Raw genomic sequence first — 55986 nt, forward strand, 5'->3', positions numbered from 1 at the left:
GTGTCAGGCGACGGTGATGTTGGATGTGCTGGCCTCATCGCGGGCAAGCCCGCTCCCACAGGGATCTTTGGTGAACACAGGATTTGTGTATGGCAGAAATCCATATGTGGGAGCGGGCTTGCTCGCGAAGGCGGTGTGTCAGGCGACGGTGATGTTGGATGTGCTGGCCTCTTCGCGGGCAAGCCCGCTCCCACAGGGATCTCTGGTGAACACAAGATTTGTGTATGGCAGAGATCCAATTGTGGGAGCGAGCCTGCTCGCGAAGGCGATGTATCAGGCAACTCCGATCTCAGATCCGAAAACTCCCCACCAACTGATTCAGCCGCCCGGCCTGCTGTTCCAGCTCGGTACAAGCGCGCAACGTCGATTGCAAATTCTCCACCCCTTGCTGGTTCAGGCTGTTGATCCGGGTGATGTCGACGTTAAGGGCTTCGACCACCGCCGTCTGTTCTTCCGTGGCGGCGGCGACGGACTGGTTGACGTTGTCGATCTCGCCGATGCGCTGGGTCACGCTGCCCAGGCGGGAGCCGGCGAGGTTGGCGATGGTGACGCTTTCTTCGCTGTGGCGCTGGCTCTCGGTCATGGTGGTGACCGATTCCCGTGCGCCCACTTGCAGCTCTTCGATCATCTGCTGGATCTCCAGCGCCGAGGCCTGGGTGCGTCCGGCCAGGCTGCGCACTTCGTCCGCCACTACCGCAAAGCCACGACCCGCTTCACCGGCCCGCGCCGCTTCAATGGCCGCGTTGAGCGCCAGCAGGTTGGTCTGTTGGGAGATGCCCTTGATCACTTCGAGGATCTGTCCGATGTTCACGGTCTTGTCGTTGAGTACTTCGATGTTGGCGCACGAGGCACTGATCTTGCCCGACAGTTCGTTCATTACCTCGATCGTGCGTTGCACCACCTGGCGTCCGTCTTCGGCCTGTTGCCGGGCACTGGACGCCTGATGCGAGGCATCGCTGGCGTTGTGGGCGATCTCCTGGGCGGCCGCGCCCAACTGGTTGATCGCCGCCGCCACGCTGCTGGTGCGGGTGGATTGATCGTCGAAATTGCTCAGCGAAGCGTTCGATGCATCCAGCACGCGCCGCGCCCCTTCATTGACACCGAGAGCTGCCGAGGACACCTGGCGCATCGACTGGTGGATGCGTTCGACAAAGCGGTTGAAGGCGGTCGCCAATTGACCGATTTCATCCCGCGATTGCACCTGCAGGCGCCGGGTCAGGTCGCCTTCGCCGAGGGAGATATCCTCCATCACGCGGGTCAGCACTTGCAGCGGCCGGGTAATGCGCCGCGCCGTGTACCCGATCAACAGCAGGCCGAGCAGGGCCGAGCCGCCACCGAGGAGCAACTCCAGCGCGGTGCTTTGCACGCCTTGGGCATCGAGCTCTTTTTGCAAGGTGGTCACCGGCGCCAGCAAGACGTCTTGCGGCACGCCGACCAGCACGCCCCACGGCGCGGCGCCGACAATCGGTGACAGCGGCTCAAGCACCTCGATCTGCCGGGCGTCGACAAACACCTTGGGTTTGCCCTGGTGCAAGGCGTCCATCACCTCGATGTTGTCCATCGGCTGGCCGAGGCGGCTGACGTCCTGGCTGTTGGCAGAGATCACCCCGCGCGGGCTGACGATGCTGATCTGACCGTTGCCCTCGAACAACTCACGGGCGCTGGCCTGGCTGTTCTGTTGCAGGGCGGCGAGGTTGATGTCGAGCCCGACCACGGCGATCACCTTGCCGTTTTCCAGCAACGGGAAGGCCACGCTGGTCACCAGTTTGCGGCTGCCGGATGCTTCGTCGAAATAAGGCTCGAGCACACAGGCCTGACGGGTGTCGCGGGCGCAGGTATAGAAGGCGTTGTAGGGCGCGCCGCTCGGCCCCAGCTCGGTGTTGGCAAGCAGGCCTTCGTCGCCGATCACCGCTTGCAGTTCGCCGGGTTTGCTCTGCACCCAATACAGGGCGAAGCGCCCGGTTTCGTTGCTACCAATGTCTGCCTGGTGGGCGAAATCGGCGTCGTCGCCGTCGAGTCCACCGGGTTCGAAAATGACATAAAGCCCGAGCAGGTCGGGCTTGTCGATCAAGGCCTGGTGAAGCTGGGTGCTCAGCTCCCGGCGCAGTTGCGGGCGGGTCAGGCTGCCCTGTTGTTGCAGCTGTCGCAGGTACAACAGGTAGCGCGATAACCCCTGGCCGTATTCGTGGGTCTGCATGAAGGTGCGTTGCACTTGCATGGCCTGCACTTTGCCCAGGGCCTGCATGTGTTCCCTGGCCGCATTGGCGAGCATGTCACCGCTGGCTTGCGCAACCTGCTGGCTGCTCTTGTGGGTCTGATAGAGCGACAAGCCCATCAACAAGCCGACGACCAGCAGCAGGCAGAGCCCGGCAAGGAGGGCGATCTTGCTCTGGATCGTCAGGAGTTTCTTGTGCATTGGAAATACCTTTTTCCACGTGGGCAATGACGCCGCCATTGCCCACGACCGAGGTTAGAAGCCGGTGACGAACAGCAGTTGGGCGTAGACGTTCCGGTCGTTGTTGCCCAGTTGCGTGCCGCCGTTTTCGGCGCTCTTGTCCGGCTGGTAGATGCCCACCAGCGGCATCACGGTCAGGTGGTCGTTGACGTGCCATTCGGCATACAGGTCGACTTCGTGGCCGTCGGTATTGCCCAGGCTGTGATCGATGGTGTCGAAGTTGAAGTACAGCGCGCCCAGGTTGAGGTTTTCCAGCGGCGAGACTTTCAGCCCGACGTTCTGAATCCGCGAGTTGCTGTTGAACGGCCCGGCGTAGTTGCCCGCCACTTCACCCTGGAACCAGGTGCCATAACCCCGGCTCATGCCGTAGAACAAGGTGTCGTAGCCTTCCGAAAAGCGGCTGTAGCGGTAGCTGACGTTCGGGGTCCAGGTCGCGTCGGAGAAGGTCCAGTCGGCTTCCAGGTACCAGGCGTCTTCGGTGGCGGCGTGGGGTTTGTCCTGCTTGGCGTACTCGCCGGACAGGAACAGGTCTTTCACCCCGGCATTGCCCGCCGCGCGCACGCTATAGGTCTTCATGCCGTCGCGTTCGAGCTGGATCGGCGAGGCGTACTGCTCGTCGATGTCGGTGGTCTTGATGTAGGTCAGGCCCACCGTGCCGGCCTCGGCCACGTGTTCCAGGGTGCCGACGTACATTTCGGTCTTGGCCTGGGCGCGGTTGTCGGACTTGAGCCACATCAGGTCGCTGCGCCAGCCTTCCTTGCCACCCAGACGCAATACGGCGGTTTCGTCGAAGGCTTTGCGAGCGGCCAGGTAGTAGGCGCCGCCCCGGTTGAACTCGCCGTCGGCCAGGCCCTTGCCCATGTTCAGGGCGTCGCCGTCGATCAGGAAGCCGTCACCGACCACGATGTTCTGGCGGCCGAAGGACAGGTCCACACCGTCCTTGCCCAATGCACCAAACAGATCGGCCGAACGCCAGCCGAGGTAGGCGTCTTCGAACTTGGTGGTGCGTTCGGTGCCATCGCTGAAACCGGCGGCATCGCCGTCGCCCCAGGTGCCGGAGCTGAGCAGGTTGCCCGCGCCGTAAGCCGTGCCCGCACCGCCCAGGCCCTTGTCGAAACTCAAACCGTATTTGATGTAGCCCTCGCGCCACGACGAGGAACCTTCGTCGAGACGGCCGGACAGGGCGTAGTTTTCCTGGCTGTGGAAAATGCCGAACGCGGCTTCGAGGGTGGCGTTCAGATGGCTGTCGTCATCGGCGTACAGCTCATAGGCATTGGCCTGGCCGGCGCTGATCATCAGCGCGAGCGTCGAGAGACGAAGCAAGGGGGACTTGAGCATGGTGTGGCATCCGTTCTTGTTCTTGAGCGCAGGTTTGCGGTCTGCCCGGATACTAAGTCGCGCCTTTCGTTCGCCCTTTTCCCTGTTTGCCAATTAGTTGGTTGTGCATGCCAGATTGTCCGGTTTGGCAGCCCGGCCAACATAACTGGCACGCAGGGCAAAACCTGCCGGCCGGCGACCACCGACAATCCCCACCAAGCTGCCGAAGCACCCTGGCCTCGGCGTTTTTTGGTGTTGTGTTCGCCTGCTGGCGAGCGCGTGGATTTTCAAGGGCGTTTTCTTATGTTCACTTCGCTGCGTTTGTCCCTCATCGGCTTGCTGTCCTTCACCCTGGTTCAAGCGGTGTCTGCCGCCGAGTGCGCCACGGATACCCAGCGTGGTGCGCAAGTGTTTGCCACTGAGTGCAGCGTCTGCCATGCGGTGACCCAGGGTACGACCGGGATGATGGGGCCGAACCTGTTCGGCGTGTACGGACGCAAGTCCGGCTCGCTGCCGGGCTTCAGCTACTCCCAGGCCATGCGCGACAAAGACGTCAGCTGGCAAGCCGAGAACATCACGCAATTGATCACCCAGCCCCAGGCCTACGTGCCCGGCACCTACATGCCGTACATGGGCCTGGCGTCCGCCGACGACCGTCAGGCGGTCGCGTGCTTCCTCAAAGAACAACACTGATCAGCCGAATTTCCGGCTAACAACCACCAACCCCTGTGGGAGCTGGCTTGCCAGCGAAGACGGCCTTGAGTCGGCTCCTGCACCTGAATGAAAGGTGAATTATGAGCAACGTTGAAATCCTGCCCCAGGTGGCTGCATTCCTCGAGCGTCGTCACGGCTGCTTCATTGACGGCCAGTGGGTGTTTGCCGAGGGCGACAGCATCGCCGTGGTCAACCCGGCCACCGGGCAAACCCTGTGCGAAACCCTGGATGCGCCGCTGGAGATCGTCGAGCGCGCCGTACAGTCGTCGCACAAGGCGTTCAAATCCGGCGTGTGGTCGAGCCTGCGCCCGGCCGACCGTGAGCGCATCCTGCTGAACTTCACCCGCCTGGTCGAAGAACACGCCGAAGAACTGGCCCAACTGGAAACCCTGAGCCAGGGCAAGTCGATCAACATGGCCCGCGCGCTGGACCTGAACGCCACCGTGGAATTCATGCGCTACATGTCCGGCTGGGCGACCAAGATCGAAGGGCAGACCTTCGACGTGTCGATCCCCCTGCCACCGGGCGCGAAATTCACTGCGTTCACCAAGCGTGAGCCGGTGGGCGTGGTGGTCGGCATCGTGCCATGGAACTTCCCGCTGCTGATCGCCGCCTGGAAGCTGATGCCGGCCCTGGCCACTGGTTGCACGGTGATCATCAAGCCGGCGATGGAAACCCCGTTGACCGCCATGCGCCTGGCGGAACTGGCCCTGGAAGCCGGCATCCCGGCCGGCGTGTTCAACGTGGTCACCGGTGGCGGTGCTTCCGTTGGCGGTGTGTTGACCCAGCATCCTCTGGTGAGCAAGGTGTCGTTCACCGGTTCCACCGCCGTGGGCAAGAGCGTCGGCGTGGCGTGCATGGAAAACATGACGCGTTTCTCCCTGGAACTGGGCGGCAAGAACCCGATGATCGTGCTCGCCGATGCCGACATCGAAAAAGCCGTGCAAGGCGCGATCCTCGGTGGCTTGCTGAACAACGGCCAGGTCTGCGCCGCGGCATCGCGCTTCTATGTGCACCGCTCGATCCACGACAAATTCGTCGAGGCCCTGGCCTCCGCGGTCTCGGCGATGCCGATTGGCGCGGGCATGAATGGCGACGCGGCGATCAACCCGCTGGTGTCGCGCAAGCAACAACAAAGCGTGCTCAAACACATCGAACTGGCCCGCCAGGAAGGTGCGCGGGTGGTCACCGGCGGTGAATTGCTGGAGGGCGACGGCTTCTTCGTGCAGCCGACCATCCTGGCGGACATCGACCACAGCATGGCCGTGGCCCGCGAAGAAGTGTTCGGCCCGGTACTGGGCGTGATGCCGTTTGACGACGAAGACGCCGTGATCGAACTGGCCAACGACAACCGCTACGGCCTGGCCGCGAGCCTGTGGACCAACGACCTGGGCAAAGCCATGAACCTGGTGCCACGTATCGAAGCCGGCACGGTGTGGGTCAACGCCCACGTGCTGCTCGACCCGGCAATGCCGTTCGGTGGCGTCAAGCAATCGGGCATGGGCCGCGAGTTCGGTCGCGCGGTGATCGAGGCCTACACCGAGCTCAAGTCGGTGTGTATCGCGCATTGATCAACCTGTAGGAGCGAGCTTGCTCGCGAAAAACGTCAAGATAATGCGGTCTTGTAGGAGCCGGCTTGCCGGCGATGGGCTCAAGTGCGCCGCGTTTATCCGGTTCACACGCGTTATCGTTAACGACCATCGCTGGCAAGCCAGCTCCTACAGTTTGATTTGCGTGAATCTGTAAGAGGATGGTCGGCTGCACCATCGCTCCCACAATCACGCTGCGGGTGGCGGTTTCGCCAGTTCAATGCCCGCGGCACCCAGCCGCTTGAGAATTTCGAACAGCAACTCGCTCTTGATCGCCCCAACCGTGCGCGGGCTGCCGACGTAGCCGGTGATGGTCAAGGTGATGCCTTCTGGTTTCAACTGGCTGAAACGCAAGAACGGCGCCGGTTTATCCAGAATGGATTCGTGCTCGGTATAGCTGTCCATCAGCAGGTTTTGCACCAGTTCCGGATCGATATCCAGCGGGAACATCAGTTCGAGTATCACCACGCCCTGGGCGCTGCCGCCAAGGGTGACGTTGCGCAGGTTCTGCGAAATCAGGTGCGAGTTGGGCACGATCATGATCGAGCGGTCGGCCAGTTGTATTTCCGTGGCCCGTACGTTGATCCGTCGTATGTCGCCTTCGACGCCACTGATGCTGATCAGGTCGCCGACCTTCACCGGGCGCTCGGTCAACAAAATCAGGCCGGAGATGAAATTCTTCACGATCTCCTGCAGGCCGAAGCCGATGCCCACTGACAGGGCGCTGACAATCCAGGCCAGGTTGGTCCACTTGATCCCCAGCGACGACAGCGTGAGCAGCACGATCGACGCGTATCCGATGTTGGCGAACAGGGTGCTCAGCGAGGCGCACATGCCCGGGTCCATCTCGGTCTTCGGCAGGAACTCGCCGTCCAGCCAGCGGCGTAGCGTGCGAATCAGGTAGACACCGATCAGCAGTGTCAGGAAGGCGCGCATCAAGTTGTCCGGGACGATGTTCAGCTTGCGCAGCCCTTCGCCACCGAGAATGGCCGCGGTGCTGGTGACCAGTTGCCCGAACGTCGTACCTACGCCGCCGACAAACAACGCAATGACGCCGACCAGCATCAGGATGGCGCGGCCCGCCCCGGAAAACACGGTGCATATCTGCTCCAGGCGTGGATTGCCGATGCCCAGCAGCTGTTTGATCGCCTTGCCGGTAGGTTGCCTGGGTGAAAAAAGCGATTCGCAGGTGTCCTGGTACACCTGCGTGAGCAGGTAGAACGCGGCGAAGACGATGAAAATCCACACCATTTCATAGGTGATGAACCGGGCCATCGTCACGTAGCCGATCACCAGGGCGAACAGGGACACCACCACGGCAACGCCGGCAAACACATAAATCAGGCCGGCGGACGTGGTGACGCCTTCGGGAGTCTCTCCGGCAACGATCAGCGCCCGTCGGGTCTTGCTGACGCGCAACAGCAGCGCGCCGATCACCAGTGCCACGACCAACGCCACGATTCCCCGGCCGAACAACACCACTTCGGCGCTCATGCCGGTGACGTTGCTCATCTGCACCAGTGTCACCAGCACCAGCAGCAGGCTTGCCAGCCGCCTGGGGTAGGGCTCTATCGCCAGCGCCACCGGATCGGCGATATCGGGCAGGCGCCATGAAGGATGTTTGGTCGACAGCAACGCGCGGCTCAACCCGGTGATCATCACGCAGGTATAGGCCAGCTTTTCCAGGTACTGCGCCAGATCGGCTAGCAACGGGGTGTAGGGCAGTTGCCGGGTCGCGGCAAAGTGCAGCAATTGCAGGGCGATGCCGGCGCTCAGCACCGTCGCCAGTACCGAGGCCAATGCCAGGGAGCTGCGCCGTAACCGGCCTTCGGGCATTCGATGAATGCACAGCCACGCCAGACCCCGACCGGCGAATTTTCGCCCCAGGGTCCAGATGACCAGGGCCAGAACCAGCAGGGAGGCCGTGATTGCGCGTTGACCAGGTTGCCAGGCCGCCTGGTGCGTGGCCTTGAGTTGCTGGACGAGGGTGCTGAAACGTTGGCGGTCATCGAGCGGAAGATTGAACAAGGGCGACCAGAATCGCGGGTTCAGGATGCTGGCGGTCTGCTGGGTCACCTCCGCCTCCAGCAGGCTGCGGCGAATACTGGCAATCTGGGTGATCAGCTCGGCGGCACTGACTTTCAGCGCGGCCAGGGTTTTGAGCTGGTTGTCGATCTTGTTTTTTTGCTCGCTGAGGATGTCTCGTTGGGTGGTAATGCCAGACGTCACCTGTGGGCTCTCGTCGAGCGGCACTGGCCCCAGCACGTTGAGTTGGGCCTGCAACTGCGCCTGACCAGGCAGCAGCGATGTGGAGAGGCTTTCAATATTCTGGATCAGTGCCAGCACCAGGTCCTGTGAGCTTTCCAGCTGGGTGTAGGTGCTGGCCTGGGAAACCTGCTGCTTGAGGCTGTTCAGCTGGTTTTGTAACCCCAGCAATTCGCTGTCGGAGATGCTGATGACCGGGGCGGTGGGGGCGGGAGCAAGGGTGTCGGCCATGGTCGCCGCCGACAGCCATCCCGGGGTCGCCACCAGCAGTGCGAAGGCGACGTAAATCATTGACTTCCATACATTGAACATCGGCGAGCTCGACGGGTTGTTAGTCACTTAGCCAATGAGGTTAGGCCATGACTCGCACCCTTGAGCGATGTTTTGTCGAAAGTGCCCGGCCGGTTTTCGTCCGGGCGCTACTCATGCTGTTGCCGCGCCGGGAAAAACAGTTCGAAGCAGGTGATGCCGTCGGCACTGCTGACATGGCAGGCGCCGTTGTGCAGTTGCATGATCGTCGCCACGATCGACAGGCCCAGGCCGTTGGATTGGGCCGAGCGTTCGCGGGATTCATCGACCCGGTAGAAGCGTTCGAACAGCCGTGACAGATGCTGCGCCGGGATGGTCTGGCCATGGTTGCGCACTTGCACCTGGATGCCGTTGGCGGTCGGGTTGGCGTGAATGCACAGCTCGGAATGCGGCGCGCCGTACTTGATGGCGTTGGCGCACAGGTTGGCCAGGGCACGACGCAGCAACATGGGCTCGGCCCAGATCAAGCCGCTGCCGTGGGCTTTGATGCAGATGCCAACGTCGGTCGCCGGGCCTTCGAAATAGTCGGCCATGCGTTGCATTTCGTCGGCGGCATCCAGTTCCTGACGCTGGCGCAAGGCGCTGCGCGGATCGGTGCGGGCCAGGAACAGCATGTTGTCGAGCATGCGCGCCAGGCGTTCGAGCTCTTCGACATTGGAGGCCAGCAACTGCTGATAGGCGTCGGTGCTGCGGTTCTGCTGCAAGGCCACCTGGGTTTCGCCGAGCAGGTTGTTGATCGGCGTACGCAGTTCGTGGGCCATGTCGGTCGATACCTGACCCAATTGCACAAAGCCTTTGTCCAGGCGGTCGAGCATGGCGTTGAAGGCGTCGATCATCGGCAGCAGCTCCAGCGGTGCGCCCTGGCTGTCGAGGCGCTCGTTGAGGTTGCCGACGTCGATGCTCTGGGTGTGGCGGGCCAGGCGCCGCACCGGCAACAGGCCGCGATGCACCAGCACATAACCGGACAACGCCAGCAGAATCGCGGCCAGGGTGGCGAACAGGTAGACGTTGAGCCGGTAATCGGCGAGCACGGCGGTGCGTTCGGTCATCAGGCGCCCGGTCACCACTTGCAGGCTGCCCAGGTCCCCGGAGTCGATGGTCGCCGCCAGGGCGGAAAACGGCACGCCGTTGACGTTGGGTAAATGCTGCACGTCGTCCAGGGTCAGTCGATGATCCATCGCCACCGGGGTCAGCACCGGCATTTTCAGGTTGCCCGGGTTGACCACCAGCAACGGCGGTTGCCCCGGGGTGCCGATGGTCAGCAGGGCCTCGCGGTTGCCCATCATGTTCTGGAACAGCGCGGGTTTGGCCTTGATCAGGTCCAGGGTGTTGCTGTCGTTGAGGAAGGTACGCAACTGGTCGATGCGGGTGATCAGGGCAATGTCGTCGCGATGGATCAACTCGCGTTCCAGGTCGCGGTACAGCGCCACGCCCAGCAGCGCCAGCGAGACAAACGCCAGCAGGGCGAACACCAGCGCCAGGCGCAGGGTCAAGGAGTGGCTCAGACGAGAGGCAGATCGCAGCGGCGTCATGGCATTCATGGGGGCATTCAAGGTTGTATGTCGAAGCGATAGCCGATGCCGCGCACGCTGTGGATCAGCTTGAGCTGGAACGGATCGTCGATTTTCAGGCGCAGGCGGCGCACCGCGACATCGACGACATTGGTGTCGCTGTCGAAATTCATGTCCCAGACCCGCGAGGCGATCATCGAGCGTGACAGCACTTCGCCCTGATGCGTGGCGAACAGGTGCAGCAGGGCAAATTCCTTGTTGGTCAGGGTGATGCGGTTGCCGGCGCGGCTGACGCGACGCTTGAGCACGTCGATCTGCAGGTCGTCGACGTGCAGGTGTTCGTCTTCCCGGGTAGGGCCACGGCGGGTCAGGGTGCGCAGGCGCGCCACCAGTTCGGCGAAGGAAAAGGGTTTGATCAGGTAATCGTCGGCGCCCAGTTCGAGGCCTTTGATGCGGTCGGCGATGTCATCCCGGGCGGTGAGGAACAGCACCGGTGTGTCGGCTTCCTTGCGCAGGCGGCGCAGGACTTCCCAGCCATCCATCTTCGGCATCATCACGTCCAGCACGATCACATCGAAGTCGTGTTCCAGGGCCAGGTGCAGGCCATCGACGCCGTCGCGCGCCAGGTTCACGGTGTATCCGAGTTCCTGCAGGCCGTTGAGCAGGTAATTGCCGGCCTTGGGTTCGTCTTCGACTACGAGGATGTTCATGGAAAATCCGCCTGGTTCGGTCGGGCTACGGGGGCGCATCAGTGGCGCAAGTGTAGCCCGATCGGCGGTGACGGCAGGCATCCGCTCAGTTCTCGCCAAGGCAGTTCACACCCTGAACCTGATAGTTCAGTTGATGCTCGCGGCCCTGGTGGTCGAGGTAGTTGAACTGCGCGGGCACGATGCCGCACTTGCCGTTGAGGTCGGTCATGGACAGCACTTTGGCCACTTCCACCGGGACATAGAAGCCGTCCTGGTCGTGGATGATCGGCGAGGTGGGCTGGGTGGCGGCAAACGCCGAACCGGTGGCGAGCAGGGCGGCAAAGCCCGCGATCAACAGTTTCATGACGAATCTCTCTCTACAAGGGCTGGGTGGCTGCCGGGTCGGGCCTGACAGTGAGTTCAGGCTAACGGTGTGATCCGGACAGCCGACCAACAACTTGATGACAAAGTTGTAATGAAACGCCGCTGGCAACACCGCAACCCCCCTGTGGGAGCGAGCTTGCTCGCGATAGCGGTGTGTCAGACACCGAAAATGTCGACTGACACTCCGTCATCGCGAGCAAGCTCGCTCCCACAGGGGGGCAGCAGCAACCCGCGGATCCATGGCCTAAGCTTGTTTGCAGGCCCATGCTCTTCGAACACCTCGATGGGCAAGCGGCACCTATAAAAACAACGCAATCAGGAGATGCCCATGTCCGCTTTGATCCGTCGTTTCAGTCGCTGCATGGCCGCCGGTTTGACCGCTGCCGTGCTTGCCGCACCGGCCTTCGCCCTCGATACCGTGAAATTCATGGCCCCGGGCTCGGTGGGCGGTGGTTATGACCAGACTGCCCGTGTGCTGGGCAAGGCCATGGTCGAAGCCAATACGGCCAAGGCCGTGACCTTCGAGAACAAGGGTGGGGCGGGCGGGACCCTGGGGCTGGCGCAATTTGCCAACAGCACCAAGGGCGATCCGAATGCGTTGCTGGTGGTCGGGGCGATCATGGTCGCAGGCATCGAACAGAACAAATCGCAGATCAGCCTGAAGGATGTGACGCCCATTGCCCGGTTGTTCACCGAGTACAACGTGATCGCCGTGCGCAAGGAATCGGAATACAAGACCCTCGATGACCTGATCAAGGCCTTCAAGGACAAGCCGACGAGCATCACCTGGGGCGGCGGCTCCAAGGGCTCGGTGGATCACATCGGCATTGCCGAGCTGGCGGGCAAGCTGGACGTGCCGGTCAACAAGGTGAACTACGTGGCGTTTGGTGGCGGTGGCGAGGTGGTTGCCCAGGCGCTGGGCGGCCAGCTCAAGGTGATCACCGGCGGTTTCGCCGAGCTGGGCCAGTACATCAAGAGCGGTCAGTTCCGTGTCCTGGCCATCGGCGCGCCGGAGCGTGTTCCCGGCATTGACGCACCGACCCTCAAGGAGAGCGGCTATGACGTGACGATCGGCAACTGGCGCGGCGTTTACGGTGCGGCGGGCCTTACCCCGCAGCAGCGCAAAGAGGTGATCGACGCTGTGGTGGCCGCTACCAACAGCAAGGTCTGGCAGGACAATATCCAGGCCAACGCCTGGACGCCCAGCGTGTTGACCGGCGATGAGTTCGGCAAATTCGTCGAGGAAGAACACGTGCGGTTGCGCGCCATGCTGATCAAGGTCGGGCTGCTTTGAGATGGCCACACTGCGCGCAGTGGTGCCGACGCAATTGGCGGTCGGCATCGGCCTGATCGCCATCAGCGTGGTGTTGGCGTTGGGTGCCTACCGGTTTCCGCCCGAAATGGGTTTCGTCATCCTCCCGGCCTACGTTTACCCCTATGTCGTGGCGGCGTTTCTCGGCGGTGTGGGCCTGTTGCTGAGCTTTCAGGCGCTCAGCGGCGGTTTTCGCGAGCTGGATAACGACGACACGGGCACGGTGCCCGGAGGAAAAACCGGCGCCGCCTGGGTGACCGCCGGGCTTGTCGGGGTGGCGCTGCTGATCAATCTCATCGGTTTTGTGCTGGCCGCCGGCTTGTTGTTCGCCTGTTCGGCGCGGGGGTTCGGCAGCCGTCATCCGCTGCGGGACCTGGCCATCGGTATTGCCCTGACCCTGCCGATCTACTGGCTGTTCAACGCCGGGCTGGGGGTTTCCCTGCCGTCGCTGATCAACATCTGGCTTTGAAAGGAGATAGACACCGTGGACATTCTTTCAAGCCTGGCGATGGGTTTTTCCTCGGCACTGACGCCGATCAACCTGATGTGGGGGTTCATCGGTTGCCTGCTCGGCACCGCCATCGGTGTGTTGCCGGGGATCGGCCCGGCGCTGACGGTGGCCCTGCTGTTGCCGATCACCGCCAAGGTCGACCCTACCGGCGCGCTGATCATGTTCGCCGGTATCTACTACGGTGCGCAGTTCGGCGGTTCCACCACCTCGATCCTGCTCAACACCCCGGGTGAATCGTCTTCCATGGTCACGGCCCTGGAGGGCAACCAGATGGCACGCAACGGCCGCGCCGGCCCTGCGCTGGCAACGGCGGCGATAGGCTCCTTCGTCGCGGGCACCATCGCCACGGTTTTGCTGACGCTGTTTGCGCCGGTTGTGGCCAGGCTGGCGCTGAATTTCGGCCCGACCGAATATTTCGCGATCCTGGTGCTGTCGTTCACCACCGTGTCGGCGGTGCTCGGCGCCTCGATGCTGCGAGGGTTTGCTTCGCTGGGCGTTGGGCTGACCATCGGTTTGATCGGCCTGGACTCGACCTCGGGCATTGCCCGCTACACCCTGGGCGTTCCCGAACTGGTGGACGGTATCGAGGTGGTGCTGGTGGCGGTCGGTTTGTTTGCGGTGGGCGAGGCCTTGTACAGCTTGCTCTATCAAACGCCATCGAACGAAGGGCGGCATCGCCTGACCTCGTTATGGATGAGCCGCGCCGACTGGAAGCGTTCGGTGCCGGCGTGGTTTCGCGGCACGCTGATCGGCTTTCCGTTTGGTTCGATTCCGGCGGGCGGCGCGGAGATTCCGACCTTTCTGTCCTATTCCACCGAGCGCAAGCTCAGCAAGTACCCCAAGGAGTTTTCCGCCAACAAGGGCGAGGGCGCCATCGAGGGTGTCGCCGGTCCCGAAGCAGCCAACAATGCCAGCGCGACCGGATCCCTGGTGCCGTTGCTGACCCTGGGCATCCCGACGTCCGCCACCGCGGCGATCCTCCTGGCCGCGTTCCAGAACTACAACTTGCAACCGGGGCCGATGCTGTTCGAAACCTCCGCCGACCTGGTCTGGACGCTGGTGGCCTCGCTGTACATCGGCAACGTCATCCTGCTGGTGCTGAACCTGCCGCTGGTGGGGCTGTGGGTCAAACTGCTGCAGATCCCCCGGCCGTACCTGAACGCCGGCATCCTGGTATTCGCCACCATCGGCGTGTATGGCATGCGCCACTCATCCTTCGACCTGCTGCTGATGTTGGCGATTGGCTGGGGCGGGGTGCTGATGCGGCGGTTCGACTTCCCCGTCGCCCCGGTGATCGTCGGCATGCTGCTGGGGCCGATGGCCGAGAAACAACTGCGCAACGCCTTGTCCATCGGCGAGGGCGACTGGACGGTGTTCGTCACGCAACCGATCTCGGCGTTCTTTCTCGCCCTGACGCTGCTGGTGCTGGTGGTGCCTTATGTGTTGCATAAACGCGGGATCAAGTTGCATGAGGATGATTGAGCAATCCCTGTGGGGGCGGTCGTTCCCGAATACTGCGTACACCCACTAACCCTGTGGGAGTGGGCTTGCCCGCGAAGACGGAGTGTCAGCAAAATAAATGTCAACTGACCGGACGCCTTCGCGAGCAAGCCCGCTCCCACAGGTTGTTTCGGGCAGGATCGCTGGATCTGTTCAGGCGTCGATGGCCGGGAAGTCGATGTCGGTCAGGATTGCGTTGTTCAGGTAGTTGGTGAGCGTCTGCGCAGCCACATGGGCGATCACTTCGATGATCTTGCCGTCGTCGATACCCGCGTTACGGGCAGCGGCGATCTGCTCGACGCTAAGATGGCCACGGCTTTCGGTGACCTGGCGGGCGAGGGTGGCAATGGCGTTAAGCTCGCCGTGTCGTGCGCTGAGGATCTCCTGCTTCGACAGCCCGGCCTTGCCGGCAAACACCGAGTGAGCCGCCAGGCAGTAGTCGCAGCCGTTGACTTGCGAAGTGGCGAGGGACACCGCTTCCTTTTCCTTGGCGCTCAGGGACGTCTTGCCCAGTGCGGCCGAGTTTTGCAGGTACGAGGCCAGCACGGCCGGTGCGTGGGCCAGGACTTTGAAGACGTTGGGCAGAAAACCGATTTTCTTCTGCACGGCTTCCAGCAGGGGGCGGGTGGTGTCGGTGGCGTTTTCCAGGCTGATCGGGGCAATGCGGGTCATGGTGATACTCCGTGGTGTGAGGCGCGGAATGCGCGGGGTACGGAGCTCATGTTAGGGAGAAGGTCTGGTGTATTGGATGCAAATCGTCGAGGATATGCGACAGATCGTCCAGAACTGCCTTCGGGAGCCTTGTCATGGATCGCTTGTCCACGTTGCTCACCCATTTCAGCGTCAATGCCGGCACTTTCCATAGCGGTATGTTCTGCGGCACCGTCGCCTACGACGGCCAACAGGCCAGCGGTCATTTACACCTGCTTCAGGCCGGCGAGTTGCTGCTCAAAATGGGCGACCAGCCGGACCTGCAACTGACCGAGCCGAGCCTGATCTTTTTCCCCCGGCCCTATCGGCATCGTCTGTTTGCGTCTGAAGCATCCGGCACGCAACTGGTGTGCGCGACCCTGGATTTCGACGGCGGTGCGGGCAATGCCCTGGCGGCGGCACTGCCGGATTACCTGGTGCTCAAGCTCGATGAAATCCCGACCCTGGCCGGGACCCTGGAATGGCTGTTCAACGAGGCGTTCGACGGTACGTGCGGGCGTGAAGCGGTGATGGATCGCCTGTTCGAGTTGCTGGTGATTCTGTTGCTGCGGCACATCCTGAGCACCACGGGCCAGCGACCGGGCATGATGGCGGGCCTTGCCGATGCGCGCCTGGCGCGGCCCCTGAGCCTGATGCATCAAAGCCCGGCCAAGGCCTGGAGCGTGGCCGAACTCTCGGTCGCCGCCAACATGTCGCGGGCCAGTTTCGCCGAACACTTTCGCCGGGTGGTCGGGCAGACGCCGGTGGATTACCTGGTGAGTTGGCGCATCAGCCTGGCGCAGAAGCGCCTGCGCGAGGGCCGGCCGATAGCGCTGATTGCCGAGGAAGTCGGCTACGAAAGCCCCTCGGCGCTGGCCCGGGCGTTCCGGCGCAAGACCGGGCTGAGCCCGCGGGAGTGGAAGGGTAGTTGACCACGGCAAATCCCCCTGTGGGAGCGGGCTTGCTCGCGAAGGCGGCATGTCAGTCGACATCATAGGTGTCTGACACTCCGCCTTCGCGAGCAAGCCCGCTCCCACAGGTTTTGTGGTGGCCTCAGTTGTGCATCAGAACTTGAACGCCTGCCGTCCCACCAACAGCCATTTACCGTCCTGCTTCTGCCAGATCTGGAAGTTTTCGATTTCAGTGGGCACCACTTCGGTGCCTTTGAGCGCTTGCGCCGAGAAATGGTGGCGCACCAGCGCGACATCACCGGAGACGGTGATGGTCTGGTTTTGCATCTCAAGGGTCTTGAACGCGCTTTTGCCGGTTTCGATGTCGGCGATGAAGGCCTGCTTGTCCTGGATCTTACCGCTGGAATGCCCGTAGGTCAGGTTCTCGGCGGTCAGGGCGTTCAGTTCCGGGATGTCCTTGTGCAGCATGGCCTGGGTCAGGTGGTCGACGGCCTGGGCCACGTCCTTGTCCGGGGCAGCCGGGGTGGCGGCGACGTAGCCGGTGAACAGGCACAGCAAACCAATCAGCACTTTTGCTTTTTTCATGGGTGTTTCCTTGTTGTTGTAGGGATGATGCGATGACTGGATGGTTATTCATCGGTCATCGTACAACCTAGCATGCACTGGAGGGAAAAAGCGAACTTGCCCGGCGACCTTGCCTCGAAGTTAAAAGGGCGATGTCCTGACTTCGAGGTATTCCAGCCATGCAGCCGAACCAACCTATACGGCACGACCTGACGTTGCTCATGGTGTTTGTGGTGATAGTCGTGGTGTCGGGTTTTTCTCCCCGCAGCCGGGTGGACTGGGCGCTGGAAAACCTGCTGGTGCTGTTGCTGGTGGGCACCCTGGTCGCGGTTTCTCGGCGATTCCGCTTGTCGGCGATGTCCGTCACCCTGGTGTTTGCGTTTCTGTGCGTGCATGAACTGGGCGCCCATTACACCTATTCCCTGGTGCCTTACGATCGTTGGTCTTCGGCGTGGTTGGGCTTCAGTTTCGACCGGGCGGCAGGTGCTCACCGCAATCACTACGACCGGCTGGTGCATCTGAGCTACGGGCTGCTGCTCGCTTATCCGGTGCGCGAAGTCCTGTGGCGGCTGACGCCGCTGCGCGGGTTCTGGCTGTTCTTCGTGACCCTGAACATCATGCTGTCGACCTCTGCCGTGTACGAACTGGTGGAGTGGATCGGCGGTGCCTTCCTGGGCAATGACACGGCGAAAGCCTTCGTCGGCGCGCAAAACGATCCGTGGGATTCGCAAAAGGACATGGCCATCGCGGTCGCCGGTGCGTTTGCCAGCCTGTCGCTGGTGTCCCTGCGCGGCATGCTGCAAAAGCAACCGGTGACGACCGCATGTCGCAAAAAACACAATCTTTGGCAATAGGCTTCAATTACTGCGCGGCCCCGTCGATAACCTCTTCAAGAGTGCCATTCGCGCGGGGGAATCCCGCGGCCTAACGTGCCAGAGAGGAACCACAGAGTGTCCATAAAACTGCGTTTAATGTTGCTGATCGGCACCGGACTACTGACTGCGTTGATCATGAGCCTGGTCAGTTACCTGGGGAACGCCCGGATGGCCGAGGCCGTGGGCAACGACAACGTCAGCATGGCCGCGCTGCGCAATCACCTCGAAGCCGACATGATGCACGACGCGTTGCGCGCCGACGTGCTGTCGGCCATGTTGGTGGGCTTGAACAAGAGCACCAGCAGCAAAGCCGAGGTGCGCAGTTCCATCGAAGAGCACACCCAACGCTTTCGCGAAGTGCTCGGGGAAAACCTCAAGCTGCCGGTCAACGACACCATCAAGGCCGGCCTGAACAAGATCAAGCCCAGCCTCGACACCTACATCGGCACTGCCGAGCGTATCGTCGGGCTGGCCCTGGAAAACCCGGAAGCCGCGCAACAGGAACTGGGCACGTTCAACAACGCCTTCAGCCAACTGGAAGACCAGATGGAGGCCCTCAGCGAGTTGATCGAAAGCGACACGCAACAGACCAGCCAGGGCACAGCGCTTGCCATCAGCAACGCCAACCTGACCCTCGGCGGCGTGCTGATCGCCAGCCTGTTGTTGCTGCTGGCCCTGGGGCGTTCGGCGATCCTGAGCATCATGGGCCCGTTGCAAACCGCCAGCCGCATTGCCGAGAGCATCGCCCATGGCAACCTCAGCGAGCCGATTGTCGAGCCCACCCACAAGGACGAAGCCAGCGCCTTGATTCGTAGCCTGGCAACCATGCAGCGGGATTTGCGCGGCATGATCGAGGTCGTGCGCAGCAACGCCCACGGCGTCAGCGGCATGAGCGAACTGCTGAGCAACGGCTGCCATGAGGTGGCCGGCAGCAGCCAGCAGCAAAGCGCGGCGGCCAGCACCATGGCCGCGGCCGCCAGCGAAATGACCGCGAGCATCGAGGAAATCACCCGGCATGCCGAACGGGCGCTGAACATGGCCAATCAGGCAGAAGCCCTGGCCAAGGACGGCGGCCGGGTGATCCATCAGGTGGTCAGCGACATGGATGGCATTGCGCGTTCGGCGCAGCAGTCGGCGCAGGTGATCCGCACGCTGGACAAGGAGTCCGAGGGGATTTTCAACATCATCCAGGTGATCAAGGGCATTGCTGACCAGACCAACCTGCTGGCACTCAACGCCGCCATCGAAGCCGCCCGCGCCGGCGAGCAGGGACGCGGTTTTGCCGTGGTGGCCGATGAGGTCCGCAGCCTGGCGGGGCGCACCAGCGCTTCCACCCAGGAAATCGCCAGCATGGTCGCACGGATCCAGCAAAGCACCCGCGAGGCGGTGATCAGCATGGAGGAGGGCGTGGCCCAGGTCGACAAAGGCATGGCGGTGACGGCCGATGTCGAGCGCGCCATCCGCGAGATCCTCGATGCCACGCTGCACACCACGCAACTGGTCAATGACATCAGCCGTACCATCGGCGAGCAAAGCCTGGCCAGCAACGAGATCGCCCATCAGGTGGAGATGATTGCCGGCATGTCCGAAGGCAACAGCAAGGTGATCGGGCAGACGGCTTCGACCACGGATGAGTTGTCGAGCCTGGCGGGGCAGCTGTCGCAGTCGGTGGATCGGTTCAGGCTTTGAGGTAGAGGTTGCCTGACAGGACGCCATCGCGAGCAAGCTCGCTCCCACAAGGGCAGGGGTGTACACAAATGCTGAGTACATCCAATCCACTGTGGGAGCGAGCTTGCTCGCGATGGCAATAGTCCAGACAACGCTGGACCAATGGCCTAAAGATACTTATCCGTCACCGCCCCCTCCGAAGCACTGGACACTGTCTTCGCATACTTGGCCAGCACCCCGCGCGTGTATTTGGATGGCGGCCGCACCCAACGCGACTTGCGCTCGGCCAGCACGGCATCGGACACATCAACGGTAATCTGCCGGGTTTGCGCATCGATGATGATCCTGTCGCCATTCTCGACCAGCGCAATCGGCCCGCCTTCAAAGGCTTCCGGCGTGATGTGACCGACCACGAAACCGTGGGAACCACCGGAAAAACGCCCGTCGGTGATCAGCGCCACCTCCTTGCCCAGGCCCTTGCCCATGACCGCAGACGTCGGGGAGAGCATTTCGCGCATGCCCGGCCCGCCCTTGGGCCCTTCGTAGCGGATCACGATCACCTCGCCGGGCTGCACCTCGCCATTGAGAATGCCGGCCAGCGCACCTTCCTCGCCGTGATAGACCCGCGCCGTGCCTTCAAAGCGCAGGCCTTCCTTGCCGGTGATCTTGGCCACGGCACCGGTGGGCGAGAGGTTGCCGCGCAGGATGACCAGGTGCGAGTCCTTCTTGATCGGCTGGTCGAACGGCCGGATCACGTCCTGGCCGGCCGGGTAGTCGGGCACGCCGGCGAGGTTTTGCGCCAGGGTCTGGCCGGTGACGGTCAGCACATCGCCGTGCAGCATGCCGGCATCGAGCATGCGCTTCATCAGCGGTTGAATGCCGCCGATGGCCACCAGTTCGCTCATCATGTACTTGCCGCTGGGGCGCAGGTCGGCGACCACCGGGGAGATCTTGCCCAGCTCGACGAAGTCATCCAGGGTCAGCTCGACATCCACCGCGTTGGCCATGGCCAGCAGATGCAGCACGGCGTTGGTCGAGCCGGCGAGGGCGATCACCACGCGTATGGCATTCTCGAAGGCTTTGCGGGTCATGATGTCGCGCGGCTTGAGGTCGAGCTTGAGCAGCTCCATGACTTGCTGGCCGGCGCGGAAACTGTCCGAAGCCTTGTCGCCGCCGATGGCGTCCTGGGAGCTGGACCCGGGCAGGCTCATGCCCAGCGCCTCGATGGCCGAGGCCATGGTGTTGGCGGTGTACATGCCGCCACAGGAGCCGGGGCCGGGAATCGCCACTTCCTCGATCTGCTTGACCTGGATCTCGCTGATGTCGCCCCGCGCGTGCTGGCCCACGGCCTCGAACACGGAAATGATGTCGGTATGCCCGGCCCCCGGCTGGATGGTGCCGCCATAGACAAAGATCGACGGACGATTGAGCCGCGCCATGCCGATCAGGCAGCCCGGCATGTTCTTGTCGCAGCCGCCGATGGTCACCAGGCCGTCGAAGCCCTCGCAACCGGTGACCACTTCAATGGAGTCGGCAATCACCTCGCGCGATACCAGGGAATACTTCATGCCTTCGGTGCCATTGGCGATGCCGTCGGAAATAGTGATGGTGTTGAAGATCACGCCCTTGGCACCGGCGGCATTCGCGCCTTTTTCGGCCTCGAGCGCCAGCTTGTCGATGTGCATGTTGCAGGGCGTGACCATGGCCCAGGTGGACGCGATGCCGATCTGCGGCTTGTCGAAGTCTGCATCGGTAAAGCCCACGGCCCGCAGCATGGCGCGTGCCGGTGCGGCCTCCACGCCGTCGATCACTTGAGAGGAGTACTTGCGCAGATCGTCTTTGTCGCTCATGACTTGTCCTCACCGGCTCATCTGAAGACCACTGAGTATAGTCGCCGATCCGCCGTCACCTCGTGCACCGGCTTCTACGGCACTATCAGTGACCGGACCATCGAGTCGGGAACAGACGCGCGGGTTAGCCTTGTCGTGATATTCTTCGCAACAACTTGGTTTGACCTATTCTGTTTACCTGTCCTCGCGACGGGCGAACGAATCACTGTCGCTCAAGTAGCTGAAGCCAATAAAGATAAAAAGTCAGTTCAGAAGGGACAAAAAACTGGGGTCGATGCGGTTCATCGGCCTTGTGTGCCCACCCTGCAATCCTTGAGTGCCGCATCCGTGACTGCCGTGAAACACGGGGCTGTGCGCGTGAGGATGGAAGGGCGGATGGCGTTTTATCATAGGTGCTACAGATGTTTAAGAAAGTGAACACAGCCCTGCTGGGGCTGGCCTTGTCGTTGGGGATGACGACAGCCCAGGCTGAAGAAGCCAAGAAAGTCGACGTACTGCTCATTGGCGGCGGCATCATGAGCGCGACCCTGGGTGTCTGGCTCAACGAGCTGGAACCTGGCACTTCGATGGAAATGATCGAGCGCCTCGACGGCGTCGCCCAGGAAAGCTCCAACGGCTGGAACAACGCCGGTACCGGTCACTCCGCCCTGGCCGAGCTGAACTACACCCCGGAAGACGAGAACGGCAAGGTCTCGATTCCGAAGGCCGTTGAAATCAACGAAGCCTTCCAGATCTCCCGTCAGTTCTGGGCCTGGCAGGTTCAGCAAGGCGTGCTGAAGAACCCGCGTTCGTTCATCAATTCCACGCCGCACATGAGCTTCGTGTGGGGCGATGACAACATCAAGTTCCTGAAAAAACGCTACGACGCCCTGCAGGCGAGCCCGCTGTTCGCTGGCATGCAGTACTCCGAAGACCCGGCTGTGATCAAGCAGTGGGTGCCGCTGATGATGGAAGGGCGTGACCCGAGCCAGAAGGTCGCGGCCACCTGGAGCCCGCTGGGTACTGACGTGAACTTCGGCGAAATCACGCGTCAGTTCGTTGCACACCTGCAAACCACGCCGAAGTTCGACTTGAAGCTGTCCAGCGAAGTGCAGGACATCACCCGCAACGAAGACGGCAGCTGGCGCGTCAGCTACAAAAACCTGAAAGACGGCAGCAAGACCGAAACCGACGCCAAGTTCGTGTTCATCGGCGCCGGCGGCGGTGCCCTGCACCTGCTGCAGAAGTCCGGCATTCCTGAAGCCCGGGAATACGCAGGCTTCCCGGTGGGCGGCTCGTTCCTGGTGACCGAGAACCCGACCATCGCTGAACAACACCTGGCCAAGGCCTACGGTAAGGCTTCGGTGGGCGCACCGCCGATGTCGGTTCCGCACCTGGACACCCGCGTGCTGGACGGCAAGCGCGTGATCCTGTTTGGCCCGTTCGCGACCTTCAGCACCAAGTTCCTGAAAGAAGGTTCGTACCTGGACCTGCTGACCACCACGACCACCCACAACGTGTGGCCAATGACCAAGGTCGGCATCAAGGAATACCCGCTGGTCGAGTACCTCGCCGGCCAGCTGATGCTGTCTGACGAAGACCGCCTCAACGCCCTGAAGGAATACTTCCCGAACGCCAAGGCTGAAGACTGGCGCCTGTGGCAAGCCGGCCAGCGCGTGCAGATCATCAAGCGTGACGAAGCTGCCGGTGGCGTGCTGAAACTGGGCACCGAAATCGTCGCGTCGCAAGACGGCAGCATCGCCGGCCTGCTGGGCGCCTCCCCAGGCGCATCGACCGCCGCACCGATCATGCTGACCGTGCTGCAGAAAGTGTTCAAGGACAAGGTAGCGAGCCCTGAGTGGCAGGCAAAACTGCACCAGATCGTACCGAGCTACGGCACCCAGCTGAACAACAGCCCCGAGAAGGTTGCTCAAGAGTGGGCCTACACCGCCAAGGTGCTGGAACTGACTCCGCCACCGGTGATCGCGCCGGCTGTAAAGCCAGTGACTGTCGATACGGATGCGAAAGCGCCGAAGGCTAGTGCTGCGAGTGATATGGCTCTGTAATTAGACGCCGGATCAAAAAAAGCCCACTGAACCGGCGACGGTCAGTGGGCTTTTTTCGGTCTGGAGACTCAGATATTTCCTGCAGTGAACTGGGCTTGCCCCTCAGAAGTGCCATCGTTAATCTCCTTCGGCCGCTGCCAATTCAGCGACCGGGTGTGGTAGCCCGATTTTCATAGGAGCCCAATCCATTGGAGTTCCAAATGCTCAACGAAAACGCTCACTCATCAGAAACCCCAAGTTCGTCAGATTCCGATATTGAGTTCGTGTCCCGCAAACCGGTAGGGGCCGAGCGCCGTCCCAACCCCATCTTCACCATCGCCCCCAACGTCAACAACGAAACCCTGCTGGTTCACGCCTGTGAAACCCTTGCCTCGGCCAGTGTCATGGCCAGTGAACTGGCGTTTATCCTCAACGGCCCTAAATGCAATTTGGCGTTGGGGATTCAACAGATGATTGCCTTGGCGGAGTTGTCGGTGAACCGCGTGCTGGATCAAGTCGATCCGCAGTAGCAGGCTAGGGCAGTTATTGGCCTGAAGGGAAAAAGCCCACTGAACCGGCGACGGTCAGTGGGTTTTTTGTGGGCGATGACCAGAACATGCCGAAAAGCTGTTTACTTAAGCGTGTCTTCAGCCAGAGAGAAACCCGTGGCGAGGGAGCTTGCTCCCGCTTGAGTGCGTAGCACTCATAAAAAACGGCATTGTTGTCTCATTTTTTTGGGGCCGCTGCGCAGCCCAGCGGGAGCAAGCTCCCTCGCCACAAAAAGCAGGTGTGTCTGAGGCATCTGCTTAGGTGAACAGCACTCTCTCTATGCCGCATATATCGGCAATCCCTGTCATCAATTGCCAAGTATCTGACGCTCAATGTGAAGCAGACAGGTTGGTCGTGACGATACTGGTTTGTTTACCCACCTCGGTAAGGCGAAACCGTAAGTCTGATACCCCTTCGCCCTGGCGGGAACATGTAGGCGCAAGCCTGCTCCGGGCGGAGTTCCGACGATGGACTCAAGTGCGCTGCGTTTATCCAGTAAACACGCGTAATCGTTAACGACCATCGCGAGTAGGCTCGCTCCCACAGTAGTCAGTTGCATCTCGATAAAACAATCATAGAGAGCGCAGAATGAAGTTCAGTTTTATAGACAGCCGCCAGCCGAGCCGCCGGCGGGTTTTACGCGATGCGTTGACGTTGGCGTTGGCGGCTTCGCCGTTGGCAAGTCTCGCCAGGGCCGCCGAGGAAAACACTGAAGAAGTGACCTTTGCCGCGGGCCCGCGACCATTGGTGCAATACCCGCAAAAACGCCCGTTGACCCTGGTGACCACGCGCCCGCCGCACCTGGAGACGCCGTTCTCTGTCTTCAATGAAGGGGCCATCACGCCCAATGACGCGTTTTTCGTGCGTTACCACCTGGCCAATTTTCCGACCAGCATCGATCCGGACAGCTACCGCCTGACGATCAAGGGCCTGGTCGACACGCCGCTGTCGCTTTCCCTTGCCGAACTCAAGGCGCTTGCCGAGCCGGTGGAGGTGGTGGCCGTCAATCAGTGTTCGGGCAACAGCCGTGGCTTCTCGATGCCGCGGGTGTTCGGCGCTCAGTTGGGCAATGGCTCGATGGGTAATGCGCGGTGGCTGGGGGTGCCGCTCAAGGCGGTATTGGAAAAGGCGGGGGTGAAGGCCGGTGCCATGCAAGTGACCTTCCGTGGACTCGATAAACCCGTGCTGCCGAGCACGCCGGAGTTCATCAAGGCGCTGGACATCAGCCATGCCATGGACGGCGAGCCGATGATCGCCTGGTCGATGAATGGCACCGACCTGCCATTTCTCAACGGTTACCCGATTCGTCTGGTGGTGCCCGGTTATTTCGGCACGTACTGGGTCAAGCACCTGAGTGAGATCGAAGTCGTCGACCATACCTATGACGGCTTCTTCATGGCCAAGGGGTATCGGGTTCCGGATAACGATTGCCTGTGCATTGCCCCCGGCACCACGGCGGCGAACACCCAACCGATTTCCAGATTGCCGGTGCGCAGTTTCATCACCAGCGTCAAACACGGCGATGTATTGCCGCTGAACCAAAGCCTGGTGCTCAAGGGCATCGCGTTCGATGGCGGCGTCGGAGTCAACAAGGTCGAGGTGTCGATCGACGGCGCAGCCACATGGCGCGAATCCACCCTCGGGCAGGACCTGGGCCGTTTCTCCTTTCGTGAGTGGACGATTCCGATCACCTTTACCAACAAGGGCGCCACTCAGTTGATGGTGCGAGCCAGCAACAGGGCCGGCGAGACGCAACCACTGCAAGCGGACTGGAACCCCGGTGGCTACCGACGCCACGTCGTCGAAACCCGCCACGTGACCGTCGCCTGAGGAGGGCTGCATGAAATTTTTGACCTCCCTGCTGTGCGCCGCCCAGGTTTGCCTGATGACCCTGGCTGACGCCGCGCCACTCTCGATCACCTTGCCGCCCGAAACGGCAGCGTTCAAGCCCAGTTCGCTGCCTGGCTACCCTTTGGCGCAGCAGAAGTGCTCCATCTGCCATTCGGCCGACTACGTCAGCTTCCAGCCGCCCGGCATGAGCCTGGCGCAGTGGACCGCCGAAGCGGGCAAGATGCAGCACGTCTACGGTGCTCCAATCAGCGACCAGGACGTGAGTGTGATCGGTGCCTACCTGGCGGCCACCTACGGCAGTGCCAAGGCCAGCGACGCCGATGTCCAGGCGGCCTCGAATCCGCCGATGGAGCCGCCGAAGGTGCCGGTGGCAAAAGAGGCTTCGGTTTTGCTCAAGGACAACGCGTGCCTGTCCTGTCATGCAATCGACCATAAGGTCGTTGGCCCGGCCTATCACGATGTGGCGGCCAAATATGCCAATGACCCGCAGGCGCTGGTTCGGATCATGTCCAGCATTCAGCACGGCGGCAGCGGGAAGTGGGGGGAGGTGCCCATGCCGCCCTTCGCGCAGTTGAGCCCGGACGACCTGAAAAGCCTGGCGACGTTCATCATGAGCCAGTGAGCCTGACGCAAAAAAGCCCACTGACCATCGCCGGTTCAGTGGGTTTTTGGGTGAGTGCGATTTGTTCAATCCATCGAGGGGTTGACGGCACTGAAGCGCCTGAGAATGTCCTGGTACATCTTGGTCCGCCGGTGATTGCGGCCATATCCCCCCGCAGCGGCGACGGTGCCGGCCTGGACGTGGTCCAGGTACTTGAAGATTTTGCCGGGCGACAGAAACACCACCTTGTAGCCGAGGCCGATCGCGCGGTCTTGCAGCTCATAACCGGGCACCCGGTCATCGATCTGGAAATGCAGACCCTGCTGCTTCATCAGCCTGCAATTCCACAGGGTGCAAAAGCTTTTCAGGTGGGTTTCGGTGTAGGGCTTCGGCTCTCTTGAGCGCAGGCCCAGGGAGAGTTTCAGGCGGCGAAATTGGTGCTTCGCGAAGCGTGAGGTGAAGCGCCAGACAGTTCTTGGCAATCCACGATTGAGTTGTTCGGTGCAGCCGACCGCGATGACATTTCGGTCCCTGGTGCAGTGATCCATCATCATCGTAAAGATGCTGGCATCGAAGACGAAGGTGTCGGTGTGCATCAGGAACAGATGGTCGGTATTGATCCTGGCCAGCGCCATGTCCAGTGCCTTGCCATGGGCGATGTGGCCGGGTTCTTTGGTGGGGGCATCGCGTTCGATCAGGTTGATCCAGTCCAGTGAGCGCAGATACTCGACGCTGGCGTCCGCCGAATCGTTGTCCACCACCCAGACGGGTATGCCGGCTTTGCGTGCAGGCTCACGCAAAAGGTCCAGGCAGATCCTGGTCAGATCGAGGGTTTTGTAATTCACCAGCACGATGCTGAACGGCGGTTTGGCGCTTGTATCGACACGGGCCATCTTCGAAATGCTCGACTACCTGAAAGCTTCGAAGACTAAACAAGCAACCTTAGCCCAAGCTTAATTTCACCTGGGCTATCGCCGCCCGCCACGTTAGAACGTACCTGTGCGCACCTCGCCGCTGCGGGTATAGTGGGCGATCAGCACACCCCCGGGCGAGCTGATCGAGTTCAGCAAGGTGAAGGCCGACGCCTGTGCGTTGTCGTCGAACAGGCGCTTGCCGCGCCCCAGCAGGATGGGATGAATCATCAGCCGCAACTCGTCCACCAGGCCGGCGGCGAGCAGTTGGCGCACCAGGTCGCCGCTGCCCTGGGTCAGTAGCCGAGGACCGTCCTGGCGCTTGAGCGCGCTGATCGCGTCGATCAGGTTGCCCTGCAGCGCATGACTGTTGTGCCATTCCAGTGAATCGCCGCGATGGGTGGCCACGTGCTTGGGGACGCCGTTGAACAGATCGGCAATGGTGTGGTGGGGGGAGTCGGCCGAAGCGTGCGGCCAATAGGCGGCGAAGATGTCGTAGGTCCGACGCCCCAGCAGTAACTCGAACGGTTGCGAGAACAGGTCCTGTACGGCCTGGCCGGTTGTCTGGTCGGCGTAGGGCACGATCCAGCCACCGAAGCGGAATCCGCCACTGGTGTCCTCTTCAGGCCCGCCGGGCGCTTGCATGACGCCGTCCAGGCTGATGAACGCGGCAACGGTCAGTGTGCGCATGTTTTTCTCCTGATTCGTCCTGGTGAAGGAGGTTGGACAGGGGCGTCTGCGATCAGTCGAGAGATTCCCTGCCGGATGGTCGTACCTCTATTTGAATATGCCTGCGCCGTAACCAGCGGCGATGACAATGAGTGCGAGAAAACAGATCAATTGTAGGCAAAAGAAAGTAAATCGAACCGCCACGAAGCTGTCGGTCTGCACATGGGATACGTGAACCAGAGACTGACACACACGAGCGATCAGGATGATGATGGACAAGTAGCTCACCGCAGGGCCGTCGATACCCAGGGCGGAAATCACGAACACGATGACGCCAAAGACCGGCAGGTTTTCCACGCAGTTGGCGTGTGCTCTTGTCCCGCGCCGGTACCAATCCTCGCCTTCGAGCTGATCGCTTCGGAAAGAAGCGATCGGAACCTTCGAGAACAGGATTCTGACCCAGCGATAGACCCCGACGGTTGCCATCAACAGCAGCAAGGTCCAGGTCGCAAAGCCAAGCAGCATCCACATCGGAGTCGTCATGGCTGCCATCCTCGATCAATCATTTTCAACACGTCATCCCGATGTCGCGCGACCGACGCGCGGTCGGTCGCTCCTTGTCGATCACTGGCCCATGATCGGTGCCAGTGCGGTCTGGACCCTGGACATCTGTGCCGGGGTTGTCATGCGCGCAAGCAGCCGGCCAAAGTGCGGATGCTGCACGCCCGAGACAATGTATTGCCAGCGGTAGGCGCTCAGCACGCAGGCCCTGATTTGCGCGGTCTCATCGGCACTGAACGATCGTGAAGCATTTCCCATGAAGTAGTCGGCATCGGCTGCCGATTGTGCCTGCAGGATCGCGTCGACGGCCGCCACCAGGGCAATCAGATCGTTCACGGCCTGGTCGCGCTCGGCCGGGGAGAGTTTCGCGTGCTCCGCCTCCCACTCCAGTTCATCGAGTACGACGTGGCGGCTTTCATCCTTCCAGTGAAACTTGAAGACGTCCTTGAACAGTGGGCACAACTCCTCGCGCGGGGCGATGCTCTGTACGTAGTGCGTCTGAACGAACAGCTCGATATGACAGGTCAGCGCCAGTACCGCCCAGGTGCTGGCCGCCAGCACCGCGCGGGCCACATCGTTCGGATCGGCAACCTGACGATATCCCGCCGGCAATCGAGTTCCCATCATCGTCTCGATGCGCCGGAACAGTTCCTGATGTTTGATCTCGTCGTTGGAAAAACGCACCAAGGCTTCGAGTGCAAGCTGATCGTCAAATACATGGGCCCGACCCTGGTCGAGCATCTTGGCACTGATAAAGCGCTCGACCAGGCCAAAAATGTACGCATAGGTTCGACCCTGAATCTGGCTGAGCAGGCGTGCCTCGTCTGCGCCGAGGAAGGTCAGGCGGTCGATCCTCGAGAGTCCGTCGGGCAGGAATTTGCGCGAGAAGTCGAAGCTGCGGTCCTGCAGCAAGTCGCGGTCGATCTGCCATTCCGCTTTCTTCGAGGATCTGACGAGTTGCGCATAACGGGCGGCGTTGCCCGAGTCCGGGCGGGGCAGGGTGGCGGCGGTGTTCATACTGATCTCCGGCTGGCGTGGTCGAGTTGGAATGGGCCAATTACGGTTAGCGCGGGAGTCAATGACAATCGGTGAAGCGTCTGGGGATCGTCTCGATCACTGAGTCCGCGTTGGTGCTAATCTAGGCCTCGCCGTTCAGGCGGCGAATGACCAGTGCGCCTGATTACATGCTCGGGACTCCGGAAAGGAGGGCTGGCAATTGCTGGATGCGCTATCTGATGTATTGCGGGTGATTCGGCTGTCTGGAGGGGTCTTCCTCGAGGCGGAGTTCACTGCGCCCTGGTGTCTGAGCGGAAGAATCTCCGCCGACGATTGCAAACCGTTCCTGGCCGCCCCTCGACATATCATCGCCTCGCATTTTGTCGCGGCGGGGCACATGCAATTGCGAGTCGACGATGGTGCCACCCTCGAGGTGCGGGCAGGTGAACTCATTCTGCTTCCTCGCAACGACGTTCATACCTTTGGCAGTGATCTGGGCATTGCGCCCATGTCGGCACGCGAAGTCATTCAGCCGCCGGAAGTCGGCGGCATATCACGAATCAAGTGCGGTGGGGGCGGTGAGGCTACACAGCTACTGTGCGGATTTCTCGGCTCTGAAACACCGTTCAACCCGTTGCTTTCGTCGCTGCCATCCTTGTTGAAGCTGGATGTCCGCGCGACGGCTTCGGGCGCCTGGATTGAAAGCTCATTCCGTTTCGCCGTCAGTGAGATCGCGGCGGGGCGCGTGGGCTCGGCAACGGTCATCGCCAAGCTCTCCGAACTGCTGTTCGTCGAAGCCGTCAGCCAGTATGTCGCGAACCTCCCTCCTGAACGGCGTGGGTGGCTGGCGGGTCTGCGAGACCTGCATATCGGGCGCGCACTGGCGCTGCTCCATGCCCGTCCAACCGAGGGCTGGACGGCGGAAGCCCTGGCGCTTGAAGTGGGCATGTCGCGCTCGGTATTCGCGGAGCGATTCACGGCATTGGTCGGGCAGCCACCGATGCAATACCTGACGCTCTGGCGGATGCACGTGGCGGCTCAACACCTGCGCGAAGGTCGCGGTAATGTGGCGCAAATCGGCTTTGCAGTGGGCTACGAATCCGAAGCGGCGTTCAGTCGCGCATTCAAACGCCAGTTCGGCACATCACCCGGTACTTGGCGCAGACAATCGGCATGAGAAGGGCTGGTGCCTGAGGACAGTCTGATCAAGCCAGGCGGAGAATGTATCCTCGTGGCCGATTGCGGCCTGTCACGAAGGGCTGCTTGCGACCCGAAGCAGCCCTTGATGTCTGTTTATTGTCGCCATATGTTATTGGCATTCATGGAGGATTCTGACTGATGGCACGCATAGGATTGATACTGACACCCGGTTTTGCGGACTGGGAATATGCTTTCATTGCTGGAACTGCGTCCCCGTTTTACGGGATCGATGTCAGATTTTTCGCTAGTGCTACGGGGCAGTTCCGCTCGCAGGGTGGATTGGCTGTCACTGTCGATAGCAGTTTGCAGCAATGTCTGGACTGGAAACCGGACGTTGTTGTCGTCATTGGAGGAACGGTCTGGGAACGTGCAGAAGCACCGGATATTCGAGACTTTCTTCATGCCAGTCGCTCAAGTGGGGCGACAATTGCCGGTATCTGTGGGGGAACGCTGGCACTTGCGAGGGCCGGGCTTCTCGACTCGGTTCCTCATACCTCGAACAGCGCTGACTTCTTACAACAGAATGCCGCAGGTTATGAAGGGCGCACGCTTTATCGAAGCAGTCCAGTCGCTGTGGTTGCGGACCGCATTATAACTGCCCCAGGCCCTGCGCCCGTTAGCTTCACCTGCGCAGTGTTCGAAGGTGCCGGGTTATCTTCAGAGATCATTTCTCAGTTCAGGTCAATGTTGGCAGCGGAACATGGGTGACCGCTTCGTCCTGCAAAACAGCCAGTCTGTTGCGTCGACCGGTTGAATCCACAGCCGATTGCGGCCTGTCACGAAGGGTTGCTTGCGCCCCGGATTGTTCCGGGGCTTCGCACTAGCGACGATAGTAACGGCGATCGTCCTCGTAACGGTGCCGCATGGCCCGATCCTGGTGGCGCTCCCAATCACGACGGCGCTCGGCTTCCCGGCGAGCTTGCTCTCTACGCCACTGATCTCTTCGCCACTGATCCCTGCGCCAGTCGTCTCGGCGCCAATCGTCTCTACGATCGTGCCAATGGCCGTCATGCCGGTATCGGTCGTCATGGGCAAGCAACGGCCCTGGCTGCTTGCCGGCCATACTGGCCAAGGTCGGCCAAGGGTTGCCGGCGGCCTGGACGGGCGTCTGGATGGCTGGGGCTTGAGTTGCAGAAACAGGGGTTGAATCCTTCATCTGTGTGGCGGATGCCGAGCCCACTGCCGCGAACGCGAACAGGCCGAAGAGCACCATCCGTGGGACATGGAATTTCATGAGCGAAGACAACCTCTGATGGACAATCGGACGTGTGGCCATCTGGCGGCGGGTAGCCTGCGGGGGGGCGTGCTTACCGAGCGGATGTGCCTATCCACATAGACCGGTAAATAGGGAAAAGTTCTAGGGGCCGTTGCTTAAATAGCCAGCGGGGTCTCAGTCGTGGGGTGGTAAAAAAAGTACCGGTTGCGACGGCCGTTGCAGCCGGAACTTCAGGGTATTGACCGGGTCTATAGCGGCCCTGTATCGGCAGTGCCGTCCGAGTTCAGTCGAGTCCGCCCCCTGATGCCAAACAAGAGTTCTCTGCCGGTCCTCATCCTGGTGTTCTGCGCTGTCGCGTCGTTTTGTTCTGTCGCTGCCGAGCGAAGAGCGCCCGCGCAGAGCAACAGCGCATCAACCACCCTGATCGAAACAGCCTCGCGGCAGTATGAAAACGGTCAACTGGACCAGGCCGCCGCCACGCTTGAGCGTGCCCTGCATATCCAGCCGAACAATCCCGCGACGCTGCATTACCTCGGTGTGTTGCGTCTGCAGCAGGGGCAGTACCAGCAGGCTGAAACCTTGGCGGCGCGCTCGAACATGCGGGTGGGCAACAACGTCCAGTTGCGCAACCGCAACTTCCAATTGATCCAGGCGGCGCAGCAGGCCCAATCTTCGGGAACCCCAGCCAATGCCAAGGAGGACGTGGTCGCCGTACAGAAGGGGCTGCAAGAGGAGACCCAAAGGCGCCGCGAAGCGCAAGTGGCGGTTGTTGACCAATCCACGCCGATCACCGGGCGTGAGGCTGGCAACTTCACTACTGCAGAGGCAAATCGGGTTTCGGATGTACCGACGGCTGGCAGAGTGGGGTCCGAAGGACAATTGCAAATGGCTAATATCGGGCCAGAGCGGGCGTACGCTGAGGTTGAGATTCCCCGCGGCCATATGCCGCCTCCGGGCAAATGCCGAATCTGGTTTCCTGATCGTCCGCCAGGGCACCAGCCTCCACCCGGTAAATGCAAGAAGCTGCGCTATCGGGTTCCTTCAGGGGCCTATCTGGTACGCGGGTGAGTTTCCGGGTGTCCCTTTTGGGCTGACCAACCGGCTCTTGGCTGTCACACGAAGAAACCACCAGGCGCCAACCATTCCAGGACATCAAGTCATGGGCATGACAGCTCCGTTAGTGATATCGCCCTCAGCCAGCATTTGCTTGAGGCGCTCCCGTTCTTCGGGACCGGGTAGCACCCCAGTCGTCGTCGCCTCCAGCACCGTGACTCCCTGCGCGTTGAGAATCCGGACTTCGGCTTTTGCATGACCACGTCCATCGATGTCAGCAATGAGCCAGTGACAGGTGACTGGCTCGCCTGGATAAACCGGTCGTTTGAATTCGAAACTCATCCCTGTCGCCAGCCAGCCGATTTGCCCGCCAATTTCGGTGACGAGGCTGGCGGTCAGAAGGCCATGGGCAATGGGCGCCTTGAACCTGCGCAGTTCCGCGTAGTGCGCATCGCAGTGAACGGGGTTGTAGTCTCGAGAGATTTGCGCGAACTGACGAATATCATCCTCTGTGAAACAGCGGACTATGGTGAACCGTTCACCGACCTGGAGACCTTCGGCGGCACGTTCTCTCGGGCTTTTCATAAGCGCTCCCTGTTAGCAGTGAAGCAGTGGCTAAACCGTAAAATGTATTGCTGATAAAGGATCAACCGCGGGTCTGTTCGATCAGCAGCGCCAGCGCGATGATGATCATGGCGGCTCCAGAAAACCGGCTGACTCCTTGAGCGGCCGCAGGGCGCGCCCGAAGAATAACTTGCGAGCCAAATCCGACCAGCAGGTAGACCACGCCACAACTGACAGTGTGGACGAGTCCCAGCGCAATCATTTGCATCGGTACGGGCCAGGGAGCGGTCGCGTCGGCAAATTGAGGCAAGAGCGCCAGGAACAGCAGAAACACTTTTGGATTCAATCCGCTCACGCAAAGCCCCTTGAGCGCCCAGCGCTTCCATGAGCCCGACGCCTGAGTTTCATCCGCGTGAGGTGTAGAAGGGCGGCCAAGCATGTTGGCGCCCAACCAAAGCAGGTAACCCGCTCCGGCAATCGTAAGCCCCGACAAGGCCACAGGATGGTTGGCGACCAATGTGCCCACACCGCCGGCAACAATCATTGTGGCGATCAAATGGCCGGATAACAGACCGCCCACTGCGGGCAGGACGACTCGATGCTTCAACCCTGCCGAAATCGCGTAGGCCCAATCGGCGCCCGGCGTGATGATGAACAGAATCGATACGGCCCAGAACGCAACGAAAACGCTAATGGTCATGACGCTATTTAATCCTTGAATCAAAGGCCGCATCTGCATCGTTTCGAGCGCTGCGCGGCAATGAATGAGTGAAGGAAGAATAATGAAATCTTGTTAGAATTTACTTTCAAAGATGGTCATCAGAACGGCTCTGGTTGGGAGATTCTTCTATATGGACAGGATTGATCGAAAAATTCTTTCTGAGCTACAAAAGGATGGTCGCCTGTCTGTCACCGAACTGGCCGAGCGCGTGGGCCTGAGCCTTTCCCCGTGCCATCGGCGAGTCAGGGCCCTGGAGGAGTCTGGGGTGTTGCTGGGTTATCGCGCACGGCTGGACCCCGGCGCACTCGGCCTGAACTTTTCCGCCATGGTGTTTGCCACACTTCGGGAGGGTGACAGGCAAGCTGTAGAAGCTTTCGAGACGGCGCTCGTCGAAATACCCCAAGTGGTCGATGCCCAGCGTCTGTTTGGGGAGCCGGACTACCTGCTGCACGTGGTAACCCAGGATCTGCCGGCCTTCCAGAGGCTTTACGATGAGAGCCTCTCGACGTTACCCAACGTGCAACGGCTGACCTCGACGCTCGTCATGAAACGGGTCGTCCAGGATAGGCCCCTTCCTTTCTGATAGACGGGCTGCATGTGGTTCTTTATGAGCATCGATAGCGACCGCTTCTGGCCGATTGTTGCCTGTCGTGAAGAGCTGTATCCGACCCGCAGATGCCCATCGGAGTCTTGAGCAAGAGCGCCGAAAGCAGTCAGGCAATGAATGGGAAGCAGTTGCGCCATAGGCAGGCCCGAGGCGAACGGTAGCGGCTGCACCCGTGGAGGGCTGGCCGAATAACCAAAGTTGTCTGATTCCGGGCTGCTACAATCAAACGGCGTGCCGCCGCGGTGCTGTCGCAGGGGTTCAGTCGCCACAAAGTTTGACCCCTTCTTTTCCGCATGTCTTTCGGCATCCATTCACGTATTCACGGGGTTTGGAGGTTGAACATGTCGACTGAACCTTGCGCTACCAGCCGAGGATATTATCGGGTCAAGGAAACTGATCGTCGATCCTTAACCGTTTTACTGGGCGTCGGGGCAGCCTTCCTGATGCTGGCGGGTAACGCTCAGGCGCAGCAGGTGGCGATCCCTGCAACCGCCAGCGAAGTGCCCGGCCCTGCGAGCGGCACCGCCATGACCGAGGCGTACGTGCAATCGGTGGGGCGCATGGCCTACCTGTGGGGCTGGCCGCTGGTCAACATGGCCAACCGCGGCAACGCTTTTTCGAAGGCCCCCGAACCCGGCTTGATGGGCGGCGTGATACCGATCGCATTCAACCGGAACGCAATGTTGACCGGGTACGTCAGCCCGGACCAAACCTTCATCGCTTGCCCCAACCAGGATGTCGCGTACGGCGCCGGCTTCATGACGCTGGACAAAGAGCCCATCGTCTTCCAGGTCCCGGATTTCGGTGATCGTTTCTGGGTCTACGCCCACTATGACGCGCGCACCGACGAGTTCTCCGAGATCGGTAAGGCCTACGGCACCAAACCCGGCTTCTACATGATGGTCGGCCCAAACTGGAAGGGCGAAACTCCAGCCGGCATTACGGCAGTGGTGCGCTCCTCCACGTCGCTGGCCTTTGTCGTTCCGCGTATCTTCATCGATGACAGCGCTGAGGACCAAAAGGCCGTCCAGCCGGTGATCAGCCAGATCGTCTACTACCCGTTGTCGGAGTTCGACGGCAAGATGAAGTCCAAGGACTGGAGCAAGCTACCGCATTTCCCCACGCCGAAGACCACCGGCAAAGGGGAAGCCTCGTGGGTGAACCCGCAAACCTTCTTCGACGAACTACCTGCGGTGATGAAAAGCGTGCCGCCGCTGCCAGGCGAGGAAGCCCTCTATAACTGGATCGGCAGTGTGCTGGACGCCGCCGCCAAGGACCCGACAATCATGCAGACGCTCAAGGCAACCGCTGTCGGGGCTGAGCACGAGATGATTTCGCCGTTCCTGCGGTGGAGCAACAACGGTCGTGCCGCCGGCAATGGTTGGAATTCGCCGGTGAACAATGCCCAATGGGGAACCGACTACCTCAACCGGACCGCCTCCGCCAAGTCGAACATGTACGACAACCGCCCGGAAGAGACGAAATACATCTATACGGACAACGATAGCCAGGGCAAGCAACTCAACGGAAACAACACCTATGCCGTCACCTTTGGCAAGGGCCAGCTGCCACCGGTCAAGGGCTTCTGGTCGCTCACGCTATACAACGACGTCCACCTGTTTCATCCCAACGCGCTAACGCGCAATTCGCTGGGCACGAAGAACAAGAATCTCAAATACAACCCGGACGGGTCGCTGACGCTCTATGCCGGCGCCAGGACGCCCGGCAAGGACAAGGAAAGCAATTGGCTGCCGGCCCCCAGCGGCCCATTCTCGCTCTACATCCGTGCCTATTGGGCCGACAAAGCCATACTCGACGGCACGTGGCAGCCACCGGCCATCGCGACGGTGAAGTGATCAAACGGCAGAGGACGCAACCATGAATCCAAAGAGCTCGATCGTCGCTGCGCTCGTGAGCGCGTTAGTAATGAGCGAATTGGCAACGCAGGCCTGCGCTCAGGAAGCCAGCTTCAATAAACTCGCCGACCTGCCGTTCACGCAAGGCCGACCCACACAGGAGACCGCGCAGATACTACGCGACGAATTGCTTTTTCAACGGGCGACGCAGACGTATCTCTGGGCGCTGCCTTTGATCAACACCCTCGGCATGCAGGTGGGCTCGGAAAAGACATTCGGCGCCGGCTACAACGTCTTGCCGATCTGGAAGCGCAGACTTGATGCCAAGACCCTGGTGACGACCCCCAACTCCGATGTCCTTTACGCGATGAGCTACATCGACTTGGGAAGGGATGGACCGATGGTGATGGAAGCGCCGCCTGAGTTGCAAGGCATCCTGCTGGATGTCTGGCAGCGTCCCATCCCGGTCGATGGTGGCAAGTTCTTCGGTGACGTTGGTCTGTTTGGACCGGATGAGGGAAAGGGCGGCAAGTTTCTCCTCTTGCCACCCGGCTACAAGGGCGAAGTGCCGGAGGGCTATTACGTGTACCGCTCTGCCACAAACAATGTCTTTGTCTTTCTGCGCGGGTTCTATAAAGACCCGAAGAATCTGACGCCGGCGGTTACGCATCTTGAACAGACAAAGATATATCCAATGAACGGCGCGGCCGGGGCGAAACCGATGACATACCCCGATGCCTCCGGCGTCCCGGTCAACATGCTGCCGAGCAGCGACGGCAATGCCTTCGATCAACTCAAGCGGCTTGTGGACAGTGAAGGCGCCAACCTCGCCGGTCCCGACTGGCTCGGCATGCTGGCGGCGATCGGCATCGTCAAGGGGCAACCGTTCAATCCGGATAAGAAAACACGCGAGATCCTCGATCGGGCCGCCAGGACCGGCTACGAGATGAGCCGTGTCATTGGCTTTTCAGACAAGGCGAATGGTCTCTCGTATAGAGTCTATCCAGACCGCCAGTGGCTTAATCCTTTCGCCGACGGTACTCCCGCGAATCCGGGCGGGTCGAAGAATGATAGTTGGGAAAATGTCGCCGGAGCCTATCCGTACCTGGCCCTCGATGCTCGAATCTGGATGTTCACCAACTACTACTCGATAAGCCCGGGAATGATGTCTCAAACCCCAGGCAAGGGTGCCAAATATATGATCAGTTTCACCGACAGCGGGGGCACGCCCTTGTCGGGTGACACCAGCTATCACCTGAACCTGCCGGCCAACATTCCTGCCGCCTTGTTCTGGTCGGTGACGCTTTACGATGCCGCCAATGCTTCCGGTCTCGACAACGGCCAGCCGTTCCCCTCGCTCGGTTCGCGTGACAAGCCGGTGCAGAACGCCGACGGCAGCACCGACCTCTACCTCGGACCCAAAGTACCCGAAGGCAAGCAAGCCAACTGGCTCGCCACTGTGCCAGGCAAAGGTTATTTCGCCATCATCCGACTCTACGGTCCGAGGGAACCCGCTATCGATAAGAGCTGGAAGCCCGGTGACATCGAGAAGGTGAAGTGACGTTGGCCTGCCGATGTCGGGAGGTAAACATAATGCGGATGAGATCACCAACGAGGGAGGCCTTAAGCAGAGTCCGCTCCTCACTCCGAAAGGGTTAACGGGTCGCGGGTCAAGACATTGGCTGAAAGGTTCATCAATCAGCCAGATGGTCTGCGTGTGGCGATCAGGTGTCAGTACTGAGTCAATCCACGACTTCAAGCATGGATGCCTGGGTGGACTCCTGTGCCGAGGGAGGTCTCATGCTATCCGCGCTTGAGTTTGTGTTTCACCCACTATGAAACCGTAGGCTCCTCACCACGTATCGTGCCCGCCGTGCTGGCGACCACAAGCGCCACGGCACAAGCCAGCAATGCGAATGCCGTGAAAACCCCCATCACATGCAAGCATGGCATGACATGATTCCAGGCTCGAGCCACCCCCAGGAAAGCGGCGAACAGCCAGCCACTCATGGAGAACGCCCCCAAGAGTGCAAGGCGACCGCGGTCGGAGCCCGGTAACAAGACGAAGGGGGCTTTTTGCAACAACGGGAAGCCGACGCGATGCAACAGACCTCCGTTCAGAGTCAGCAGTGCGACAACCGCCACCTTGGCCCAGAGCTTCTGGTTGAGCAAGTACGCAGTACCCTCGAGGAGGTACCCCTGAAGGACCAACAGCAGACCACTGCCCCAAAGGGCCAGTAACGCGAGGGTGGCGATTTTCCTGGTTTCTTCCAGATACTCAAGCTTCGCCTGATCCAGCGCTTCCTTGCGCCAACTCCAAAGCTTGTGATCGGCTAGCAATACCCTGCCGAGGGCAATACAGCTGGCGAGCAGATGAACGTACACGAGGAGCATTTTCAGCATTATTTTTTTTGACCTTATTGTATGGACAATGCTCTCCCTGCGTCCTGATTTTGAATATTAATGATACGTATTCCTGCTTGTAACAACAAGTTTCAATACCCTCTAGTCAGCATTTTTTGCGCTTGCCAGTACATGCCGATTGGATCCAGTCGGATATGTGCAGGTACAGGTGTTCGATTCTGAGCGAGAAAGGCCGCTCCTGGCCGCTATTTGTCTGTCACGACTGCTGGATGCGAAGCGCCGCCCGAACTTGTATTAATCAGAGATTGGTCATCAGCTATGCGACCGCGAGAGGTCGAGGGGCTCACTGGCATTGCCCCACAAGCCCTCAAGTTTGAAGTGGCTCTTGAGTTTCTGTGCCCACCTCTCATTCCAACATCATCGACTTTTTGAAATCACACCACTCATGTATTGATTTATATCGCGCAGATCCTTAATCCTCCAGGAGAATGGCGATAGCTTTACACCATTCTCTTGCAAAGTTCTTGGGATCAAGTCTCCATTTGGACGAAGTATTATCGATGACACAATAACGCCCGGATAATCATTTAATCGTTTTTTGAAAATGGAGGTTGTAAGGTCAGGTGTTGGGGGATTGCTTTTATTAGCCAGTGGCCCTGTTCCTTTGAGATCTGTTCCGTGGCACATGATACATCTCTGTGAGTAGAGATTTTTCCCGTTAACATTATCCGCGAAGGACAGTGATGTTTGAACTAGCGATAAAATTCCGAGCGTGACGATGAATAATATTTTCATTTTTATGTGGCCTTGTTGTTTAAATCAGATCTGAATCGAGGGCAAACCCCGGAGTTGCCATTGCAACACTCAGTTCATCAGCAATGTGCTCGCGCCCACGAGAGGTCGACTGGCGAAACACACTGATCAGGTTGTCAGCGGGCAGTTGTTGTATTCAGGTGCCAGAGGGCCAACTCGAGCGGGCGGTCATTTTGCTTGTCTGGCAACGTCGAGGCCGGGAAGCCGATGGGGTTGTCGCCAGCGAATGCCTGTAGTTTCAGGCAGATAAAGGGCAGGGCGCCGAGCACTGTTTTCATTGTTTTCATCTTCCTTGATGGGATCAGCGTCGATTGGACGCGATCAGGTGCGCGGGAAAGATATCAGCCATCGTGTCGGCATACACACATTCCCGTTGAATCAACTCGTTTTCCTGGCGCATCCCAGTGACGGCTTTTGACTGTGGAGCAGCCCCTCGCGACAAGCAGAAAGCGGCCGATTGTGTTGAAAAAGTCGGTCCTTCCAGACTGCCCGCGTACTGACTGCTGAAAATGCCTTTTTTGCGCGTAGCTACGCGAAATCTGAGCCCGGAATCCTCTGCTTAAAGTAAAGATTTCAATCTCAAGCGCGTACTTTTCTGCCGTGGAAACCATGGCCGACTTTTTCAACACAATCGGCCAGCAGCAGTCAGTCAGCGCGCTTACAAGAGGAGGGGCGATGCAGCTTCCCATTCAACTGACCTTGCTGCGATACCAGACGGCAGTACGTTCATTATCAGGTTGGGATTTTCGTATTTCGAACTGCCGTGATTCGTGCAGGACATGCCTCCAGCTGCTGCAACCGTAGCGCTTGGGCATCTGCTCTGGATAGGTATCACCAATCCAGCGGATGGCTGCTTCCAGTCGAGTCCAGCCACTTTCGGCAAGCTTGGTTTCCGCTTCACGTAAACAGCTGCATATCCCACTGCCGGGCCAATCGACTGAGCCATCCACCCGGATACCGTCGAACACATCTTCAAATGCTTGGCTCTGCATAAACGAAGCCAGTTTATCTCGTGCCTCACTCATGTGTTTGGCCCAGGATTGCAGATTCAGACAATGCCGATTGATGGTTTCGTAGCTGTCCTCCAGAAAACCATCCGCCGCCTGGCAGCCTGATTCAGTCCAGAGATCGAAACGCTCAATGAAGTGGTGGACCAGTTCATTGCGCAGGTCAACGAGCTCCTTGAGAGCGGCCTTCGTTGCCTCATAGCGCTCGCCTGACATTTCCAACTGGTGTCGATAGCTGAACCAGATCTGGTCACCGGCTTCGGCTTGCGTCTGTGATTCTTCATTTTGGGGCGACTGGGTCAGAAAGCTTTCGGTCAACATCCCCATCAACGTGCCCATGGTTTTTTTCTGGGCACATGCGACCTTCTGCTCACGGATGATAGACAGCCGATCCGCAGGACCGCTCAGCTCGCCATGTGCGACAAGGGCTTTCAGCTGCCGTTCGTATTGTTGCAAGCGCAACAGGCAGCGCCCCAGCTTGCGCTGCACTATAGGTTGAAGGTCAGGTACATCATCCGAGGGCATGTCAGTGACTTCATCCATGATTAACGACTCAGGCATAAGTGGTAGGGCTGGAGCGATTCACTTCAATACGTTTGCCCCGCCAGGAGGGCTTGCAACGCGTAAATCGGATGCTTTCAACCTCGATTCCCAGGTATCGGAAGGTGCTTTCGTATCTGAGGTGTTTGGTTGGGAAATTACACCCTACTTGACCACCCATTTGCATTGCACCTGACCAGTCACTGCCATTGGCAGTGCTTGTTGACAGAAGTGGCGATGCCACAACAGGATGGATGGATTCTTAGGAACCACTATGAAGACTATCCTGCCCACCCCAACCAACGCACTCTTGCACCCGGATCAAGTGCAGTCACTTGTTTCGTTTCTTGAGCACGAACCACATCCGATGATCGTGCTCGATCCGGACTACAACATCCTGGCTGCCAACACCGCCTATCAGCGGCAGTTCGGCAGCGCTGACAAACCCTTTATCGGCCATAAGTGTTATCAGGTTTCACACCATTACGATGTACCTTGTGATCAGGCGGGGGAGAACTGTCCGATGAAAAAGGCGCAGGAAATGCGCGGACCGGATCGTGTTTTGCACATTCACCATACGCCTCGTGGTCCAGAGCATGTCGACGTCGAATTGCGCCCGATTCTAGACGAGCACGGTGTTATTACCGCCTATGTGGAGCGTCTCACACTGGTTCGCGGCGCATCGGCGCGACCCAGCAACGAAGGGTTGGTTGGCCATTCACCAGCCTTTAACCTTGCCCTGTCGGAGCTGCAGCGGGTGGCACCATCAATGCTGCCGGTACTGCTGCTAGGCGAATCCGGCACGGGCAAAGAACTGTTCGCCCGCGCCGTACATGAAACCAGTGAGCGGGCCACTGGACCCTTTGTAGTCGTTGATTGTTCTGGTTTGACCGAAACGTTATTTGAGAGCGAACTATTCGGCCATGAAAAGGGAGCATTCACCGGTGCCACCGCACGTAAGCCTGGCTTGGTTGAAACGGCCCAAGGCGGCACGTTGTTTCTCGATGAGATTGGCGATGTTCCGCTGGCAATGCAGGTAAAACTCTTGCGCCTGATTGAGTCGGGCACTTATCGCCGTGTCGGCAGTGTTGAGACCCTTCATGCTAACTTCAGGTTAATTGCTGCGACCCACAAACCACTGGAAAAAATGATGGAGAAAGGTGAGTTCAGGCAGGACCTGTACTACCGCATCAGCGCTTTTCCAATTCAGTTACCACCCTTGCGCAACCGAGTTGAAGACATTGGTTTGCTGGTGAACTCATTTCTACAGCGTGCCAGTACCGGCAAGCGCCGGATGACGATAGAAGCTGATGCTCTGATGCAATTGCAGTGTTTTGCCTGGCCGGGCAACATCCGTGAACTACGCAATGTTCTAGAAAGAGCGAGCCTGTTTGCTGACGATGGTGTGATCCGCTCCATACATTTACCTCAGGCATCCGTCGTGATGGCCGCGCAGGCCTCTACTTCCAATCCTTTCGATGGCAGCACGCTGGAACAGGCACTTGCTACTTTTATAGGTACCCGCAGTGAGCTTGCCAAGCACCTGGGTATCAGCGAGCGTACTTTGTACAGACGACTGAAAGTACAAGGTTTGGTCTAGTATCTGGCGTTCACGCTGCACGACTGCCAGTGACTGCCAGTGACTGCCATCCTGGCAGCGTATTAACCTGCCAAGGCATCCCGCGCCTTGGCAGGCTGCTATTTAAGTAGTTGTTATAAAAAGATAAAAACAAGATATCCCCTCTTGGTATGGCGTGTGCTAACTGCATAATCATGACCACTCCTGACAAACGACTGCGAGGCCACCAACCTCAGCTTCTCGGAATGGTCGAGTGTGTTTGGTAACGCCAAGATCACCGCTGCGTATTTACCCGAACCTAAAAAAATAAAAACAGGTGTCTCTATGCTTCTCGACCATGCGTTGTTAATCGATGCCAGTGGCATGCCGATACGCCAGCACCATAAAAGTTATTCAACCGAATGGGATGAAATCAGCGACTGGTCGAGCCGCGTTTATATGCCCTATCGTGTGTCCCCAAAAGGGCATGCAATCAAGCCCCACGCAACCATGCATTCGTCCAGGATTGGCGAGTTGACGCTGAGTCGTTTTGCCTATGGCGTGGCGGTGTGCGTCGATGATTTTTCGCCAGAAGCCGGGAATGCACTTTTGCTCACGACCATTCGCGGCAATGCCCGGCACTGGGTGCAGCGTTCTGTCACTGAAGATACGGCTGTGGGAGGATCCTTCATCGCCGATTGCAGTCGTGTCGATTACCGGATCGACCTTGACCCGGATCACTTGCAGCTGAATCTGACCATTCCTCATGGGCTTTTGGAGCAGATGGCACAGCAGTGGTTTGGGTTCGTGCCCGATGATCAGTTCTGGAGACACAAGTGCGTCATTGGCGGCGTTGGTTCGAGCTGGCTAAGTCTGCTGGAGTACACGGTTCGTTGTGTGGCGGAGGCACCCGAACACATGGCTAAAGGGCGTATGGGGGCTCACCTGGAGCAAAGTCTTTGCGTTCATCTGCTGCAAGAGTGGGCTGGCCGCGCCGCGCAAGCCGGGTTTGACTTCAGTAGTCCCATGAATCGGATTGCACCCCGTTACGTCAGGGCTGCCGAAGAGTTCATGAGTGCCAATGCCGCGAGCCTGCCGACGATGGCAGAGGTTGCCAGTGCGGTCGGGACCAGTGTGCGGGCATTGAGTGGTGCCTTCTCACGATTTCGCGGTATGACGCCCGGTGCATTCTTGCGCGAGCAGCGATTGCAGGGGGCGCGGCGCGATTTATTGGCGACGGATCCGGAGTCGGGCACGACCGTTTCGTCTGTCGCCTTTCGCTGGGGATATTTGAATCTGGGTGAATTTGCGGGGTGCTATCGCAAGCGTTTCAGCGAGTTACCCTCCCAAACCTTGCGGCGCCGGCTGCGCTAGCGATTTGACGAAGGACAAGGGCACCGAGAGCTGTGTCGAAGCCGCTCTCGGTGCCCAGGAATCCAGTCATTTGCTGCGGATCAGAACACCCACAACAGCCGTAGGTTAACCCGCTGCTTTTCCTTGAAACCGTTGTCGACCGAGACGTCCTGGCCGTAATTGACCAAGGCCTGGAAGGCAGGGGTCAACCAGTATGATCCCCCGACACGGAACTTACTGGTGTCGGGTTCATCGTTCTGATCCTGTCCGTCAAGGCGTGTCTCACCACCCCAGAGTTGAGACGCACCGACATGCACCGACAGCTTGGGTGTCACGGCGTACCTCAGGTAGGTCTGGGCTTGCCATTGCGGCTTCTGGCGCAATGTCAGACCTTGACTCGAGAAGTCGTCATTTTTGCCAAACAAGGTCACATCAGCGGTGAGGTCCAGGGACAGTTTTTCAGTCAGACCGGTCACATAACCCGTTTGCAATATCAGCTTCCAACGGTTTTCGCCAAGGTTGAGTGCATCGTTTCGGTCATAGTTACCGGTCGGCACGTACAGGTAGGGAGCAATACCCCAGTAACGGTTTTTTGCCGGGTCATTCACCAGCCACAGGGTAGACGCCAGGATCAGATCACCCACGCCACTGGTTTGTCCCAACGAGTCGTTATCGCGTGTACCTTCCAGGCGACCGAAGGGCAACAGGAACTGCGAATTGACGGTGTAGTCACCCAGTTGTTGGTAATTTGCGACTCGCAGTATGCCGATATCCGAGTCGAGCCCCGCTTTGACCGCAACCTTGTGGCCATCACTGTAAAGCGAGCGCCGCTGCGCATGTTGCAGGTAAAGCAAGCCGATGTTGCTGCCGGCTGGCAGCGCAGCAGCGTATTCGCCGGCATCCACATCGACGGCCTGGGCGTTGCCCGCCAGCATGGCCATCGCAAGGCCGGCACCAAACATTGAAGTGTCAAACGCGCATACCAAGGATCGAACGCGCGCAGGAGTACGTATGGAGAGCTCCATGAGTCACCGTTTTTGTTTTTGTTGGTTTTCAGAGAGGGAACAGTTTTTTGCACCATCGCCTGGAGCCCGTGGCGGGCTCTCATAGGACTTAAGGCGAATCAGCTACTGGCTTGGTGGATCAGATGGCGGTAGGCCGCCGTTTCGAAATCCAGATACGCATTGACCGAAACAGGGTCTGCGAAGGGCAATATCTGGGTGGCCCAAAAACCACCGATGCCGTTCTTGCGGTCGATCCAATAGTAAAGGTTGGCCAATCCGGCCCACGCCAAAGAGCCCGCAGGTCGGCCGGTGGGGGCGTCTTGTTCGTTGATCATGAAACTCAACGCCCATGACTTGGGCATGCCCGGGAAAAACTCCGCGGTGTTAGAGATGCTTGGAATAACGCCGGGAAGGGCTTTGACTTTCAGATTTTCAAGGCCATTTTTTTCAGCGAAGCGAATCGTTTCCGGTTTCAGAATCCTTCCGTGATCACCCTGCCCATCGTTAAGCCAGGCACGGATAAACAGGCAATAATCCTTCACAGTCGAAAACAGGCCATGACCGCCCATGTGCACTTCGGGCTCCTGCGAAACAATGGAGTCCTCGATTGCCGTCAGCGATCCATCCTCTTCCCGCTGATGCATGCCAGCCCGTCGCTGGAGCATCGACGGGGTCATGGTAAACGCGGTATCGGTCATGCCCAGTGGCTCGAAAATACGCTGTCGCATAACGTCACCCAGACGTTTGCCAGTAATGGCCTCCACCACCAGGCCGGCCCAATCCATACTGGAGCCGTATTCCCACTGTTCGCCGGGCTCAAACAGCAAGGGTGTTTTCAGTGCTGCCAGCGACCCGCCGATGACGCTGGGTTGTCCTTGTTCCTGAACCAGTCTGTTGTAGTTTTCGTTGAAAAACTCATAACCAAAGCCTGCCGTGTGAAGCAGAAGCATTCGGGTTGTAATGTGATTTTTGGGAGCGCGAAGCCGTGGGGTGCCGTCGCTATCAAACCCTTCGAGCACCTTCAGTTCGCCGATCATCGGTACATAGGTCCTGGCAGGCGCATCGAGGTCGAGTCGACCTTCTTCGACCAACTGCAGCACTGCTGTGGCGGTTATCGCTTTCGTCGTGGAATACATGGCGAAAACACTGTCGGTCGTCATTGCACCTGCTTGACCGGACATTCGTTGTCCCGATGCACCCTCGTAGAGCAAACCGTCGCGCCCGGTTATTGCTGCGACTACGCCTGGGACGCGTTGCTGTCCAGCCGTGACGGTATCGAGCAAGTGGTTGAGTGATGATGTAAGACCTGGATTCATTTTTTATTCTCCTTAAACCCAACCTATAGTCCGCTCGGCTAGAGCCTATGGCAGGGCAGTGGTAGGACTGACTGGGCCGACGTCAAGGGATGAGCGTCGGGCCAGTGGAGAGTACGAAAATAGAATCAGAGTGTTTGTCGGCTGCCGGCAGAGGATGTCGGAGTCAGGCACTTATTCAAGTACCGCGCAGATGGGTGCTGTGTAAGCGACTGAGGCCAGATTTGAGTGCTCGCTGGCGGGCGATTTGGTACGCCGCACGGGGCGACTTGGAAGCGGTTACTTACGGGGCGAGGTTTCCACGTCTTGTCGAAGAAGCCCTTGGTCGGGCCATAGAGGTGCAGGATCGCCAAGAAACCCATGTTTCACCGACCTGGATTTTGGGTGGAACACCCATGTGCACGTCAAATCTGCTGCGTGATCTTATTGAGTAAGCTCATGCACTACGGAAGATGCGGCCGGGGCGGCCGATCAGTACGACTCTGCCAAACCGGAACGATCCATCATTCGAACACTGGCAAAGGTCGATTCGTTTCGCGCCTGGTCGAGCGCTGTCAGCGGTTTGGTCAATGACGGCTGTGTAGTCGCAAGCGTTGCCAGTTTGCGACTCGTTTCAGAGCCGGAACGCTCCTCACTGGGTGGAACACCAAAGTACTCGCGATAGCATTTGGAAAAATGGGGTGTCGACACGAAACCGCATACATACGCCAGCTCAATGATCGACAATGATGTTTGCTTGAGCAGTTGTCGCGCTCGAACAAGACGTAACCTCATGTAGTAGCGTGACGGCGTACAGTGAAGGTATTTCTGAAACAGCCGCTCCAGCTGTCGACGTGACAGGTCAACGTATTCTGCAAGGTTATCGAGGTCGATCGGTTCTTCGAGATTGGCCTCCATCAACGCGACGATCTCTTGCAGTTTGGGCTGATGAGTTCCGAGCATATGTCTGAGTGGAACGCGCTGATGATCCTGTTCGTTGCGTATGCGCTCGTAAACAAACATCTCGGAGATGGCTGCGGATAATTCACGACCATGATCGCGACCGATCAGGTGCAGCATCATGTCCATGGGGGCCGTTCCGCCGGAGCTTGTAAAGCGGTTCTGGTCGAGGGTGAACAGGCTCGCGCTGATGCTGACTCGCGGGAAAGCTTCCTGCATGGCGGCCAGAAACTCCCAATGCACACTGCACTCGTAGCCGTCGAGCAGCCCGGCTTTTGCGAGCGCCCAGCTACCGGTGCACACGCCTCCCAGCCGCCTGGATTGACGCGCCAAGGCTTGCAGCCAGGTAATGTGCTCGCGGGTAATCACGCTCTGGATTCCAATACCGCCGCACACGATTACAGTGTCCGCCACCAATGGGTTGTTCCACGAAGCATCCGGAGTGATCTGCACGCCGTCACTGGCCCAGACCGGCTCTCCACCGGGGCTGAACGTATGCCAGCGATACAGTTCTCGCCCCGACAACTGATTGGCCATGCGCAGTGGTTCTACTGCCGACGCCAGGGAAATGAGTGTGAATTTGTCCAGCAGCAGAAAACCGACGGATTGGGTCTTCCCGTCGGACACGGTGGAGTTCGATGACATCGTGGTCATGTCCTCACAAAAAGCGATGACGGCCTGTGACACAGGAGCGGGTAATACCCCCTGTCCTGGCGAAGGGGGTATCAGGTTCGGCGCAACGACCTCGCTGGTTTATCCCGCCGACGTCACGCTTGCAGCCTGCGCGGGGTGACGCGATGTCACCAGGCCGATAAAGGAAATCGCCAGCGCCAGGCCAATGGTCGTGCTCACTTCGGTACGGTGATCAGGGGAGGCCATCATCACCGCCAGCGCCGCGCAGATGAACAGGATCACCAACCAGGTGAGCCAGGGAAACAGCCACATGCGAAAGGTCAGCTCGACGTTCTGCCGACGCAACATCCGGCGCATGCGCAGCTGCGACACTGCAATGGCCAGGTACACCACCAGGGCAATCGCGCCGGAACTGGCCAGCAGGAACTCGAACAACCCGGCGGGCATGAAGTAGCTCCACACGGTGATCGCCGCGCCCAACACGGTGCTGGCGATGACGGCTGCCCGCGGCACGCCTTCGGAGGAGGTCGCCTTCAGCGCCTTCGGCGCATCACCGCGACGGCCCAGCGAGTACAGCATGCGCGAGGCAATGTAGATCGAGGAGTTCATGCAACTGGCCACGGCGATCAGCACCACCACGTCCACCATGAACTTGGCGTGGGGAATGTTCATGATTTCCAGGGCCCGCTGGTAGGAGCCTACCGAAGCCAACAGCGGGTCATTCCAGGGCACCACGGAGATGACCACGAAAATCGACAGCAGGTAAAACACCCCGATGCGCCAGATCACCGAACGGGTGGCCTTGGCAATGTTCTGCGAGGGGTTGTCGGATTCGGCGGCGGCGATGGTGACCGCTTCGGTACCGATGAAACTGAACATGATGGTGATGAAGGCGCCGACTACCGCCGACAGCCCGTTTGGAGCAAACCCGCCGTGCGCGGCCATCAGGCCGCTCAATCCGCTGACTTCCCGATCGGGAACCCAGCCCATCAACACGGCAAAACCTACGCCGATGAAACCGATGATCGCCACGACCTTGGCCATGGCGAACCAGAACTCGAATTCGCCGTACTTGGACACGCTGAACAGGTTGGTCACCACCAGTGCAATGATCGACACCAGGGCGAACAGCCAGGCATCGATCTGGGGAAACCACTGGTTCAATACATGACCGGCGGCCAGCGCTTCGATAGGGATCACCAGCACCCAGAACCACCAGTAGAGCCAACCGACGGTGAAGCCGGCCCAACGGCCGATGGCCTGGTCGGCATAGGTGGAGAAAGAGCCGGTGTCCGGGTTGGCCACTGCCATTTCACCGAGCATGCGCATGACCAGGACGACGAGCAGGCCAGAGAATAGATAGGCCAGCAGGACCGCCGGGCCGGCCGCCGCAATGGCGTGTCCTGAGCCAACGAATAAACCGGCGCCGATAATACCGGCGATTGACAGCATTGTTACGTGACGAGGCTTGAAGCCCTGCGCCAATTGGCCACTCGAATCCTTGGAGCTCGGGCTAATCATTGGTTTTTTTTCTCTGCCGATCGACATTTAAGCGGATGGTTAGGGCAACAGATCATCGTTGCTGCCTTCCGGGCTTCCGGAAAGAAGCACCCTTCAAACGCTGCAGTTCTTATCAAGCCCATCATCGTGACGTGGTCGTTTCGATGAAAAGGTGCGCCACCTTACCCGGCCTGTCCGATGATTCAGTTATCTGATCACGCCACATCCGTGTCTGATATCGACACGGGAAGTCATTGTGTTCACGATGAAAACCAACGAGTCACTACGCGGCCAAGGGTGATCATCCCGGTTCATTGAGGGGGCTTTTAATAAGGTCGGGGGACTCGGTGCGGCTGGACGGAGATGCGCCACGATTATCAGGTTGCGACCGCAAGGCAGGGACGACAAATAGAGGGGACGCTTTGTGTCTAATGGCTCGATAGTGTCCACAGCGCCCGAAAATTTTGCCGAGAGGAGACATCCATCAATCCAGAGCTGCCCTTCGCGAAAGGCAGCTAGCGGTCAGAATCGGTCTCCTCTGCGCCTCATAAACTCGACGTTCAGGCGCGCTTGGGGAGCTTCCAGTTCGGGCGGATGAAGTGGCATGTGTAGCCATTCGGTATGCGTTCGAGGTAATCCTGGTGCTCTGGTTCCGCTTCCCAAAAAGGCCCGGCCGGTTCTATTTCGGTGACTACTCGGCCAGGCCATAGGTGTGAAGCATCGACATCGGCAGCAGTGTCCTCGGCAATGTCGCGTTGCTGTTCATTGAGGTAATAGATCGCCGAACGATAGCTGGGGCCCTGGTCATTACCCTGACGGTTGGGCGTGCTGGGGTCGTGTATCTGGAAGAAGAACTCAAGGATCTGCCGGTAGCTGATCACGGCAGGGTCGAAGACGATCTCGATGGCTTCGGCGTGGTTGCCATGGTTGCGATAGGTGGCATTCGGCACATCGCCGCCGGTATAACCGACCCGCGTGTGCAGCACACCAGGATAGCGCCGCAGCAGATCCTGCATGCCCCAGAAGCAGCCGCCGGCGAGAATGGCAGTTTCGGTTTGTCTGGTCATGGTCTGTCCTTCCTCTCGGGGACGTTGTGTATAGCCACTGTTATGAGGGCGTGTTGGCCAATTCCAAGGTTTCGCGCAAACAGGACTGGAATGACCGCTCCTGGCGGCTTGAAGACATTCGGGTATGGGCAAAGCGTGGCACAGTTTGCGGAGATATTTCGACGTCGCAGCGTCGCCGCGGCAAGGAATTCTATTGAGTTGGCATGGCTGGCGAACAGCCGTTGCGAGAGAAATAAATCTCATTCGCCATTTATCTGGCGCTAGTCTGACGCTCGTCTGAAAAACGTCGGATAAATGACGTTTTGCGTTGAGCTTTTACCCTCCTGACCTAGGCTCAAGCCATGTGGGGAGGAGGTACAGTCCATGCGCAGATTATTGATTGGCTCGTCGATTCTGGCCTGTCTGGTGGTACTGGGCGGCTGGTTGAGTCGACCACAGCCGTTGCCGGTCAGGCTGCTGGAGGTTGAGCGCGGGCCGGTGGAGACGCTGGTGGCCAACACCCGCGCGGGTACGCTGAAGTCCTGTCGGCGCTCGCATCTGTCCTTCAATGTCGGCGGCCAGGTTGCCGAGTTGCTGATCGCCGAGGGCCAGCGGGTCGAGGCGGGTCAGGTGCTCATGCGCTTGCGGCAGGTCGAGCAGCAGGCCCGGTTGCAGGAGGCCGAGGCGCGACTGGAGGCCCAACGCAACGCCCGCGAACAGCGCTGTCAGCAGGCTCATCTGGACCGACGCGACCTCGATCGCCTGGGCCAACTGGCCGACCGCAAGCTGGTTGCCGCCGATCGCCTCGATCAGGCCGAGACCAAGGCTAACCTGGCGAAGCTGATGTGCAATGCCAGTGCCGTGCTGATCCGCGAGGCCGACGCCAGCCTGCAGTTGCAGCGTTCACTGCTGGAGCAGACGACCCTGCGTGCGCCATTCGCCGGCATAGTCGCAGAAATCAACGGCGAACTCGGCGAGTTCGTCACCCCTTCGCCGCCGGGTATTCCCACGCCGCCGGCAGTCGACCTGATCGACGACAGCTGCCTGTATGTCGAGGCACCGATCGATGAGGTGGACGCTGCCCGGGTTCGCCCCGGAACCGCGGTGCGGATCACCCTGGATGCCTTCCGTGGCCAGCAATTCGCCGGCCGCGTCAGCCGCATCGCACCCTATGTGCGTGAACTGGAGAAACAGGCGCGCACCGTCGATGTCGAGGTGCGCTTCGACCAGCCGCCGGCCGATCTGGTCCTGCTCACCGGCTACAGCGCCGATGTCGAGATCCTCCTGGAGCAGCGCGAACGTGCTTTGCGCATCCCCACCGAGACCCTGCTGGAGGGGCAGCGCGTGCTGCGCTATGACCCGAGCGCCCGGGTGTTGCGCGAGGTGGAGGTGCAAACCGGGCTGAGCAACTGGCGCTGGACCGAAGTGCTCGCAGGGCTGGACGAGGACGCGCGCATAGTCGCCAGCCTCGAGCAGGAAGGGCTCAAGGACACCGTGTCGGTGATCCCGGTGGATGCGGCGGAGACTCAGCAATGATCCGCCTGCGCGGCGGCAGCCGCACCTTCCAGTTGGGCGAGCAGCAGGTGATGGGGCTGGACGGCCTGGATCTGGACATCGCCGCCGGTGATTACATGGCGGTGATGGGCCCGTCGGGCTCGGGCAAGTCGACCCTGCTGAACATCCTCGGTTTGCTCGATGCGCCGAGCGCCGGCGAATACTGGCTGCAGGGCGAGGCCACGGCGACGCTGAGCGAGGCGCGGCGCGCCCAATTGCGCAGCCAACTGATAGGTTTCGTGTTCCAGTCCTACCACCTGATCGCACGGCTGACGGTGCTGGAAAACATCGAACTGCCGATGGTCCTCGCCGGCATCGGCGCGGCGCAACGGCGCAAGCGCAGCAGCCAATTGGTGGCGCGCCTGGGGCTGGGCGATCGCATTGCCCACCGCCCGGGCGAGCTGTCCGGTGGTCAGCGTCAGCGCGTTGCCATCGCCCGGGCGATGGTCATGCAACCGGCTCTGTTGTTGGCCGACGAGCCCACCGGCAATCTCGATAGCCAGGCCGGCGCCGAAGTCTTCACCCTGCTGGAGGAGCTCAACGAGGAGGGGCTGACCCTGATAGTGGTGACTCACGATGCCAGCCTGGGCGCCCGCGCGCAGCGCCAGTTGCACATGCGTGACGGGCGGATCCACAGTGCCGCGTCGCAGCAGGCGCTGGCCTGATGCGCGCCGCCGATGCCCTGGCCTTCTGGCTCGGCGCCTTGCGCGGGCATCGCTCGCGCAGTCTGATGCTGCTGCTGGCCATCGCTATCGGGGTGGTGGCGGTCAATCTGCTCACCGGTCTCGGCGCGGGCGCGCGGGCCTTCGTCCTGAACGAGTTCTCGCTGCTCGGGCGCGACATCCTGATCGTTTTCCCGGGCCGCAAGGAAACCACGGGGCGCATGCCGCCGCTCACCGGCCTGACGCCGCACGAGTTGACCTTGCAGGACGTCCAGGCCATCACCCGGTTGCCGGGCATCCGCCGGGTCGCGCCGATGCAGGCCGGGCAGATGGAGGTGATAGTCGGTAATCGCAATCGTGAGGTGCTGACCCTGGGCACCACCCGGGACTTCTTCGCGATTCGCCAACTGACGGTCGTCCAGGGCCAGCCCCTGCCCGAGCTGGACCCTGAGCAGACCGAGGCCGTCTGCGTGATCGGCGGCAAACTCCGGCGCGAGCTATTCGGTGCGGGCCCGGCCCTGGGTGAATGGTTGCGCGCCGGCGACCGGCGCTTTCGGGTGGTCGGTATCCTCAGTGAGCGGGGCGAATCCCTGGGGATGGATTTCGCCGAAATGTTGATCATCCCGGTGGCCAATGCCCAGGCCTTGTTCAATCGCGAGGGGTTGTTGCGAGTGTTTGTCGAGGTGCGTGGACCGAGCTTTCTCGAGCGCAGCAAGCGGCAGATACTCGCCGCGCTCAAGGAGCGTCACGAGGGTGAGGAAGACATCACCCTGATCAGCCAGGACAGCCTGCTCAGTGCCTTCGACGAGATACTCACGGTGCTGACCCTGGCGGTGGCCGGGATTGCCGCGATCAGCCTGCTGGTGGCAGGCATTCTGATCATGAACGTGACCTGGATTGCGGTGAGCCAGCGCAGCGCCGAGATCGGCCTGCTCAAAGCCATCGGTGTGACGGCGGCGCAGTTGCGTCTGCTGTTCCTCGGCGAGGCGGCGCTGCTCGCCCTGGCGGGGGCGCTGGCGGGGCTGCTGCTGGCCGAAACCTTGCTCTGGCTGGGGCGCCTGGCGTTCGATCTGCCGCTCTATGCACCCTGGTGGGCGCGGGCCAGCGCGGTGCTGCTGGCACTCTGCACGGCGCTGCTGTTTGCCTGGCTGCCGGCCGCGCGGGCCTCAGCGCTGGAACCGGTGGCGGCGCTACGCCCGCCGGGAGCGCACTGATGCGCTGGCAAGATGGCTTCCGGCTGACCAGCTCGGCGCTGACCTGTCGCCCCTTGCGCAGCCTGCTGACCCTGCTCGGGGTCGCGATCGGGATAGCTGCCGTGGCGCTGCTCACGGCCATAGGCGAAGGCGTGCGCGGCTATGTGCTGGAGAACTTCTCGCAGTTTGGTACGCGGATCATCACTGTGCGCCCGGGCAAGACCCAGACCAGCGGCCTCGGCGGTCTGCTCGGCAGCGTACGGCCACTGACCCTCAGTGATACCGACGCCCTGCGGCGCTTGCCGCATGTCGAGGCGGCGGTGCCGATCATTCCGGGCAGCGGGGATGTCCAGTTCGGTCAACTGAGCCGGCGCAGCGACATTCTCGGTGGCGGCCATCAGCTGGCGCAGGCCTGGCGCATGCAACTGAGCCTGGGCGAGTTCCTGCCCGTGGCCCGTGACGGTCGTTCGCCGCCCTATGTGGTGCTCGGCCATCAGCTGCGTGTCGAGCTGTTCGGTGCACGCAATCCGCTGGGCGAGCTGATCCGCGTCGGCGGCGTGCGTTTCCGGGTGATCGGCGTGATGGCGCAGAAGGGCCAGTTGCTCGGCTTCAACCTCGACGATATCGCCTACATCCCGGTGGATTGGGCCGAAAGCCTGTTCAACCGCACCGGGGTGGTCAAAGTCCATGTGGTGTTCGGCGCCGGCACCACTTCGCGGGCGTTGAGCGGGCAGATTCGCCAGGTGCTCGGCGAACGGCACGGCGAGGAGGACTTCAGCCTGAGCACCCAGGACGACATGCTGCGCGGCTTCAACCGCGTTCTCGGCACCCTGAGCCTGGCCATCGGTGCCTTGGGGGGCATTTCCCTGTTGGTCGGCGCCGTCGGCATTCTCACCATCATGACCACCACTGTGGGCGAGCGCACGGCGGAAATCGGCCTGTTGCGGGCGATTGGTGCCAGTCCGCGGCAAGTGCTCGGGCTGTTTCTCGCCGAAGCGACGCTGCTGTCCCTGACCGGTGGTCTGCTGGGTCTGCTGTTGATGGGCCTGCTGCTCGGGCTACTGCACCTGGCCATGCCGAGCCTGCCCCTGGCGCTGCAGCCAATGTTTCTGCTGCTGGCACTGCTGCTGGCGGCAGTGCTCGGCATTCTCGCCGGCCTGGCGCCGGCACTGCGGGCGGCCCGCCTGCATCCGGTGGCGGCTCTGCGCAGTGAATAGCAGCCAGGCCAATGAGCCTGAGGGGCTGGCTGTGCGCTGGGTGACGAAAACGAAAACGCCGGCGCTGGGCTGGTGATTTTAATGGGGGGGGCGGCGGCAAAAACCGAGTGCAAAACTCCGGCAACAAGTCCTCGGAATTCAGAGTGTCCATAGAGGATACATTCCTACGGGTTTACGTTGATCAATGTTTCGAGTGATCGCTTAGGGTCGGTTGAGGCCTGTAACGAAGGGCTGCAACCGACCATTGCAGACGTTCGCTAACGACTGCAAATGGCCCAGGCTGTGTAAAAACGCAGGTGCCATTTTGAAGTCTGCGTTGCTACGTGAAATCAGCCGGTGTTGCGGTCAGTCGGAAGACCTGAAATTGGCGTGGGAACGCGTTATTTGACACGACTCAGCCCGCTATTACTGGTCGAAAACGTTTTTACACAGTGTCGGCCGATAGCTGCCCCTCCTGAAGGTCTGCAATCGAGTGTGGATTCAATCGGTCGATGCAAAAGATCGCCTGGATTCTTCAGCGGTACTTCCCTGTCATTTCCGTCTTCTACCCCTTTGGGGGTACTTATTCTGCGTGATAGGAACTTTTTTCACGATACGCATACTTGTTGGGCCTTTGACAAAGTCATCCGCTTCCTGGCCAGGACGCTATTTACCTGAAGGTCTGACAATGAAACTTGAACTCGTACAGTTGGCGGGTCGCGATGGCGATGTCGCTTACAACCTGGAACGCATCCTGCGAGCGATTGCCGAAAGCGCACCTGGCACCGATATCGTAATTTTCCCCGAGTCGTATATCA

Annotated in this window: 49 protein-coding genes and 3 pseudogenes (1 of these 52 only partly in view); 26 read left to right on the forward strand and 26 right to left on the reverse strand. The window is 60.1% G+C overall.

Annotation, left to right across the window (positions count from 1 at the left end; genetic code table 11):
• Positions 1-289 precede the first annotated feature (289 nt).
• The 3 genes and pseudogenes from AC3WN7_RS22130 to AC3WN7_RS22140 all read right to left on the reverse strand — a co-directional run.
• Positions 290-1312: pseudogene (locus AC3WN7_RS22130) on the reverse strand (methyl-accepting chemotaxis protein); the annotation flags it as partial.
• 375 nt (positions 1313-1687) lie between these two features.
• Positions 1688-2455, reverse strand: a pseudogene (locus AC3WN7_RS22135) (cache domain-containing protein); the annotation flags it as partial.
• 15 nt (positions 2456-2470) lie between these two features.
• Positions 2471-3793 carry an alginate export family protein gene (locus tag AC3WN7_RS22140; protein ID WP_102674922.1) on the reverse strand — a complete coding sequence of 441 codons (1323 nt, stop codon included), beginning with the start codon at positions 3791-3793 and terminating at the stop codon, positions 2471-2473.
• A gap of 282 nt (positions 3794-4075) precedes the next feature.
• Here AC3WN7_RS22140 and AC3WN7_RS22145 point away from each other — a divergent pair, with 282 nt between their 5' ends.
• On the forward strand, positions 4076-4465 hold the full coding sequence (locus AC3WN7_RS22145) for a c-type cytochrome (protein ID WP_102674923.1): 390 nt from the start codon (positions 4076-4078) through the stop codon (positions 4463-4465).
• 101 nt (positions 4466-4566) lie between these two features.
• Positions 4567-6057 carry an aldehyde dehydrogenase family protein gene (locus tag AC3WN7_RS22150; protein ID WP_102674924.1) on the forward strand — a complete coding sequence of 497 codons (1491 nt, stop codon included), beginning with the start codon at positions 4567-4569 and terminating at the stop codon, positions 6055-6057.
• Between the two features lie 207 nt (positions 6058-6264).
• Here the strand turns inward: AC3WN7_RS22150 and AC3WN7_RS22155 are convergent, their stop codons facing one another.
• The 4 genes from AC3WN7_RS22155 to AC3WN7_RS22170 form a co-directional block, all read right to left on the reverse strand.
• Complete coding sequence (locus tag AC3WN7_RS22155) at positions 6265-8652, reverse strand: DUF3772 domain-containing protein (protein WP_095967242.1); 2388 nt, start codon at positions 8650-8652, stop codon at positions 6265-6267.
• A gap of 107 nt (positions 8653-8759) precedes the next feature.
• Positions 8760-10190 carry a heavy metal sensor histidine kinase gene (locus AC3WN7_RS22160; protein WP_102674925.1) on the reverse strand — a complete coding sequence of 477 codons (1431 nt, stop codon included), beginning with the start codon at positions 10188-10190 and terminating at the stop codon, positions 8760-8762.
• An 8-nt stretch (positions 10191-10198) separates the two neighbouring features.
• A complete protein-coding gene (locus AC3WN7_RS22165) occupies positions 10199-10870 on the reverse strand; it encodes a heavy metal response regulator transcription factor (RefSeq protein WP_102674926.1) in 672 nt (223 codons plus the stop codon).
• An 85-nt stretch (positions 10871-10955) separates the two neighbouring features.
• Complete coding sequence (locus tag AC3WN7_RS22170) at positions 10956-11213, reverse strand: DUF2790 domain-containing protein (RefSeq protein ID WP_015094603.1); 258 nt, start codon at positions 11211-11213, stop codon at positions 10956-10958.
• Between the two features lie 348 nt (positions 11214-11561).
• Between AC3WN7_RS22170 and AC3WN7_RS22175 the strand changes: the two genes are divergently transcribed.
• Genes AC3WN7_RS22175 through AC3WN7_RS22185 form a run of 3 tightly spaced genes read left to right on the forward strand, consistent with a single transcriptional unit; the run spans position 11562 to position 14538 of the window.
• On the forward strand, positions 11562-12527 hold the full coding sequence (locus tag AC3WN7_RS22175; RefSeq protein ID WP_095967239.1) for a tripartite tricarboxylate transporter substrate binding protein: 966 nt from the start codon (positions 11562-11564) through the stop codon (positions 12525-12527).
• A gap of 1 nt (position 12528) precedes the next feature.
• Positions 12529-13014 carry a tripartite tricarboxylate transporter TctB family protein gene (locus tag AC3WN7_RS22180; protein WP_095967238.1) on the forward strand — a complete coding sequence of 162 codons (486 nt, stop codon included), beginning with the start codon at positions 12529-12531 and terminating at the stop codon, positions 13012-13014.
• 15 nt (positions 13015-13029) lie between these two features.
• Complete coding sequence (locus AC3WN7_RS22185; protein ID WP_095967237.1) at positions 13030-14538, forward strand: tripartite tricarboxylate transporter permease; 1509 nt, start codon at positions 13030-13032, stop codon at positions 14536-14538.
• Between the two features lie 171 nt (positions 14539-14709).
• Here the strand turns inward: AC3WN7_RS22185 and AC3WN7_RS22190 are convergent, their stop codons facing one another.
• On the reverse strand, positions 14710-15228 hold the full coding sequence (locus AC3WN7_RS22190) for a carboxymuconolactone decarboxylase family protein (RefSeq protein ID WP_095967236.1): 519 nt from the start codon (positions 15226-15228) through the stop codon (positions 14710-14712).
• Between the two features lie 134 nt (positions 15229-15362).
• On the opposite strand from AC3WN7_RS22190, the gene AC3WN7_RS22195 reads away from it, so the two are divergent.
• Complete coding sequence (locus AC3WN7_RS22195; RefSeq protein ID WP_102674928.1) at positions 15363-16178, forward strand: AraC family transcriptional regulator; 816 nt, start codon at positions 15363-15365, stop codon at positions 16176-16178.
• 132 nt (positions 16179-16310) lie between these two features.
• On the opposite strand, the gene AC3WN7_RS22200 is transcribed toward AC3WN7_RS22195, so the two are convergent.
• A complete protein-coding gene (locus AC3WN7_RS22200; RefSeq protein ID WP_095967234.1) occupies positions 16311-16742 on the reverse strand; it encodes a nuclear transport factor 2 family protein in 432 nt (143 codons plus the stop codon).
• 158 nt (positions 16743-16900) lie between these two features.
• Between AC3WN7_RS22200 and AC3WN7_RS22205 the strand changes: the two genes are divergently transcribed.
• From AC3WN7_RS22205 to AC3WN7_RS22215, 3 genes and pseudogenes are all read left to right on the forward strand, one after another.
• Positions 16901-17575 carry a DUF2238 domain-containing protein gene (locus AC3WN7_RS22205; protein WP_102674929.1) on the forward strand — a complete coding sequence of 225 codons (675 nt, stop codon included), beginning with the start codon at positions 16901-16903 and terminating at the stop codon, positions 17573-17575.
• Positions 17576-17671: 96 nt separating this feature from the next.
• Positions 17672-18427: pseudogene (locus tag AC3WN7_RS22210) on the forward strand (MCP four helix bundle domain-containing protein); the annotation flags it as partial.
• A gap of 132 nt (positions 18428-18559) precedes the next feature.
• Entirely contained in the window at positions 18560-19285 is a 726-nt protein-coding gene (locus AC3WN7_RS22215; protein WP_407802995.1) for a methyl-accepting chemotaxis protein, read from the forward strand.
• 146 nt (positions 19286-19431) lie between these two features.
• Here AC3WN7_RS22215 and ilvD read toward each other — a convergent pair whose 3' ends face one another.
• Positions 19432-21114 (reverse strand): dihydroxy-acid dehydratase, encoded by a 1683-nt coding sequence (ilvD, locus tag AC3WN7_RS22220; protein ID WP_102674930.1) that lies wholly within the window; start codon positions 21112-21114, stop codon positions 19432-19434.
• 401 nt (positions 21115-21515) lie between these two features.
• Here ilvD and mqo point away from each other — a divergent pair, with 401 nt between their 5' ends.
• From mqo to sorB, 4 genes are all read left to right on the forward strand, one after another.
• Positions 21516-23159, forward strand: a complete 1644-nt coding sequence (gene mqo / locus AC3WN7_RS22225; RefSeq protein ID WP_102674931.1) for a malate dehydrogenase (quinone) — start codon at positions 21516-21518, stop codon at positions 23157-23159.
• A gap of 200 nt (positions 23160-23359) precedes the next feature.
• Positions 23360-23668, forward strand: coding sequence for a DUF6124 family protein (locus tag AC3WN7_RS22230; RefSeq protein WP_102674932.1), 309 nt, complete (start codon positions 23360-23362; stop codon positions 23666-23668).
• A gap of 607 nt (positions 23669-24275) precedes the next feature.
• Complete coding sequence (gene sorA / locus AC3WN7_RS22235) at positions 24276-25517, forward strand: SorA family sulfite dehydrogenase catalytic subunit (RefSeq protein ID WP_102674933.1); 1242 nt, start codon at positions 24276-24278, stop codon at positions 25515-25517.
• Between the two features lie 10 nt (positions 25518-25527).
• A complete protein-coding gene (sorB, locus tag AC3WN7_RS22240; RefSeq protein ID WP_102674934.1) occupies positions 25528-26160 on the forward strand; it encodes a SorB family sulfite dehydrogenase c-type cytochrome subunit in 633 nt (210 codons plus the stop codon).
• A gap of 65 nt (positions 26161-26225) precedes the next feature.
• Here sorB and AC3WN7_RS22245 read toward each other — a convergent pair whose 3' ends face one another.
• From AC3WN7_RS22245 to AC3WN7_RS22260, 4 genes are all read right to left on the reverse strand, one after another.
• On the reverse strand, positions 26226-27032 hold the full coding sequence (locus AC3WN7_RS22245) for a glycosyltransferase family 2 protein (RefSeq protein ID WP_095967227.1): 807 nt from the start codon (positions 27030-27032) through the stop codon (positions 26226-26228).
• 93 nt (positions 27033-27125) lie between these two features.
• Entirely contained in the window at positions 27126-27740 is a 615-nt protein-coding gene (locus tag AC3WN7_RS22250; RefSeq protein ID WP_095967201.1) for a dihydrofolate reductase family protein, read from the reverse strand.
• Positions 27741-27827: 87 nt separating this feature from the next.
• Positions 27828-28262 (reverse strand): MAPEG family protein, encoded by a 435-nt coding sequence (locus AC3WN7_RS22255; protein ID WP_102674948.1) that lies wholly within the window; start codon positions 28260-28262, stop codon positions 27828-27830.
• Positions 28263-28343: 81 nt separating this feature from the next.
• Positions 28344-29297 (reverse strand): diiron oxygenase, encoded by a 954-nt coding sequence (locus tag AC3WN7_RS22260; RefSeq protein WP_095967200.1) that lies wholly within the window; start codon positions 29295-29297, stop codon positions 28344-28346.
• A 199-nt stretch (positions 29298-29496) separates the two neighbouring features.
• Here AC3WN7_RS22260 and AC3WN7_RS22265 point away from each other — a divergent pair, with 199 nt between their 5' ends.
• Both AC3WN7_RS22265 and AC3WN7_RS22270 read left to right on the forward strand, forming a co-directional pair.
• The gene (locus AC3WN7_RS22265) at positions 29497-30453 is read left to right on the forward strand and encodes an AraC family transcriptional regulator (RefSeq protein WP_102674935.1); all 957 of its coding nucleotides are present in this window, start codon (positions 29497-29499) and stop codon (positions 30451-30453) included.
• Between the two features lie 161 nt (positions 30454-30614).
• A complete protein-coding gene (locus tag AC3WN7_RS22270) occupies positions 30615-31184 on the forward strand; it encodes a DJ-1/PfpI family protein (RefSeq protein WP_095967197.1) in 570 nt (189 codons plus the stop codon).
• 112 nt (positions 31185-31296) lie between these two features.
• Here AC3WN7_RS22270 and AC3WN7_RS22275 read toward each other — a convergent pair whose 3' ends face one another.
• Entirely contained in the window at positions 31297-31710 is a 414-nt protein-coding gene (locus AC3WN7_RS22275) for a hypothetical protein (RefSeq protein ID WP_102674949.1), read from the reverse strand.
• A 285-nt stretch (positions 31711-31995) separates the two neighbouring features.
• On the opposite strand from AC3WN7_RS22275, the gene AC3WN7_RS22280 reads away from it, so the two are divergent.
• Positions 31996-32760 carry a tetratricopeptide repeat protein gene (locus AC3WN7_RS22280; protein WP_102674936.1) on the forward strand — a complete coding sequence of 255 codons (765 nt, stop codon included), beginning with the start codon at positions 31996-31998 and terminating at the stop codon, positions 32758-32760.
• A gap of 84 nt (positions 32761-32844) precedes the next feature.
• On the opposite strand, the gene AC3WN7_RS22285 is transcribed toward AC3WN7_RS22280, so the two are convergent.
• Entirely contained in the window at positions 32845-33330 is a 486-nt protein-coding gene (locus tag AC3WN7_RS22285) for a MaoC family dehydratase (RefSeq protein ID WP_095967195.1), read from the reverse strand.
• A 61-nt stretch (positions 33331-33391) separates the two neighbouring features.
• Positions 33392-34009 (reverse strand): LysE family translocator, encoded by a 618-nt coding sequence (locus tag AC3WN7_RS22290; protein ID WP_102674937.1) that lies wholly within the window; start codon positions 34007-34009, stop codon positions 33392-33394.
• Between the two features lie 151 nt (positions 34010-34160).
• Here AC3WN7_RS22290 and AC3WN7_RS22295 point away from each other — a divergent pair, with 151 nt between their 5' ends.
• From AC3WN7_RS22295 to AC3WN7_RS22305, 3 genes are all read left to right on the forward strand, one after another.
• Positions 34161-34613: an Lrp/AsnC family transcriptional regulator gene (locus AC3WN7_RS22295; RefSeq protein WP_095967251.1), complete on the forward strand. Its 453-nt coding sequence runs from the start codon at positions 34161-34163 to the stop codon at positions 34611-34613.
• A gap of 365 nt (positions 34614-34978) precedes the next feature.
• The gene (locus tag AC3WN7_RS22300; RefSeq protein ID WP_102674938.1) at positions 34979-36493 is read left to right on the forward strand and encodes a DUF1254 domain-containing protein; all 1515 of its coding nucleotides are present in this window, start codon (positions 34979-34981) and stop codon (positions 36491-36493) included.
• A gap of 22 nt (positions 36494-36515) precedes the next feature.
• On the forward strand, positions 36516-38054 hold the full coding sequence (locus AC3WN7_RS22305; RefSeq protein WP_095967192.1) for a DUF1254 domain-containing protein: 1539 nt from the start codon (positions 36516-36518) through the stop codon (positions 38052-38054).
• 272 nt (positions 38055-38326) lie between these two features.
• Here AC3WN7_RS22305 and AC3WN7_RS22310 read toward each other — a convergent pair whose 3' ends face one another.
• The 4 genes from AC3WN7_RS22310 to AC3WN7_RS22325 all read right to left on the reverse strand — a co-directional run bounded on the left by AC3WN7_RS22310 (position 38327) and on the right by AC3WN7_RS22325 (position 41220).
• Positions 38327-38896: a hypothetical protein gene (locus AC3WN7_RS22310; protein ID WP_015094646.1), complete on the reverse strand. Its 570-nt coding sequence runs from the start codon at positions 38894-38896 to the stop codon at positions 38327-38329.
• 378 nt (positions 38897-39274) lie between these two features.
• Positions 39275-39652 carry a c-type cytochrome gene (locus AC3WN7_RS22315; RefSeq protein ID WP_207258417.1) on the reverse strand — a complete coding sequence of 126 codons (378 nt, stop codon included), beginning with the start codon at positions 39650-39652 and terminating at the stop codon, positions 39275-39277.
• Positions 39653-39786: 134 nt separating this feature from the next.
• Complete coding sequence (locus AC3WN7_RS22320) at positions 39787-39948, reverse strand: hypothetical protein (RefSeq protein WP_158247845.1); 162 nt, start codon at positions 39946-39948, stop codon at positions 39787-39789.
• A gap of 411 nt (positions 39949-40359) precedes the next feature.
• Positions 40360-41220: an OST-HTH/LOTUS domain-containing protein gene (locus tag AC3WN7_RS22325; RefSeq protein ID WP_102674940.1), complete on the reverse strand. Its 861-nt coding sequence runs from the start codon at positions 41218-41220 to the stop codon at positions 40360-40362.
• Positions 41221-41491: 271 nt separating this feature from the next.
• Between AC3WN7_RS22325 and AC3WN7_RS22330 the strand changes: the two genes are divergently transcribed.
• Both AC3WN7_RS22330 and AC3WN7_RS22335 read left to right on the forward strand, forming a co-directional pair.
• The gene (locus AC3WN7_RS22330; protein WP_095967189.1) at positions 41492-42817 is read left to right on the forward strand and encodes a sigma-54 interaction domain-containing protein; all 1326 of its coding nucleotides are present in this window, start codon (positions 41492-41494) and stop codon (positions 42815-42817) included.
• A 303-nt stretch (positions 42818-43120) separates the two neighbouring features.
• The gene (locus AC3WN7_RS22335; RefSeq protein WP_095967188.1) at positions 43121-44149 is read left to right on the forward strand and encodes an AraC family transcriptional regulator; all 1029 of its coding nucleotides are present in this window, start codon (positions 43121-43123) and stop codon (positions 44147-44149) included.
• An 80-nt stretch (positions 44150-44229) separates the two neighbouring features.
• Here the strand turns inward: AC3WN7_RS22335 and AC3WN7_RS22340 are convergent, their stop codons facing one another.
• From AC3WN7_RS22340 to msrA, 5 genes are all read right to left on the reverse strand, one after another.
• Positions 44230-45153 (reverse strand): transporter, encoded by a 924-nt coding sequence (locus tag AC3WN7_RS22340; RefSeq protein ID WP_095967187.1) that lies wholly within the window; start codon positions 45151-45153, stop codon positions 44230-44232.
• 98 nt (positions 45154-45251) lie between these two features.
• On the reverse strand, positions 45252-46448 hold the full coding sequence (gene acmB, locus AC3WN7_RS22345; RefSeq protein ID WP_095967186.1) for a methyl acetate hydrolase AcmB: 1197 nt from the start codon (positions 46446-46448) through the stop codon (positions 45252-45254).
• Positions 46449-46916: 468 nt separating this feature from the next.
• Positions 46917-48038 carry a choline metabolism transcriptional regulator GbdR gene (gene gbdR, locus AC3WN7_RS22350; protein WP_102674950.1) on the reverse strand — a complete coding sequence of 374 codons (1122 nt, stop codon included), beginning with the start codon at positions 48036-48038 and terminating at the stop codon, positions 46917-46919.
• A 99-nt stretch (positions 48039-48137) separates the two neighbouring features.
• On the reverse strand, positions 48138-49538 hold the full coding sequence (gene gabP, locus AC3WN7_RS22355) for a GABA permease (protein ID WP_095967185.1): 1401 nt from the start codon (positions 49536-49538) through the stop codon (positions 48138-48140).
• A 539-nt stretch (positions 49539-50077) separates the two neighbouring features.
• Positions 50078-50584, reverse strand: coding sequence for a peptide-methionine (S)-S-oxide reductase MsrA (gene msrA, locus AC3WN7_RS22360; protein ID WP_007973026.1), 507 nt, complete (start codon positions 50582-50584; stop codon positions 50078-50080).
• Positions 50585-50947: 363 nt separating this feature from the next.
• On the opposite strand from msrA, the gene AC3WN7_RS22365 reads away from it, so the two are divergent.
• From AC3WN7_RS22365 to AC3WN7_RS22385, 5 genes are all read left to right on the forward strand, one after another.
• A complete protein-coding gene (locus tag AC3WN7_RS22365; RefSeq protein ID WP_095967184.1) occupies positions 50948-52099 on the forward strand; it encodes an efflux RND transporter periplasmic adaptor subunit in 1152 nt (383 codons plus the stop codon).
• The gene (locus tag AC3WN7_RS22370) at positions 52096-52782 is read left to right on the forward strand and encodes an ABC transporter ATP-binding protein (protein WP_095967183.1); all 687 of its coding nucleotides are present in this window, start codon (positions 52096-52098) and stop codon (positions 52780-52782) included. Before AC3WN7_RS22365 ends, AC3WN7_RS22370 begins: the two co-directional genes overlap by 4 nt.
• Entirely contained in the window at positions 52782-53993 is a 1212-nt protein-coding gene (locus AC3WN7_RS22375; RefSeq protein ID WP_102674941.1) for an ABC transporter permease, read from the forward strand. The genes AC3WN7_RS22370 and AC3WN7_RS22375 overlap by 1 nt, the downstream gene beginning before the upstream one ends.
• Complete coding sequence (locus AC3WN7_RS22380) at positions 53993-55189, forward strand: ABC transporter permease (RefSeq protein WP_102674942.1); 1197 nt, start codon at positions 53993-53995, stop codon at positions 55187-55189. The genes AC3WN7_RS22375 and AC3WN7_RS22380 overlap by 1 nt, the downstream gene beginning before the upstream one ends.
• 667 nt (positions 55190-55856) lie before the next feature.
• On the forward strand, positions 55857-55986 hold the 5' end (the start) of the coding sequence (locus tag AC3WN7_RS22385; RefSeq protein WP_102674943.1) for a carbon-nitrogen hydrolase family protein. The gene runs 683 nt beyond the window's last position; 130 of the gene's 813 nt are visible here — the first part of the coding sequence; the start codon lies at positions 55857-55859; its stop codon lies beyond the right edge, outside the window.

The organism is Pseudomonas sp. FW305-70 (genome assembly GCF_058783925.1).

What these genes read in the sequence shown, in the direction of transcription:
- AC3WN7_RS22140 (WP_102674922.1), bottom strand. Translation starts at nt 3,793, where the DNA reads ATGCTCAAGTCCCCCTTGCTTCGTCTCTCGACGCTCGCGCTGATGATC.
- AC3WN7_RS22145 (WP_102674923.1), top strand. Translation starts at nt 4,076, where the DNA reads ATGTTCACTTCGCTGCGTTTGTCCCTCATCGGCTTGCTGTCCTTCACC.
- AC3WN7_RS22150 (WP_102674924.1), top strand. Translation starts at nt 4,567, where the DNA reads ATGAGCAACGTTGAAATCCTGCCCCAGGTGGCTGCATTCCTCGAGCGT.
- AC3WN7_RS22155 (WP_095967242.1), bottom strand. Translation starts at nt 8,652, where the DNA reads ATGTTCAATGTATGGAAGTCAATGATTTACGTCGCCTTCGCACTGCTG.
- AC3WN7_RS22160 (WP_102674925.1), bottom strand. Translation starts at nt 10,190, where the DNA reads ATGAATGCCATGACGCCGCTGCGATCTGCCTCTCGTCTGAGCCACTCC.
- AC3WN7_RS22165 (WP_102674926.1), bottom strand. Translation starts at nt 10,870, where the DNA reads ATGAACATCCTCGTAGTCGAAGACGAACCCAAGGCCGGCAATTACCTG.
- AC3WN7_RS22170 (WP_015094603.1), bottom strand. Translation starts at nt 11,213, where the DNA reads ATGAAACTGTTGATCGCGGGCTTTGCCGCCCTGCTCGCCACCGGTTCG.
- AC3WN7_RS22175 (WP_095967239.1), top strand. Translation starts at nt 11,562, where the DNA reads ATGTCCGCTTTGATCCGTCGTTTCAGTCGCTGCATGGCCGCCGGTTTG.
- AC3WN7_RS22180 (WP_095967238.1), top strand. Translation starts at nt 12,529, where the DNA reads ATGGCCACACTGCGCGCAGTGGTGCCGACGCAATTGGCGGTCGGCATC.
- AC3WN7_RS22190 (WP_095967236.1), bottom strand. Translation starts at nt 15,228, where the DNA reads ATGACCCGCATTGCCCCGATCAGCCTGGAAAACGCCACCGACACCACC.
- AC3WN7_RS22195 (WP_102674928.1), top strand. Translation starts at nt 15,363, where the DNA reads ATGGATCGCTTGTCCACGTTGCTCACCCATTTCAGCGTCAATGCCGGC.
- AC3WN7_RS22200 (WP_095967234.1), bottom strand. Translation starts at nt 16,742, where the DNA reads ATGAAAAAAGCAAAAGTGCTGATTGGTTTGCTGTGCCTGTTCACCGGC.
- AC3WN7_RS22205 (WP_102674929.1), top strand. Translation starts at nt 16,901, where the DNA reads ATGCAGCCGAACCAACCTATACGGCACGACCTGACGTTGCTCATGGTG.
- AC3WN7_RS22215 (WP_407802995.1), top strand. Translation starts at nt 18,560, where the DNA reads ATGGCCGCGGCCGCCAGCGAAATGACCGCGAGCATCGAGGAAATCACC.
- ilvD (WP_102674930.1), bottom strand. Translation starts at nt 21,114, where the DNA reads ATGAGCGACAAAGACGATCTGCGCAAGTACTCCTCTCAAGTGATCGAC.
- mqo (WP_102674931.1), top strand. Translation starts at nt 21,516, where the DNA reads ATGTTTAAGAAAGTGAACACAGCCCTGCTGGGGCTGGCCTTGTCGTTG.
- AC3WN7_RS22230 (WP_102674932.1), top strand. Translation starts at nt 23,360, where the DNA reads ATGCTCAACGAAAACGCTCACTCATCAGAAACCCCAAGTTCGTCAGAT.
- sorA (WP_102674933.1), top strand. Translation starts at nt 24,276, where the DNA reads ATGAAGTTCAGTTTTATAGACAGCCGCCAGCCGAGCCGCCGGCGGGTT.
- sorB (WP_102674934.1), top strand. Translation starts at nt 25,528, where the DNA reads ATGAAATTTTTGACCTCCCTGCTGTGCGCCGCCCAGGTTTGCCTGATG.
- AC3WN7_RS22245 (WP_095967227.1), bottom strand. Translation starts at nt 27,032, where the DNA reads ATGGCCCGTGTCGATACAAGCGCCAAACCGCCGTTCAGCATCGTGCTG.
- AC3WN7_RS22250 (WP_095967201.1), bottom strand. Translation starts at nt 27,740, where the DNA reads ATGCGCACACTGACCGTTGCCGCGTTCATCAGCCTGGACGGCGTCATG.
- AC3WN7_RS22255 (WP_102674948.1), bottom strand. Translation starts at nt 28,262, where the DNA reads ATGACGACTCCGATGTGGATGCTGCTTGGCTTTGCGACCTGGACCTTG.
- AC3WN7_RS22260 (WP_095967200.1), bottom strand. Translation starts at nt 29,297, where the DNA reads ATGAACACCGCCGCCACCCTGCCCCGCCCGGACTCGGGCAACGCCGCC.
- AC3WN7_RS22270 (WP_095967197.1), top strand. Translation starts at nt 30,615, where the DNA reads ATGGCACGCATAGGATTGATACTGACACCCGGTTTTGCGGACTGGGAA.
- AC3WN7_RS22275 (WP_102674949.1), bottom strand. Translation starts at nt 31,710, where the DNA reads ATGAAATTCCATGTCCCACGGATGGTGCTCTTCGGCCTGTTCGCGTTC.
- AC3WN7_RS22280 (WP_102674936.1), top strand. Translation starts at nt 31,996, where the DNA reads ATGCCAAACAAGAGTTCTCTGCCGGTCCTCATCCTGGTGTTCTGCGCT.
- AC3WN7_RS22285 (WP_095967195.1), bottom strand. Translation starts at nt 33,330, where the DNA reads ATGAAAAGCCCGAGAGAACGTGCCGCCGAAGGTCTCCAGGTCGGTGAA.
- AC3WN7_RS22290 (WP_102674937.1), bottom strand. Translation starts at nt 34,009, where the DNA reads ATGACCATTAGCGTTTTCGTTGCGTTCTGGGCCGTATCGATTCTGTTC.
- AC3WN7_RS22295 (WP_095967251.1), top strand. Translation starts at nt 34,161, where the DNA reads ATGGACAGGATTGATCGAAAAATTCTTTCTGAGCTACAAAAGGATGGT.
- AC3WN7_RS22300 (WP_102674938.1), top strand. Translation starts at nt 34,979, where the DNA reads ATGTCGACTGAACCTTGCGCTACCAGCCGAGGATATTATCGGGTCAAG.
- AC3WN7_RS22305 (WP_095967192.1), top strand. Translation starts at nt 36,516, where the DNA reads ATGAATCCAAAGAGCTCGATCGTCGCTGCGCTCGTGAGCGCGTTAGTA.
- AC3WN7_RS22310 (WP_015094646.1), bottom strand. Translation starts at nt 38,896, where the DNA reads ATGCTGAAAATGCTCCTCGTGTACGTTCATCTGCTCGCCAGCTGTATT.
- AC3WN7_RS22315 (WP_207258417.1), bottom strand. Translation starts at nt 39,652, where the DNA reads ATGAAAATATTATTCATCGTCACGCTCGGAATTTTATCGCTAGTTCAA.
- AC3WN7_RS22320 (WP_158247845.1), bottom strand. Translation starts at nt 39,948, where the DNA reads ATGAAAACAGTGCTCGGCGCCCTGCCCTTTATCTGCCTGAAACTACAG.
- AC3WN7_RS22325 (WP_102674940.1), bottom strand. Translation starts at nt 41,220, where the DNA reads ATGGATGAAGTCACTGACATGCCCTCGGATGATGTACCTGACCTTCAA.
- AC3WN7_RS22330 (WP_095967189.1), top strand. Translation starts at nt 41,492, where the DNA reads ATGAAGACTATCCTGCCCACCCCAACCAACGCACTCTTGCACCCGGAT.
- AC3WN7_RS22335 (WP_095967188.1), top strand. Translation starts at nt 43,121, where the DNA reads ATGCTTCTCGACCATGCGTTGTTAATCGATGCCAGTGGCATGCCGATA.
- AC3WN7_RS22340 (WP_095967187.1), bottom strand. Translation starts at nt 45,153, where the DNA reads ATGGAGCTCTCCATACGTACTCCTGCGCGCGTTCGATCCTTGGTATGC.
- acmB (WP_095967186.1), bottom strand. Translation starts at nt 46,448, where the DNA reads ATGAATCCAGGTCTTACATCATCACTCAACCACTTGCTCGATACCGTC.
- gbdR (WP_102674950.1), bottom strand. Translation starts at nt 48,038, where the DNA reads ATGACCACGATGTCATCGAACTCCACCGTGTCCGACGGGAAGACCCAA.
- gabP (WP_095967185.1), bottom strand. Translation starts at nt 49,538, where the DNA reads ATGATTAGCCCGAGCTCCAAGGATTCGAGTGGCCAATTGGCGCAGGGC.
- msrA (WP_007973026.1), bottom strand. Translation starts at nt 50,584, where the DNA reads ATGACCAGACAAACCGAAACTGCCATTCTCGCCGGCGGCTGCTTCTGG.
- AC3WN7_RS22365 (WP_095967184.1), top strand. Translation starts at nt 50,948, where the DNA reads ATGCGCAGATTATTGATTGGCTCGTCGATTCTGGCCTGTCTGGTGGTA.
- AC3WN7_RS22370 (WP_095967183.1), top strand. Translation starts at nt 52,096, where the DNA reads ATGATCCGCCTGCGCGGCGGCAGCCGCACCTTCCAGTTGGGCGAGCAG.
- AC3WN7_RS22375 (WP_102674941.1), top strand. Translation starts at nt 52,782, where the DNA reads ATGCGCGCCGCCGATGCCCTGGCCTTCTGGCTCGGCGCCTTGCGCGGG.
- AC3WN7_RS22380 (WP_102674942.1), top strand. Translation starts at nt 53,993, where the DNA reads ATGCGCTGGCAAGATGGCTTCCGGCTGACCAGCTCGGCGCTGACCTGT.